General features: G+C 71.6%; 49 protein-coding genes and 1 pseudogene (2 of these 50 running past the window's edge). 23 read left to right on the top strand and 27 right to left on the bottom strand.

Annotated features, from left to right (window positions below; translation table 11 throughout):
- The 4 genes from ACWD02_RS20150 to ACWD02_RS20135 all read left to right on the top strand — a co-directional run.
- A protein-coding gene (locus ACWD02_RS20150) for an ABC transporter substrate-binding protein (RefSeq protein WP_451212344.1) crosses the window boundary here: on the top strand, positions 1-520 show its 3' portion. The gene continues 743 nt to the left of window position 1, outside the view; only the last 520 of its 1,263 coding nucleotides appear in the window; the start codon falls outside the window, past its left edge; it ends in the stop codon at positions 518-520.
- Positions 521-535: 15 nt separating this feature from the next.
- A complete protein-coding gene (locus tag ACWD02_RS20145) occupies positions 536-3,295 on the top strand; it encodes an ABC transporter permease subunit (RefSeq protein ID WP_451212341.1) in 2,760 nt (919 codons plus the stop codon).
- Positions 3,292-4,068 carry an ABC transporter ATP-binding protein gene (locus ACWD02_RS20140; RefSeq protein WP_451212338.1) on the top strand — a complete coding sequence of 259 codons (777 nt, stop codon included), beginning with the start codon at positions 3,292-3,294 and terminating at the stop codon, positions 4,066-4,068. The genes ACWD02_RS20145 and ACWD02_RS20140 overlap by 4 nt, the downstream gene beginning before the upstream one ends.
- 201 nt (positions 4,069-4,269) lie before the next feature.
- Entirely contained in the window at positions 4,270-5,061 is a 792-nt protein-coding gene (locus ACWD02_RS20135; protein WP_451213328.1) for an aldo/keto reductase, read from the top strand.
- Between the two features lie 102 nt (positions 5,062-5,163).
- On the opposite strand, the gene ACWD02_RS20130 is transcribed toward ACWD02_RS20135, so the two are convergent.
- The 3 genes from ACWD02_RS20130 to ACWD02_RS20120 form a co-directional block, all read right to left on the bottom strand.
- Positions 5,164-6,060, bottom strand: a complete 897-nt coding sequence (locus ACWD02_RS20130) for a class I SAM-dependent methyltransferase (RefSeq protein ID WP_451212335.1) — start codon at positions 6,058-6,060, stop codon at positions 5,164-5,166.
- A gap of 150 nt (positions 6,061-6,210) precedes the next feature.
- On the bottom strand, positions 6,211-6,939 hold the full coding sequence (locus ACWD02_RS20125) for a class I SAM-dependent methyltransferase (RefSeq protein ID WP_451212333.1): 729 nt from the start codon (positions 6,937-6,939) through the stop codon (positions 6,211-6,213).
- Between the two features lie 4 nt (positions 6,940-6,943).
- Complete coding sequence (locus tag ACWD02_RS20120) at positions 6,944-7,249, bottom strand: 4a-hydroxytetrahydrobiopterin dehydratase (protein ID WP_451212330.1); 306 nt, start codon at positions 7,247-7,249, stop codon at positions 6,944-6,946.
- 111 nt (positions 7,250-7,360) lie between these two features.
- Here ACWD02_RS20120 and ACWD02_RS20115 point away from each other — a divergent pair, with 111 nt between their 5' ends.
- Positions 7,361-8,176 (top strand): helix-turn-helix domain-containing protein, encoded by an 816-nt coding sequence (locus tag ACWD02_RS20115; RefSeq protein WP_451212327.1) that lies wholly within the window; start codon positions 7,361-7,363, stop codon positions 8,174-8,176.
- Here ACWD02_RS20115 and ACWD02_RS20110 read toward each other — a convergent pair.
- Positions 8,173-8,598, bottom strand: a complete 426-nt coding sequence (locus ACWD02_RS20110) for a hypothetical protein (RefSeq protein ID WP_451212325.1) — start codon at positions 8,596-8,598, stop codon at positions 8,173-8,175. The genes ACWD02_RS20115 and ACWD02_RS20110 overlap by 4 nt on opposite strands.
- A 247-nt stretch (positions 8,599-8,845) precedes the next feature.
- Here ACWD02_RS20110 and ACWD02_RS20105 point away from each other — a divergent pair, with 247 nt between their 5' ends.
- Genes ACWD02_RS20105 through narI form a run of 4 tightly spaced genes read left to right on the top strand, consistent with a single transcriptional unit; the run spans position 8,846 to position 15,430 of the window.
- Entirely contained in the window at positions 8,846-12,529 is a 3,684-nt protein-coding gene (locus ACWD02_RS20105) for a nitrate reductase subunit alpha (protein ID WP_451212322.1), read from the top strand.
- Entirely contained in the window at positions 12,529-14,142 is a 1,614-nt protein-coding gene (gene narH / locus ACWD02_RS20100; RefSeq protein WP_451212319.1) for a nitrate reductase subunit beta, read from the top strand. Before ACWD02_RS20105 ends, narH begins: the two co-directional genes overlap by 1 nt.
- Positions 14,139-14,708 (top strand): nitrate reductase molybdenum cofactor assembly chaperone, encoded by a 570-nt coding sequence (narJ, locus tag ACWD02_RS20095; protein WP_451212316.1) that lies wholly within the window; start codon positions 14,139-14,141, stop codon positions 14,706-14,708. The genes narH and narJ overlap by 4 nt, the downstream gene beginning before the upstream one ends.
- Complete coding sequence (gene narI, locus ACWD02_RS20090; protein WP_451212313.1) at positions 14,708-15,430, top strand: respiratory nitrate reductase subunit gamma; 723 nt, start codon at positions 14,708-14,710, stop codon at positions 15,428-15,430. The genes narJ and narI overlap by 1 nt, the downstream gene beginning before the upstream one ends.
- A gap of 4 nt (positions 15,431-15,434) precedes the next feature.
- On the opposite strand, the gene dnaK is transcribed toward narI, so the two are convergent.
- Together dnaK and ACWD02_RS20080 are read right to left on the bottom strand one after the other, a co-directional pair.
- The gene (gene dnaK, locus ACWD02_RS20085) at positions 15,435-17,303 is read right to left on the bottom strand and encodes a molecular chaperone DnaK (RefSeq protein WP_451212310.1); all 1,869 of its coding nucleotides are present in this window, start codon (positions 17,301-17,303) and stop codon (positions 15,435-15,437) included.
- Positions 17,304-17,437: 134 nt separating this feature from the next.
- Complete coding sequence (locus ACWD02_RS20080; protein ID WP_451212308.1) at positions 17,438-17,863, bottom strand: OsmC family peroxiredoxin; 426 nt, start codon at positions 17,861-17,863, stop codon at positions 17,438-17,440.
- A 247-nt stretch (positions 17,864-18,110) separates the two neighbouring features.
- Between ACWD02_RS20080 and ACWD02_RS20075 the strand changes: the two genes are divergently transcribed.
- A complete protein-coding gene (locus tag ACWD02_RS20075) occupies positions 18,111-19,739 on the top strand; it encodes a DUF6345 domain-containing protein (RefSeq protein ID WP_451212305.1) in 1,629 nt (542 codons plus the stop codon).
- Positions 19,740-19,749: 10 nt separating this feature from the next.
- Here the strand turns inward: ACWD02_RS20075 and ACWD02_RS20070 are convergent, their stop codons facing one another.
- The 3 genes from ACWD02_RS20070 to ACWD02_RS20060 all read right to left on the bottom strand — a co-directional run bounded on the left by ACWD02_RS20070 (position 19,750) and on the right by ACWD02_RS20060 (position 23,871).
- A complete protein-coding gene (locus ACWD02_RS20070; RefSeq protein WP_451212302.1) occupies positions 19,750-21,150 on the bottom strand; it encodes an amino acid permease in 1,401 nt (466 codons plus the stop codon).
- A gap of 82 nt (positions 21,151-21,232) precedes the next feature.
- Complete coding sequence (locus tag ACWD02_RS20065) at positions 21,233-23,389, bottom strand: phage holin family protein (RefSeq protein ID WP_451212299.1); 2,157 nt, start codon at positions 23,387-23,389, stop codon at positions 21,233-21,235.
- Positions 23,390-23,466: 77 nt separating this feature from the next.
- Entirely contained in the window at positions 23,467-23,871 is a 405-nt protein-coding gene (locus ACWD02_RS20060; RefSeq protein WP_451213325.1) for a hypothetical protein, read from the bottom strand.
- 127 nt (positions 23,872-23,998) lie between these two features.
- On the opposite strand from ACWD02_RS20060, the gene ACWD02_RS20055 reads away from it, so the two are divergent.
- Together ACWD02_RS20055 and ACWD02_RS20050 are read left to right on the top strand one after the other, a co-directional pair.
- Positions 23,999-24,787: an MBL fold metallo-hydrolase gene (locus ACWD02_RS20055; protein ID WP_451213324.1), complete on the top strand. Its 789-nt coding sequence runs from the start codon at positions 23,999-24,001 to the stop codon at positions 24,785-24,787.
- Positions 24,784-25,401, top strand: coding sequence for a DedA family protein (locus tag ACWD02_RS20050; RefSeq protein ID WP_451212296.1), 618 nt, complete (start codon positions 24,784-24,786; stop codon positions 25,399-25,401). Before ACWD02_RS20055 ends, ACWD02_RS20050 begins: the two co-directional genes overlap by 4 nt.
- Before the next feature lie 8 nt (positions 25,402-25,409).
- On the opposite strand, the gene ACWD02_RS20045 is transcribed toward ACWD02_RS20050, so the two are convergent.
- Both ACWD02_RS20045 and ACWD02_RS20040 read right to left on the bottom strand, forming a co-directional pair.
- Positions 25,410-26,657: an aminotransferase class I/II-fold pyridoxal phosphate-dependent enzyme gene (locus ACWD02_RS20045; protein ID WP_451212293.1), complete on the bottom strand. Its 1,248-nt coding sequence runs from the start codon at positions 26,655-26,657 to the stop codon at positions 25,410-25,412.
- Positions 26,658-26,758: 101 nt separating this feature from the next.
- Positions 26,759-27,478 carry an ANTAR domain-containing response regulator gene (locus tag ACWD02_RS20040; protein ID WP_451212290.1) on the bottom strand — a complete coding sequence of 240 codons (720 nt, stop codon included), beginning with the start codon at positions 27,476-27,478 and terminating at the stop codon, positions 26,759-26,761.
- Between the two features lie 75 nt (positions 27,479-27,553).
- On the opposite strand from ACWD02_RS20040, the gene ACWD02_RS20035 reads away from it, so the two are divergent.
- Positions 27,554-28,711 (top strand): PAS domain-containing protein, encoded by a 1,158-nt coding sequence (locus ACWD02_RS20035; RefSeq protein ID WP_451212287.1) that lies wholly within the window; start codon positions 27,554-27,556, stop codon positions 28,709-28,711.
- Here ACWD02_RS20035 and ACWD02_RS20030 read toward each other — a convergent pair.
- Positions 28,708-29,505: an RNA polymerase sigma factor SigF gene (locus ACWD02_RS20030; protein WP_451212284.1), complete on the bottom strand. Its 798-nt coding sequence runs from the start codon at positions 29,503-29,505 to the stop codon at positions 28,708-28,710. The genes ACWD02_RS20035 and ACWD02_RS20030 overlap by 4 nt on opposite strands.
- Positions 29,506-29,782: 277 nt before the next feature.
- Between ACWD02_RS20030 and ACWD02_RS20025 the strand changes: the two genes are divergently transcribed.
- Complete coding sequence (locus ACWD02_RS20025) at positions 29,783-30,154, top strand: CBS domain-containing protein (RefSeq protein ID WP_451212281.1); 372 nt, start codon at positions 29,783-29,785, stop codon at positions 30,152-30,154.
- Positions 30,155-30,481: 327 nt separating this feature from the next.
- On the opposite strand, the gene ACWD02_RS20020 is transcribed toward ACWD02_RS20025, so the two are convergent.
- From ACWD02_RS20020 to ACWD02_RS20010, 3 genes are read right to left on the bottom strand one after another with little or no spacing between them, the layout of a single operon-like run.
- Positions 30,482-31,474: an AraC family transcriptional regulator gene (locus ACWD02_RS20020; RefSeq protein WP_451212278.1), complete on the bottom strand. Its 993-nt coding sequence runs from the start codon at positions 31,472-31,474 to the stop codon at positions 30,482-30,484.
- Positions 31,475-31,519: 45 nt separating this feature from the next.
- Positions 31,520-32,131, bottom strand: coding sequence for a TIGR03086 family metal-binding protein (locus ACWD02_RS20015; protein ID WP_451212275.1), 612 nt, complete (start codon positions 32,129-32,131; stop codon positions 31,520-31,522).
- A gap of 32 nt (positions 32,132-32,163) precedes the next feature.
- Positions 32,164-33,783 (bottom strand): ABC-F family ATP-binding cassette domain-containing protein, encoded by a 1,620-nt coding sequence (locus ACWD02_RS20010; RefSeq protein WP_451212272.1) that lies wholly within the window; start codon positions 33,781-33,783, stop codon positions 32,164-32,166.
- Between the two features lie 201 nt (positions 33,784-33,984).
- Between ACWD02_RS20010 and ACWD02_RS20005 the strand changes: the two genes are divergently transcribed.
- Positions 33,985-34,794, top strand: coding sequence for a class I SAM-dependent methyltransferase (locus tag ACWD02_RS20005; protein ID WP_451212269.1), 810 nt, complete (start codon positions 33,985-33,987; stop codon positions 34,792-34,794).
- 26 nt (positions 34,795-34,820) lie between these two features.
- Here the strand turns inward: ACWD02_RS20005 and ACWD02_RS20000 are convergent.
- Together ACWD02_RS20000 and ligD are read right to left on the bottom strand one after the other, a co-directional pair.
- Positions 34,821-34,955: pseudogene (locus tag ACWD02_RS20000) on the bottom strand (non-homologous end-joining DNA ligase); the annotation flags it as partial.
- A 56-nt stretch (positions 34,956-35,011) separates the two neighbouring features.
- Positions 35,012-35,938 (bottom strand): non-homologous end-joining DNA ligase, encoded by a 927-nt coding sequence (gene ligD / locus ACWD02_RS19995; protein ID WP_451212266.1) that lies wholly within the window; start codon positions 35,936-35,938, stop codon positions 35,012-35,014.
- A gap of 135 nt (positions 35,939-36,073) precedes the next feature.
- Here ligD and ACWD02_RS19990 point away from each other — a divergent pair, with 135 nt between their 5' ends.
- Positions 36,074-36,619 carry a hypothetical protein gene (locus ACWD02_RS19990; protein WP_451212263.1) on the top strand — a complete coding sequence of 182 codons (546 nt, stop codon included), beginning with the start codon at positions 36,074-36,076 and terminating at the stop codon, positions 36,617-36,619.
- 6 nt (positions 36,620-36,625) lie between these two features.
- Here the strand turns inward: ACWD02_RS19990 and ACWD02_RS19985 are convergent, their stop codons facing one another.
- On the bottom strand, positions 36,626-38,473 hold the full coding sequence (locus ACWD02_RS19985; protein ID WP_451212261.1) for a transketolase: 1,848 nt from the start codon (positions 38,471-38,473) through the stop codon (positions 36,626-36,628).
- A 292-nt stretch (positions 38,474-38,765) separates the two neighbouring features.
- On the opposite strand from ACWD02_RS19985, the gene ACWD02_RS19980 reads away from it, so the two are divergent.
- From ACWD02_RS19980 to ACWD02_RS19960, 5 genes are all read left to right on the top strand, one after another.
- Complete coding sequence (locus tag ACWD02_RS19980; RefSeq protein WP_451212258.1) at positions 38,766-39,866, top strand: enolase C-terminal domain-like protein; 1,101 nt, start codon at positions 38,766-38,768, stop codon at positions 39,864-39,866.
- A gap of 66 nt (positions 39,867-39,932) precedes the next feature.
- Positions 39,933-40,286 (top strand): VOC family protein, encoded by a 354-nt coding sequence (locus tag ACWD02_RS19975; protein ID WP_365816111.1) that lies wholly within the window; start codon positions 39,933-39,935, stop codon positions 40,284-40,286.
- Positions 40,287-40,350: 64 nt separating this feature from the next.
- Positions 40,351-41,034 carry a GntR family transcriptional regulator gene (locus ACWD02_RS19970; RefSeq protein WP_451212254.1) on the top strand — a complete coding sequence of 228 codons (684 nt, stop codon included), beginning with the start codon at positions 40,351-40,353 and terminating at the stop codon, positions 41,032-41,034.
- Positions 41,035-41,209: 175 nt separating this feature from the next.
- Entirely contained in the window at positions 41,210-42,496 is a 1,287-nt protein-coding gene (locus tag ACWD02_RS19965) for an amidohydrolase family protein (RefSeq protein ID WP_451212252.1), read from the top strand.
- A gap of 68 nt (positions 42,497-42,564) precedes the next feature.
- The gene (locus ACWD02_RS19960) at positions 42,565-43,860 is read left to right on the top strand and encodes an amidohydrolase family protein (protein ID WP_451212249.1); all 1,296 of its coding nucleotides are present in this window, start codon (positions 42,565-42,567) and stop codon (positions 43,858-43,860) included.
- A gap of 10 nt (positions 43,861-43,870) precedes the next feature.
- On the opposite strand, the gene ACWD02_RS19955 is transcribed toward ACWD02_RS19960, so the two are convergent.
- The 8 genes from ACWD02_RS19955 to ACWD02_RS19920 all read right to left on the bottom strand — a co-directional run bounded on the left by ACWD02_RS19955 (position 43,871) and on the right by ACWD02_RS19920 (position 53,638).
- A complete protein-coding gene (locus ACWD02_RS19955; RefSeq protein ID WP_451212246.1) occupies positions 43,871-45,850 on the bottom strand; it encodes a DUF5107 domain-containing protein in 1,980 nt (659 codons plus the stop codon).
- 58 nt (positions 45,851-45,908) lie between these two features.
- A complete protein-coding gene (locus tag ACWD02_RS19950) occupies positions 45,909-46,160 on the bottom strand; it encodes a DUF1049 domain-containing protein (RefSeq protein WP_451212243.1) in 252 nt (83 codons plus the stop codon).
- Positions 46,161-46,542: 382 nt separating this feature from the next.
- Positions 46,543-47,466 (bottom strand): S66 peptidase family protein, encoded by a 924-nt coding sequence (locus ACWD02_RS19945; RefSeq protein ID WP_451212240.1) that lies wholly within the window; start codon positions 47,464-47,466, stop codon positions 46,543-46,545.
- On the bottom strand, positions 47,463-49,448 hold the full coding sequence (locus ACWD02_RS19940; RefSeq protein ID WP_451213321.1) for an LpqB family beta-propeller domain-containing protein: 1,986 nt from the start codon (positions 49,446-49,448) through the stop codon (positions 47,463-47,465). Before ACWD02_RS19940 ends, ACWD02_RS19945 begins: the two co-directional genes overlap by 4 nt.
- 36 nt (positions 49,449-49,484) lie before the next feature.
- A complete protein-coding gene (locus tag ACWD02_RS19935) occupies positions 49,485-50,837 on the bottom strand; it encodes a M20/M25/M40 family metallo-hydrolase (protein ID WP_451212238.1) in 1,353 nt (450 codons plus the stop codon).
- Positions 50,830-51,663, bottom strand: a complete 834-nt coding sequence (locus ACWD02_RS19930; protein WP_451212235.1) for a M55 family metallopeptidase — start codon at positions 51,661-51,663, stop codon at positions 50,830-50,832. Before ACWD02_RS19930 ends, ACWD02_RS19935 begins: the two co-directional genes overlap by 8 nt.
- Before the next feature lie 6 nt (positions 51,664-51,669).
- Positions 51,670-52,203 carry a pyridoxamine 5'-phosphate oxidase family protein gene (locus ACWD02_RS19925; protein WP_451212232.1) on the bottom strand — a complete coding sequence of 178 codons (534 nt, stop codon included), beginning with the start codon at positions 52,201-52,203 and terminating at the stop codon, positions 51,670-51,672.
- A gap of 34 nt (positions 52,204-52,237) precedes the next feature.
- Positions 52,238-53,638 carry an MFS transporter gene (locus ACWD02_RS19920; protein WP_451213319.1) on the bottom strand — a complete coding sequence of 467 codons (1,401 nt, stop codon included), beginning with the start codon at positions 53,636-53,638 and terminating at the stop codon, positions 52,238-52,240.
- Between the two features lie 220 nt (positions 53,639-53,858).
- Here ACWD02_RS19920 and ACWD02_RS19915 point away from each other — a divergent pair, with 220 nt between their 5' ends.
- The gene (locus ACWD02_RS19915; RefSeq protein WP_451212230.1) at positions 53,859-54,800 is read left to right on the top strand and encodes a LysR family transcriptional regulator; all 942 of its coding nucleotides are present in this window, start codon (positions 53,859-53,861) and stop codon (positions 54,798-54,800) included.
- Here the strand turns inward: ACWD02_RS19915 and ACWD02_RS19910 are convergent.
- Positions 54,784-55,785 (bottom strand): tellurite resistance/C4-dicarboxylate transporter family protein, encoded by a 1,002-nt coding sequence (locus ACWD02_RS19910; RefSeq protein WP_451212227.1) that lies wholly within the window; start codon positions 55,783-55,785, stop codon positions 54,784-54,786. The genes ACWD02_RS19915 and ACWD02_RS19910 overlap by 17 nt on opposite strands.
- Before the next feature lie 171 nt (positions 55,786-55,956).
- Here ACWD02_RS19910 and ACWD02_RS19905 point away from each other — a divergent pair, with 171 nt between their 5' ends.
- Positions 55,957-56,607, top strand: the 5' portion of a protein-coding gene (locus tag ACWD02_RS19905) for a radical SAM/SPASM domain-containing protein (RefSeq protein WP_451212224.1). 714 nt of this gene lie beyond the right edge of the window; the window shows 651 of its 1,365 coding nt (coding positions 1-651); it begins with the start codon at positions 55,957-55,959; its stop codon lies beyond the right edge, outside the window.

Raw genomic sequence — 56,607 nt, 5'->3', positions numbered from 1 at the left:
CAAGGCGCCGGACGTGGTCGTCTCCGTGATGCAGACCCCGTACAACATCGGCCTGTTCACGGCCGTCAAGCGCTCCGGCTTCAAGGGCGTGATCACCGACCCGACCGACTACGACCCCGGACTCCTCGCCAAGAGCGCGACGAAGAAGGCACTCGACGGCGTGCACATCCTGCTCGCCTTCCAGCCGTTCGAGCAGAACACGGCGGCGATGAAGCAGTTCAAGGCGGACATCAGGAAGACGGCGGGCAAGGACGTCCCGCTCAACATGCACATGATGACCGGCTACATGTCGGCCGACCTCTTCCTCTCGGTCGCCGAGAAGGCGGGCAAGGACCTGACGGTCGGCTCCTTCCAGCGGGCGGCGAACGGTTTCTCCGACCAGGACACGATGGTCGGCGACCGCAGTCTGCCCAAGGGGCAGAAGGAGTCGTTCGGCTGCGGCGCCCTCGTGCAGCTGAAGGGCGGGAAGTACTCGGTTTCCGCGCCCTTCAAGTGCTACGAACCCATCCCCTTCAAGTAGAAGGGCGGGGCAGCAATGTCCGACCTGCTGGGATTCGTGCTGAGCGGTCTCGTCTCCGGCGCCCTGTACGCGCTGCTCGCGACGGGCCTCGTCCTGTCCTACTCCGCCTCCGGTCTCTTCAACTTCGCGCACGGCGCGACCGCCTACCTCTGCGCGCTCGCCTTCTACGAACTCCACTCCGGCTTCGGCTGGCCCGCCATACCCACGGCTCTGCTCCTCGTCTGCGTCGTGGCGCCCGCGCTCGGCTGGGGACTCGACCGGCTGATGTTCAGGAAACTGGCGAGGGTGGGCGAGACCGCGCAGATCGTGGCGACGATCGGCCTGCTCGTCGCGCTGCCCGCGCTCGGACTGTGGGTGGTGGAGCTCCTGGAGGACGCGGGGGCGTCCGTCAAGCCGGCCGAGAACCAGTTCGGGCTGCCGGGCGTGGGGCCGAGCCCCGCCAAGAACTGGCAGCTCATGGACGGCGTGGGCATCGACTCCGACCAGCTGATCACCTGGGTCGCGACGGCCGTGGTCGCGATCGGCCTGTGGGTCCTGATGCGGCACACACCGCTGGGGCTCCGGCTGCGGGCCGCGGTGGACAATCGCTCGCTGGTGGAGCTGCGGGGCATGAGCGCGGACCGCCTCTCCTCGGTGGCCTGGATGCTCTCATCGGGCCTCGCGGGCCTGGCGGGCGTCCTCGCGACGCCGCTGCTCGGCCTCTCGTCGCACGACTTCACCCTCTTCTTGTTCGTGTCGGCCACGGCCGCGGTGCTCGGCCGCTTCATGTCGATCCCGCTGGCCTTCGCGGGCGGGCTCGGCCTGGGTGTCCTGCAGAACCTGGTCGCCGGGTACGCCGATTTCGCGGAGAAGATCACCGGTTTCCGCACGGCGGTTCCCTTCCTGATCCTCTTCGCCGGGCTGCTCCTCATGGCACGGCGGCAGCGGACGGCGGGCACGGCCGCGGTGGACGCGCCGCCGATCGACTATCTGGCGGGAAAATCGTGGCTGCGGCGCTGGGGGCCGTGGGCCGCGGGGGGCGTACTGCTCGCGCTCTCCTTCTACACCGTCACCACCCCCTTCTGGAGCGGGATCCTCGCGCAGGGCCTGGCGATCTCCCTGGTCTTCGTCTCCTTCACCGTGGTGACGGGCCTCGGCGCGATGGTGTCCCTGGCGCAGGCCACGTTCGTGACGGGCGCGGCTCTCGTGGCGGGCCTGCTGATGAGCCATGGGTGGCCGTTCATCGCCGCGGCTCTCGTGGGGACGTGCGGCGCGGCGGTGCTCGGCGCCCTCGTCGCGCTGCCCGCGCTGCGACTCGGCGGCCGGTCACTTGCGCTCGCCACGCTCGCGCTGGCCTTCCTCGCCGATCAAGTCCTGTTCCAGATGGGGTGGTTGCGCAACGGCGACACGGGGTGGGAGATCCCGCGCGCCGTCTTCGGCCCCGTCGATCTGAGCGACGACCGGGCGATGGGCGTGGCGATGACCGTCCTCGTCGCGGTGGCCGTGGCCGCGCTCAGCGCGCTGCGGGGGTCGGCGACGGGGCGGGCCATGCTGGCGGTACGGTCCGCTCCGGCGGCGGCGATGGCCTCCGGGGTCTCGGTGGTCCGCACGAAGCTGCTCCTGTTCACGCTGTCGGCCGGGCTCGCGGGGTTCGGGGGCGTGATGTACGCGTCGTACAACACCCGCATCACCGCCACGGACTTCACCGCCATGACGGGCCTCGTGTGGCTGGCGGTGGTGGTGGCCGCCGGAGTACGCAGGCCGCAGTTCGCGGTGGTCGCGGGGCTGGTCTTCGCGATCATGCCGCACCTGATCGCCGACTACGTGACGGAGTCGGTACAGCTGCCGGTGATCCTTTTCGGGCTGGCGGGGCTGGCGTTGGCCAATGATCCGGATGGGTACTGCGCGGCGGTTTCGGTGCGGATGCATCGGCGGCATCTTTCAGCCCGTCGTGGGGGCCCCTCCCTGCTCCTCAAGAGCTTGGCGGAGTTCGAGGACGAGGCCGAAGGCCGACACGGGGATCCGGGGGCGGAGCCCACGGTTTCGGTAAGGGGCGGGCCTGGGGAAGAGAACCCGCCCTCCCTCGCCCTGCGTGACGTCCACGCCGGATACGACGGCTCCCCCGTACTCCACGGAGTGACCCTCACCGTCCGCCCCGGCGAGATCGTCGCCCTGCTCGGCCCCAACGGCGCGGGCAAGTCCACGGCATGCCGGGTCGCGGCAGGTCTGATCGCCCCGACCAGGGGGCAGATCCACGTCACCGGGGACGACGCCACGCACCGCGGCGCCGTCCACCGCTCCCGGGCGGGAGTCGTCCTCGCCCCTGAGGGCCGCGGCATCTTCCCCGCCCTCACCATCGAGGAGAACCTCACCCTGCACCTGAAGGAGGGGCACGCACGCGACGCCGTCTACGACCGCTTCCCCGGCCTCGCCGCACGGCGGAAGGTCACCGCGGGATCCCTCTCCGGAGGAGAACAGCAGATGCTCGCCCTCGCACCCCTCCTCCAGCGCCCGCCCAAGGTGCTGATCGCGGACGAACCGTCCCTCGGCCTCGCCCCCCGCGTGGTCGAGGAGGTCTTCCGGCTGCTCGCCGAACTCCGGGACTCCGGTACGGGGTTGCTCCTGGTCGAGGAGAAGGCAGCCGAGATCCTCGGCGTCGCCGACACCGTCGCCTACCTCGCGCAGGGCCGGATCTCCTGGTGCGGCCCCCGCTCCGAGGTACGGGCGGACCAGCTGACCGAGGCCTATCTGGGCATAGCCGCGCGGGACCGCACCGAAGGAGCGGGCAGGCCATGAGCGAGCGCATCCTCGAAGCCGCCGGCATCGGCGTCCGCTTCGGCGGCATCCACGCCCTCACCGGCGTGGACCTGAGCCTTCACCCCGGCGAGGTCTGCGGCCTCATCGGCCCCAACGGGGCAGGAAAGACCACGCTGTTCGACGTCGTCTCCGGCATCCGCCGCCCCGACCAGGGCCGCGTCCTGCTCGACGGCTCCGACGTCACCCGCCGCTCCCCCGTCTGGCGCGCCCGCCACGGCATGCGCCGCACCTTCCAGCGCCAGCAGCTCTTCGGGCAGCTCACGGTGCGTGACAATCTGCTCGTCGCGCAGGAGTGGCGCGGAGGCGGCGGCGGGTTCGCCGCGGATCTGCTGGCGGCGCCCACCCGTCGTAAACACGAGAACGCACGACGCGCTCGCGCCTCAACCGTGCTGCGGGAGTGCGGACTTGAGGCCCTGAGCGACGACTACGCGGGCGCGCTGCCCGTCGGCCGCGCCCGCATGGTGGAACTGGCGCGCGCGGTGGCGGACCCGCCCAGGGTGCTGCTCCTCGACGAGCCCGCCTCCGGCATGACGGCCGACGAGCGAGCGCAGTTGTCGGCGGTCATCCGGCACCTCGCGGACGAGGAGAACTGCGCCGTGCTCCTCGTGGAGCACAACGTCGCCTTCGTGATGGAGCTCTGCGCCCGCGTGGTCGTCCTCGACCTCGGCCATGTCCTGGCCGAGGGCACGGCGGCCGAAGTACGCGCGGACCCCAGGGTGCGGGACGCCTATCTCGGGACGACGGCGGCTTAGCCGGCGGTCGTGCGAGCATTTACCGGTCGTTCACATAAGTATTCCGCGTTCAAAGATGTGCAATAGAGTCGTGCATATGGGAGTGGTCAAGGAATGCGGCACCGCACGTGATCGTTGACCATGGGAGTACCACCCGACGACTTTAAGGATCGAGAGCTCGTGAGCAAGGTCCCCCCGATCATCCTGAACAACGGCGTCGAGATGCCGCAGCTCGGTTTCGGAGTCTGGCAGGTCCCGGACGACGAGGCCCGGTCGGCCGTCGCGACGGCGCTGGAGGCCGGGTACCGCAGCATCGACACCGCGGCCGTCTACGGCAACGAAGAGGGCACCGGCAAGGCCATCGCCGCTTCCGGCATCGCCCGTGAGGAGCTCTTCGTCACGACGAAGCTCTGGAACACCGACCAGGGATACGACTCCACGCTGCGGGCCTTCGACACGTCTTTGGACAAGCTCGGTCTCGATTACGTGGACCTGTACCTGATCCACTGGCCGCTGCCCTCCAAGGGCCTCGCCGTGGACACGTACAAGGCCTTCGAGAAGATCCAGGCCGACGGCCGCGCGAAGTCCATCGGCGTCTCGAACTTCCTGCCCGAGCACCTGGAGAAGCTTCTCGCCGAGACGTCGGTCGTCCCGGCGGTCAACCAGATCGAGCTCCACCCGCACCTCCAGCAGCACGCCTCTCGCGCATTCCACGCGGAACAGGGCATCGCCACGGAGGCCTGGTCGCCGCTCGGCCAGGGCAAGGGCCTTCTCGAGGTCCCGGCGATCATCGCCATCGCCCAGAAGCACGGCCGCACGCCTGCTCAGGTCGTCCTGCGCTGGCACATCCAGCTGGGCAACGTGGTGATCCCCAAGTCCGTGACCCCGTCCCGGATCAAGGAGAACATCGACGTCTTCGGCTTCGAACTGGACCCCGAGGACATGGCAGCGATCAGCGCCCTGAACGAGGACCGCCGCCTGGGCCCTGACCCGGCCTCGTTCGACGTCGCCTAGTCAGCGGACTGCAGGTCAGCGGACTTCTGGTCGGCGGACTTCTCGAAGGGTGTCGCTCCCCGGTGCATCGGGGAGCGGCACCCTTCAACTGTTTCTGCCCGCCTAGCCCTTGACCCCCACATGCACCGTCTGCGCCGACAGCAGAAACACGTCGGGCCTGTGGTGCAGGCTCTGTTCGTCGTTCGGGTCCAGGAGGCGGTCGACCGTGGTCAGGTCGTCGGGGGCCAGGGTGTCCTCGTGCATGTCGCGGCGGCGGGAGAGCTCGGAGACGAGGTGGGCGCGGGCCGCTTCGGATACGGGGGCCGGCAGGTCCAGGAGGAAGGAGCGGGTGCCCGCGTGGCGCAGGCCCGCCTCCTTGAGGAGCGTGGGCCAGTCCTCCGTGACCGCCTTCGCGCCCGGCAGGTCCGCGCGCATCCGCGTGAACCACTCGTCGTCCGCCAGGTCGAAGCGGGTCTGGAGGCCCGGCCGGCCGAAGCCGATGTCGCGGGGCAGGCAGCGCTGGGTGAGGCCGCCCTCCAGGAGTGCGATCGCGCCGCCCGGCGCGAGGCGGTCGGCCAGGGCCGACAGTGCGCTCTCCTGATCTCCTACGTGGTGCAGGGCCCTGCCGATCCAGAGCAGGTCCGCGGGCGGCAACTCGCCGATGCCCTCCGGGAGTTCCGCGTGCAGTGTGCTGAAGCGGTCCGTCAGCTTCTCCCTGTCCGCCCGCTCCCGTGCGCGGTCCAGGAGAGGCACCGCCGGGTCCACCGCGATGACGTCCGCCTCGGGGAAGATCTCCGCCAGGAGGAAGGTGATGGACCCCGAGCCACTGCCGACGTCCGCGATCAAGGACGGCTCCGGCTGCCAGGTGCGCAGCCACGCCGCGATCTCGCGGTTCTGCGGGGCGGCGAGCTCCGCGCTCCGTTCCAGCATCGGACCCATGGTGGCCCAGTCGATGTCCTCGTGGTGGTGGCCGTGCTTGTGGCTGTGCTTGTGGTCGTGAGCCATTTGGTCGTGAGCCATGGTCTTGCCGCCGCCTTCACGTGTCGGGGTGGTGGGGTCCGAGCCGTCTCCAGCCTGCGCCGTCACCCCCCGCCCCGCCAGGTTTCTTGCGGTTTCGGCAAATGGGGCGGGCCGAACCGGGCAGCCCGGTCAGCCCGGTCAGTCAGCCCGTCACCTGAACGACGTGAGCGTGAACCTCGGGTCGGGGCGCGGTAGTTCCTGGTCCGGCAGGGACGCGAGCCCCTTCGCGAGCCGGGTGGCCAGGGAGCTGTCCGGCGGGACACGCGTGAACCAGCCCCGTTCGAGGTCCTCGGCCGTGGAGCGAGGTGTGCGGCCCTGGCCGTGGCCCCGGAAACGGGCCGCGCCGGCCGGGGTCAGGCCCTGCGCCGCCGCGTACGCCTCGACCGCCTGGCCACGGTCGACCGCGGGGCCCACCGGGCGCGCGGCCAGGACGGCGTCGATGTCGCTGCCCACGTCGTGCGCGGCGGCCTTGTCGACGGTCGTGACGAACACACCGCCGGGCCGCAGCACACGGGCGCACTCGGCGACGACCGCCGCCGCCTCATCGGGGCCGGACAGGAGATGGAGCAGCCACACCGTGCACACCGCGTCGAACGAGTCGTCGGGGAACGGGAGTTGACGGCTGTCGCCAAGGACGATGGAGTCCGGAAGCCGTCCCGATGCCATGCGGGCCATGTTGTGCGCCGAGTCCACCCCGGTCACCCGCAGGCCCGTCCCGGCAAGGCTCCGGGTGACGAGGCCCGTGCCGCAGGCGACGTCCAGGAGGGTGCGGACGTCGGGCGGCAGCAGGCCGTGGACGGCGGCGGCAGCGGCTTCGGCGCGCGGCTCACCGCCCCGCGACGCGTCGTACCGATCGGCTTCCTTGCCGTAGTCCAGCATCCGCTCAGACCGCTCCGTGCCCGACGGCCAGCTCTTCGACCCGGCCGGCCAGGTCGAAGTCGAGCGTGGTGAGAGCGCCGCCCACGCTGTGCGTGTTCACGGACAAGGAGACCGTGTCGTAGCCCAGCGTCAGCTCGGAATGGTGGTCGAGCTCCTCCTGGATCCGCGCGATGTGCACGACCATCGCCGTCGCGGCGAAGTGCGAGCCGAGCCGGAAGGAGCGGGTGATCTTGTCGCCCGCGAGCGACCAGCCGGGCAGCTCCGCCAGCCGCTCCTCGACGTCCTTCTGTGACAGCGGTTCGAGTGACATGGCCGCGCCCCTTCCCGTGCGTACGGACGTGTTCCCCTCAGCCTGCCACACCACCTCCCCCGCAGCCCTGGTCAAGCCTCCGGGCAGGGAGTCTTCGATTACTGTCTGGGTATGACAACTGCCGTGGTCAGCAAGGAAAGTACCGTCGGCCCGCTGCTGCGCGGCTGGCGCGAGCGACGCAAGGTGAGCCAGCTGGAACTGGCGCTGCGCGCCGACTCCTCCGCGCGGCACATCAGTTTCATCGAGACCGGCAGGTCGCGCCCGAGCGAGGAGATCGTGCTGCGCCTCGCCGAGCACCTCGACGTACCCGTGCGGGACCGCAACTCGCTTCTCCTGGCGGCCGGTTACGCGCCCCGCTTCCGGGAGACCCCGATGGACGACCCCTCGATGGGCGCCCTGCGGGAGGGCCTCGAACAGCTCCTGCGCGGCTACGAGCCCTACCCCGCCCTGGTCGTCGACGCGGCGTACGACGTGGTCGCCGCGAACCGCGGCATCGCGATGATCCTCGACGGCATCCCGGAGCACCTCCTTCGGCCGCCGCTGAACGCCATGCGGCTCACGCTCCACCCGGAGGGCCTCGCCCCCAGGATCCGCAATCTGCGGGAGTGGCGCGGGCACCTGCTGCACCAGATGGAGCGGCAGATCGCGTTGCAGCGTTCGGACGCGCTGCGCGCGGTGTACGAGGAGGTGGCGGCGTACCCGGTTCAGGACCCCGGTGTCGACGTGTTCGATGCCGACGGCCCGCAGAGCGGCGTTCCGTACTTCGCGCTGCCCCTGCGCATCGAGCACGACGGGCATCTGCTGTCCTTCATCTCGTCGATCTCGACCTTCAACACACCCATGGACGTGACGGTCGCCGAACTGGCCATCGAGACGCTCCTCCCGGCCGATCCGGCGACGGTCAAGTACCTCCAGTCGGGCACCTAGGCCCGAAGGGACCGCAGTGCCGCGTACTGCAGGACGGCGAATCCTCCGACGGTCAGCGCCTGGAGCGGGATCCACACGGCGCCCGCGGTGGTGGGCGACAGCCAGGCGAGCAGGGCGACGACACTGAGCACCGCCCAGGCCGCGTTCGCCTCGATCACTCCCTGGACGGCGGGCGTGGGCGGGCTCTTGCGTGACGCGAGGTAGCCGACGCCCACGCCGTACAGGGTGAGGAAGACACCCAGGGCGAGCAGGAGACCCGCGTCGACGCCGAGGAATCGGCCGAGCGGGCCCGAGGCGGCCGCGTACGCGAGGCCGTTCCCGGTGGTCACGACCGCGTCGACGCCGAGGAAGCGGCGCAGCATCGTCTTGGCGTCGTTCGTGCGGGCCAGTGCGGTGAGCGGGTTCGCGGAATACGTCGACATGAGGTGCTGCCTCCGAGCGGTGGTAGGGAGAGGGGGCCGGATCCGGTCCGGAGTGCGCCGGACCGGATCCGGTGGGACCACCCTGCCGGGACCGCGAGCGGCGGTCGATTACCTCAGAAGTAAGGGCGCCGCCCTCGGAGCACCCCAGGCATCCGCACGCCGCCGCAACCCGTACGGCGGTCGCCGCCGTGTGCCCCCGTCACCCCGGACCTAGGTTCGTTGAAAGGCAGACCTAGGGAGCTCAAGGGTGACAGAGACGACCGAGCCCGGCGCCGCGCTGCTGCGTGCGGGAAAGTTCTTCCGCCGCGGCACCGCCGCCCCCGACCTGCACAGCATCGGACTCGTCGGCGGGCGGGACGCGGACGCCTTCTACCGGGACCGGTGGAGCCACGACAAGGTCGTGAACTCGACGCACGGCGTGAACTGCACGGGCTCCTGCCGCTGGAAGGTGTACGTCAAGGACGGCATCATCACCTGGGAGACCCAGCAGACGGACTATCCCTCCGTCGGCCCCGACCGGCCGGAGTACGAGCCGCGCGGCTGCCCGCGCGGCGCCGCGTTCTCCTGGTACACGTACTCGCCGACCCGGGTGCGTTACCCGTACCTGCGGGGCGTGCTCCTGGAGATGTACCGGGAGGCGAAGTCCCGGCTGCGGGACCCGGTGCTCGCCTGGGCGGACATCCAGGGGGACCCGGAGCGGCGCAGGAGGTACCAGCAGGCGCGCGGCAAGGGCGGTCTGGTGCGGGCGACCTGGGACGAGGCCGTCGAGATCATCGCGGCGGCGCACGTCCACACGATCAAGACGCACGGCCCCGACCGGGTCGCGGGGTTCTCCCCCATCCCCGCGATGTCGATGGTGTCGCACGCGGCGGGTGCCCGCTTCATGTCGCTGATCGGCGCGCCCATGCTGTCCTTCTACGACTGGTACGCGGACCTGCCGGTCGCATCGCCGCAGGTCTTCGGCGACCAGACCGACGTACCGGAGTCGGGTGACTGGTGGGACGCGGCGTATCTGATGATGTGGGGCTCGAACGTTCCGGTGACGCGGACGCCGGACGCCCACTGGATGGCCGAGGCGCGCTATCGCGGCCAGAAGGTCGTCGCCGTGTCGCCGGACTACGCGGACAACACCAAGTTCGCCGACGAGTGGCTGCACCCGCACCCCGGCACGGACGGCGCCCTGGCCATCGCGATGGGCCACGTCATCCTCAAGGAGTTCTTCGTCGACCGGCAGACGGACTTCTTCACGGACTACGTGCGCAAGTTCACCGACCTGCCCTTCCTCGTGACGCTGACCGAGCGCGACGGCGCGTACGTCCCGTCTAAGTTCCTGCGCGCCACCGACCTCGGCCAGAGCGGTGAGGGCGGCGACTGGAAGACGGCCGTCCTGGACGAGAACACCGGGCAACCCGCCGTCCCGAACGGCTCGCTCGGTTTCCGCTGGACCGAGTCCGGCAAGGGCAAGTGGAATCTGGAGCTCGGCAACATCAAGCCGCAGCTCTCCCTGCACGGCTCCGACGTGGCGACGGGCGTCGAGGTGCTGCTCCCGCGCTTCGACACCGAGGGCGGCACGCACGGCCAAGGGCGCGGTGAGATCGTGCGTCGCGGGGTTCCTGCGACGCGGCTCGGCGGGCAGGACGGGCCGCTGGTCACCACGGTCTTCGATCTGCTGCTCGCGCAGTACGGCGTCGGGCGCGACGGCCTGCCGGGCGAGTGGCCCTCCTCGTACGAGGACGCCGACGCGCCCGGCACCCCGGGCTGGCAGGAGGCGCACACCTCGGTGCCGGCCGCGAAGGCGGTCAAGATCGCGCGGGAGTTCGCGCGGACCGCCGAGAAGTCGCGCGGGCGCTGCATGATCCTCATGGGGGCCGGGACCAACCACTGGTTCCACTCCGAGACGATCTACCGCGCCTTCCTCGCGCTGCTCCAGCTGACCGGCTGCCAGGGCCGCAACGGCGGCGGCTGGGCGCACTACGTGGGTCAGGAGAAGTGCCGCCCGGTGACCGGCTGGGCGACGCTGGCCAGCGCCAACGACTGGAGCAGGCCGCCGCGGCAGATGATCGGCGCCGCGTACTGGTTCCTGAACACCGACCAGTGGCGCTACGACAAGTTCGCCGCTGACGTGCTCGCCTCGCCGCTCGGCGAGGGCCGCTTCACGGGCATGACGGGCGCCGACTGCCTGGCCCTGTCGGCGCGCACCGGCTGGATGCCCTCCTATCCGACCTTCGACCGCAACTCCCTCGATCTCGGCGAGACCACCGACGACCCGGTGGCCAATGTCGTCGACGAGCTCAAGGCAGGCACCCTCAACTTCGCCTGCGAGGACCCGGACGCCCCGGAGAACTGGCCGCGCGTCCTGACCCTGTGGCGGGCCAACCTGCTCGGCTCGTCCGCGAAGGGCGCGGAGTACTTCACCAAGCATCTCCTCGGCACGCAGTCCTCGCTGCGGGCGGAGGAGGCGGCGCCCGACGAGCGGCCCTCGACGGTGACATGGCGCGACGAGGCCCCCGAGGGGAAACTCGACCTGCTGGTCTCGCTCGACTTCCGGCAGACGTCGTCGACGCTGCTCTCCGACGTGGTCCTGCCCGCCGCCACCTGGTACGAGAAGCACGACCTGTCCTCCACGGACATGCACCCCTACGTCCACTCGTTCACCCCGGCCGTCGACCCGCCCTGGCAGGCCCGCACCGACTTCGACACGTTCAAGGCCATCGCGGAACGGCTCAGCGAGCTGTCCGTCGACCATCTCGGCGTACGCAAGGACGTCGTCGCCACCGCGCTCCAGCACGACACTCCCGGCGAGACGGCGCAGCCCGGCGGTGTCGTCCTCGACTGGCGCAAGGGCGAGTGCGAGGCGATCCCGGGCAAGACGATGCCGGGCCTGACGGTGGTGGAGCGGGACTACACCGCGATCGGCGCGAAGTTCGCGGCGCTCGGCCCGCTCGCGGAGAAGCTGGGCCTGCCCGCCAAGGGCATCGCGCTGCGGCCCGACCAGGAGGTCGACGAGCTGCGCGAACGCAACGGTGTCGTACGCGGCGGTCCCGCCGACGGGCGCCCCGCCCTGGACACCGCGGTGAAGGCGGCGAACACCATCCTCGCCCTGTCCGGCACGACCAACGGCCGCCTCGCCACCCAGGGCTTCCACACCCTGGAGGAGCGCACGGGCCAGGAGATGGCGCACCTGGCCGCCGAGCACGAGGGCAAGCGCGTCACGTACGCCGACACGCAGGCCGCGCCCGTTCCCGTGATCACCTCGCCCGAGTGGTCGGGCAGTGAGGCGGGCGGGCGGCGCTACACGGCGTTCACGCTCAACACCGAGCACCTGAAGCCCTGGCACACGCTCACCGGGCGCCAGCACTTCTTCCTCGACCACGACTGGATCCACGAGCTGGGCGAGGCGATGCCCGTCTACCGGCCGCCCTTGGACATGAACCGTCTGTTCGGGGAGCCACGGCTCGGCCCGGACGGCGAGAAGGAGGTGACGGTCCGCTATCTCACCCCGCACAACAAGTGGTCCATCCACTCCGAGTACCAGGACAACCTCTTCATGCTGTCGCTCTCCCGGGGCGGGCAGTGCATCTGGATGGCGCCGCAGGACGCGGAGGCGATCGGCGTGAAGGACAACGACTGGATCGAGGCGGTCAACCGCAACGGCGTCGTGGTGGCGCGCGCGGTCGTCTCGCACCGGATGCCGGCCGGCACGGTCTACATGCACCACGCGCAGGAGCGCACGGTCAACGTCCCCAAGACGGAGACCACCGGCAAGCGCGGCGGCATCCACAACTCGCTGACCCGCCTCATCCTCAAGCCGTCCCATCTCATCGGCGGCTACGCCCAGTTGTCGTGGGCGTTCAACTACCTCGGCCCGACGGGCAACCAGCGCGACGAGGTGACGGTCATCCGCCGTCGCAACCAGGAGGTCACCTACTGATGCGCGTGATGGCACAGATCGCGATGGTCATGAACCTCGACAAGTGCATCGGCTGCCACACCTGCTCGGTCACCTGCAAGCAGGCGTGGACGAACCGCGACGGCATGGAGTACGTCTGGTTCAACAACGTGGAGACCCGCCCCGGCCAGGGCTACCCGCGTCGCTACGAGGACCAGGAGAAGTGGCGCGGCGGCTGGGAGCTGAACAAGAAGGGCGCCCTGAAGCTCAAGAACGGCGGCCGGATCAAGGCGCTCCTGGAGATCTTCTCCAATCCCAAGCTGCCGGAGATCAAGGACTACTACGAGCCCTGGACCTACGAGTACAAGAACCTCACCGACGCCCCGCTGGGCGACGACTACCCGGTGGCCGAGCCGCGCTCGCTGATCAGCGGCAAGCCCATGAAGATCGAGTGGTCGTCGAACTGGGACGACAACCTGGGCGGTGCAACCGAGTACGGCGACCTCGACCCGATGGTGGCCAAGACCCGCGAGAAGGCCGCGGAGAAGGTGAAGTTCGCCTTCGAGCAGACCTTCATGTTCTATCTGCCGCGGATCTGCGAGCACTGCCTGAACCCGGCGTGCGTGGCGTCGTGCCCGTCGGGCGCGATGTACAAGCGTGAGGAGGACGGCATCGTCCTGGTCGACCAGGACAGCTGCCGTGGCTGGCGCAAGTGCGTGACGGGGTGCCCGTACAAGAAGGTGTACTTCAACCACCGCACCGGCAAGGCCGAGAAGTGCACGATGTGTTACCCGCGCCTTGAGGTGGGTCTGCCCACCGTCTGCTCGGAGACCTGCGTGGGACGCCTCCGGTACCTCGGCGTGATCCTCTACGACGCCGACAAGGTGACCGAGGCCGCTTCGGTCAAGGACGACAAGGCCCTGTACGAAGCCCAGTTGGGGGTGTTCCTCGACCCGGAGGACCCCGAGGTGCGGCGCGAGGCCGAGCGGGCCGGGATCGGCCACGACTGGGTCGAGGCCGCACGCCGCTCCCCCGTGCACGCGCTGATCAGCACGTACAAGGTGGCGCTCCCGCTGCATCCGGAGTACCGCACGATGCCGATGGTCTGGTACATCCCGCCGCTCTCGCCGGTCGTGGACGCGCTGAGCGAGACCGGGCACGACGGCGAGGACCTGGACAACCTCTTCGGCGCGATCGACACCCTGCGCATCCCCCTCGAATACCTGGCGGAGATCTTCACGGCCGGTGACGTGGGCCCGGTGCGGGCCTCGCTGGAGAAACTGGCGGCGATGCGGGCGCACATGCGGTCGATCAACCTCGGTGACCGGCCCGACAGTTCGGTGGCCGAAGCCGTGGGCATGTCGGGCCAGGAGATCGAGGCGATGTACCGCCTCCTCGCCATCGCCAAGTACGAGGACCGCTACGTCATCCCGACCGCGGCGGTCGGTGACGCACAGCGCCTGGAGGAGTCGGCCCTTCCCGACTCGTGCAGCCTCGACTTCGAGGGTGGTCCCGGGGCGGGCGGGGACGGGCCGTTCGGGCAGGACTCGGGCCGCAAGCAGCTGCCGCTGGTGACCATCGAGAACTTCCACACCCTGCGGGACCGGCAGACCGCCGACGAGCAGCCCTCCGCGACCGAGAAGGACACCCTGTGAGCGACAACGCCGTGCTCTACCAGGCAGCCGCACACTGCCTGGCCTACCCGGACGAGGAGTTCCGCGAGCTGCTGCCACAACTGACGGCTGCCGCGCCGCAGTTGCGGGACTTCCTGACACACGCGGAAGCGACCGACCCCGCCGAGCTCGCCGCGCACTACGTCCGGGTCTTCGACTTCAAGAACCGGCACAGCCTCTATCTGAGCTGGTGGCGCGACGGTGACACGCGGCGGCGCGGAATGGCCCTGGTCCGCTTCAAGGAGATCTACCGGGAGCACGGCCTGGAGTTCACCGGCGAGGAGCTGCCGGACTTCCTGCCCGCGGTCCTTGAGTTCTCCGCGCACGCGGGCCCCGTCCTCCTTCAGGAGCACCGGCCGGGCCTGGAGCTGCTGCGGCTCGCCCTCACCGACTTCGGCACGCCCTACGCGAGCGTCCTCCAGGCGGTCTGCGCGGCGCTGCCCGGCCCCTCGCCGAAGGACCGGGCCGAGGCGCAGGCACTGGCCAGGTCGGGGCCCCCGCGGGAGGACGTCGGCCTTGAACCCTTCGCACTGATCGGGGAGCACTGATGAGAACGCTGCTGTGGGGCGTCATCCCGTACGTGGCCTTCGTCCTCCTCGTGGCGGGCCTCCTGTGGCGCTATCGCTACGACAAGTTCGGCTGGACGACGCGCTCTTCGCAGGTGTACGAGTCGAAGCTCCTGAACATCGCGTCACCGATGTTCCACTACGGCATCCTCTTCGTCCTCGTCGGACATCTGGTGGGGCTCTTCGTGCCGGAGTCGTGGACGGAGAAGGTGGGCGTGAGCGAGCACACGTATCACCTGTTCTCGCTGTACGGCGGCACGGCGGCGGGCATCCTGCTGGTGCTCGGCATCCTGCTGCTGCTCTACCGGCGGCGCACGAACGCGCCGGTGTTCCGGGCGACCACCGCCAACGACAAGCTGATGTACCTCGTGCTGTTCGCGGCGATCGTGCTCGGCATGGTGGCCAAGCTGACGCACGCCTCGGGCGAGGGCTACAACTACCGTGAGTCGATGGCACCTTGGGCCCGCAGCCTGTTCACCCTGCAACCGGACACGGACCGGATGGTGGGCGTGCCGGTCATGTACCAGATCCACGCGGTGGTCGGCATGGCACTGTTCGCGCTGATCCCGTTCACGCGGCTCGTGCACATGTTCAGCGCGCCGGTGCAGTACCTGTTCCGGCCGTATGTGGTGTACCGGAGCAAGGACCCCCGCCGGGTGGGACCGCGTCCGGAGCGGCGGGGGTGGGAGAAGACGGGTTCCTAGCGGGTTACCCCTTGTCTCCCTTCCCCTGCTCCCCCGGCTTCTCGTCGTCCACGATCTCCGCGTCGACCACGCCCTCGTCGGGGGCGGAGGCCGGAGGTGTCTGCTCCTGGGCGCCCTCGCCGGAGCTCTCGTACATGGCCTGGCCCATCCGCTGGCTCACCGCGGCCAGTTTCTCCGCGCCCGCGCGCAGCGCCGCCGTGTCGTCGGCCTTGTCCTTCAGGAGGGCCTTCAGCTCCGTTGCCGCCGCCTCCACCTCGGTCCTGGTGTCCGCGGGGATCCGCTCCTCGTTCTCCCGCAGGAACCGCTCGGTCTGGTAGACGAGTTGCTCCGCCTGGTTGCGGGTCTCGGCGGCGTCGCGCCGCTTGCGGTCCTCCTCCGCGTGCTCCTCGGCCTCCCGCACCATGCGGTTGATGTCGTCCTTGGGCAGCGCGGAGCCGCCCGTCACCGTCATGCGCTGCTCGCGCCCCGTCGCCTCGTCCTTGGCGGACACGTGCATGATGCCGTTGGCGTCGATGTCGAAGGTGACCTCGATCTTGGGCACGCCGCGCGGCGCCGGGGGCAGTCCCGTCAGGTCGAAGACGCCGAGCTTCTTGTTGTACGCGGCGATCTCCCGCTCGCCCTGGAAGACCTGGATGCCGACCGAGGGCTGATTGTCCTCGGCGGTCGAGAAGGTCTCGGAACGCCGGGTGGGAATGGTCGTGTTGCGTTCGATGAGCTTGGTCATGATGCCGCCCTTGGTCTCGATCCCCAGGGACAGCGGCGTCACGTCCAGGAGCAGGACGTCCTTGACGTCACCCCTGATCACACCGGCCTGGAGCGCCGCGCCGAGCGCCACCACCTCGTCGGGGTTGACCCCCTTGTGCGGCTCGCTCCCGGTGAGCTCCTTGACCAGGTCCGTCACCGCGGGCATCCGGGTCGAGCCGCCCACCAGGATCACGTGGTCGACGGCCGAGAGCTTGATGCCCGCGTCCTTCACCGCCTGGTGGAAGGGGCCGCGGCAGCGTTCGAGGAGGTCCGCGGTCAGCTCCTGGAACTGGGCGCGGGTCAGCTTCTCCGCCAGGTGCAGGGGGCCGTCCGCCGACGCCGTCACGTACGGCAGGTTGATGTCGGTCTCGCTCGACGACGACAGCTCGATCTTCGCCTTCTCGGCGGCCTCGCGCAGCCGTTGCAGCGCCATCTTGTCCTTGCCGAGGTCCACTCCCTGCGTGTTCTTGAACTGCCGCACCAGGTACTCGACGATGCGCTGGTCCCAGTCGTCGCCGCCCAGTTGCGTGTCACCGTTGGTGGCCTTCACCTCGATGACGCCGTCGCCCATCTCCAGGAGTGACACGTCGAAGGTGCCGCCGCCGAGGTCGAAGACGAGGACCGTCTGGTCGTCGCCCTTGTCGAGGCCGTAGGCGAGGGCGGCGGCGGTCGGTTCGTTGATGATGCGGAGCACGTTCAGGCCCGCGATCTCGCCGGCCTCCTTGGTGGCCTGGCGCTGGGTGTCGTCGAAGTACGCGGGCACGGTGACGACCGCGTCCGTGACGTCCTCGCCCAGATAGGACTCGGCGTCACGCTTGAGCTTCTGCAGGACGCGGGCGGAGAGCTCCTGCGCGGTGTACCGGGTGCCGTCCACGGAGCCGCCCTCCGGGAAGCGCCAACTGCCGTCGCCCATATGACGTTTGACGGAGCGCGCGGTGCGCTCCACGTTCGTGACCGCCTGCCGCTTGGCCACTTCTCCGACCAGCACGTCGCCGTTCTTGGCGAAGGCGATGACCGAAGGCGTGGTGCGCGCTCCCTCCGCGTTGGCGACGACCGTGGGATCACCGCCCTCCAGGACGGCCACCACCGAGTTCGTCGTACCGAGGTCGATCCCGACTGCACGTGCCATGTCCAGTCCCCTTCAACGCGAGCCCGTTTCCCGGCGTACTTCGACCTCCATCACAAAACTTGAGCGGCTTGTTGTCAATGCCGCACATGACTGTGCCGCCGCCCACGAGGGACGGCGGCACAGTTCGGAGAGCGTCAGGCGAGCTTCGCCGTCAGCGTGATCGTCGTGCCCGTCAGTGCCTGGCTCACCGGGCAGTTCGCCTTGGCGTCCTCGGCGGCGGCGGTGAAGGCCGCCTCGTCGATGCCCTCCACCGTGCCCTCGACGGTGAGGTGGATGCCGGTGATGCCGGTGCCCGGCTGGAAGGTCACGTCGGCGGACGTCACCAGGCGGGTCGGCGGAGTACCCGCCTTGGCCAGGCCGTTGGAGAAGGCCATGGAGAAGCAGCTGGAGTGCGCGGCGGCGATCAGCTCCTCCGGGCTGGTCTTGCCGTTGGCCTGCTCGGCGCGGGACGGCCAGGACACGGCCTGCTCGCCGATCCCGGACGAGTCGAAGGTGACGGTGCCGGAGCCCTCCAGCAGGTTGCCTTCCCAGACCGTGTGCGCGGAGCGCGTGGTAGCCACGATGTACTTCCCTTCAGTGCGGTTCCGTGATGCGTCCCGGAACTTCCGTGCTCCCATCCGATCACACCCGGGCCCGGCGCACGCGCAGGACCGGTCCTCTCCCCCGGGACACCTGAGGCGTCAGGACAGCCCCGGTGCGCGGTCGCTATGGCCGAAATGCCAACTGTGCAAGGGGCGTCTGCGGTGACACTTTGAGGCCCCCTCGCCCACGGGACGAGGAGTCCACTCAGGGGGTTTGACCATGCGCATGAACTACTCGGAACGCGGTCCGTCTCCGCTGGAGGGCGCGAAGCCCAAAGCCGCCGGTGACCGTGACTCGACGTTCGGCTGGTGGGGCGCCTTCAGCATCCAGAAGTTCGTCAATCAGTCATCTCTCTTCCACACGCACGCCGACGCCACCGGGTGGCTGGCCTATCTCCAGCAGTTCTACGACCGCAACTTCTGGTTCGCGGACGGCGGGGCGCAGGTCTGGGCGTACGAGGAGACGTACGACAACTGGCAGGACCGCTACGGCATGGACGCGGTGGTCGCCGTCTACCACTCGGGCCACGGCGGCATGGACAACAACGGCGTCTTCTTCGCCCCGCTCGGGGCGGTCTGGGACGGCCGCAGCGACGCGGTCTCGAACCGGATGGCGCTGGGCAACGAGAAGGTCAACTACATCTTCTGGTCCACCTGCACCTCGCTGCGGGTCCTCGGCGGCCACTCCCCGATCCGCACCTGGGCGGGCCCCAACATCGGCTTCCGCATGATCTTCGGGTTCGAGACCGTGAGCATCGACAGCCCGGACTACGGCAAGAAGTTCTGGGAGAAGTGGCGGGCCGGGCAGACGTTCACCGACGCGTGGCTGAACGCGAGCTGGGACATCCACAAGGGCCAGGCCCCCTCGGTCTGCGCGGTCGGCGCCAACCAGGCCGAGGCCACGGCCCGGCTGAACGGCGAGCGCACCCTCTACCGCGAGCACGTGCCGGACAACTGGTACGCGTGGCGCTGGTACAACGCGCGCGACAGCCTCAGGGAGCCCCTGACGCAGGCGCCGAGCACCCCGCAGATCGTGCAGCTCGCGCCGCGCGACCCGGGCGACGAGCTGGCCAAGGCGGGCCGCATCGCCGACTTCCCGTCGGCGGCGCTGCAAGAGGTGCAGGTCGAGCGGCAGGGCGTGCTCAGCGCCACCTCCGGCGACCGCACCGTCTCCACGGCTCCGCACGCCATCCGGTGGGTCAAGCTCGCCGAGGCCAACCACCGCAACCTGCGGCAGCTGCCCACGGAGCGGGCGGTCGAGGCGGCCCGCGGGTTCGCCGAGCAGTACGCCGACGGTGCCGAGCTCGTCGTCGACAGCGTGCACGACCTGATGCAGAACTCCGGCGCGAAGGACGGCTCCGAGCTGGGTGAGCCGGTGTCACTGGAGACCCATGTGACGTTCCGGCAGGTCTTCGACGGCATTCCGGTCATCACGCCCGACCGCGGTCTCATCCGGGTGGCCCTGGACAACGACGCGACCGTCGTCCAGGCGCAGATCTCGACGCGCGACACCACCGGCACGACGCGCGAGCCGAGCACCGACATCGCGCCGCCGCCCGCGGGCGGCAAGGCCGCGGCAGCCCCGCAGCGGGCACGCGACCCGCGCGAGGCCCTGGCCGCCGCTCAGCGCAAGCTGCTCGCCGAGCTCGCCTCCGTCACGGCCGACGAGCAGGGCGGCCGCGGCGCCGCCCCGCAGCGCGAGCCCGAGGTCAGGGACGTGCCGGGCACGTTCGAGGTCGGCTATGAGATCGAGGGCAACGAGGCCTATCCGGCCGCCCGCAAGCTGATCGAGATCGGCTCGCCCGACAGCATGTACACCACCCGCCGCTGGGTGGTCGCACCGCTCGCCAGGTAGTCCTGGAGTGTCAGTGGGTGGCGGTCCGCTGCTTGCGGGCCGCCCTCCACGCGTAGACGAGCACGCCCGCGAAGAGGAACAGGACGCCCTGGTAGACGGCCGCGTATCCGGACCCGGCGACCAGCCACATGGAGAATCCGGACGCGATGCCCGCGAGGACGCCGTCCCGCACCAGGCCGGCGCGGTTGACGCGCTCGCCCTGCCCGGAGACCAGGAAGTAGATCTGCGCGGCGGTGGCGAGCAGATAGGGCACGGTCGCGGTGAACGTGGTGATCAGGACGAGGGACTCGAAGACGCCGCTGGAACCCGCGGTGTAGTTGTAGACGGTGAGCAGTGAGGCCAGGGCGACGGTGACCAGGACGCCCACGATCGGCACCCCGCGCTTCTTCGTGCCGAAGACCTCGGGGAAGAGCCCGTCCTTGGCGGCGGCGTACGGCGTCTGGGCGCTCAGCAGGGTCCAGCCGTTGAGGGCGCCGAGGATCGAGACGACTGCCGCGAGCGCCACCGCCGTACCGCCCCAGGAGCCGCCGAACATGACGTTGACGGCGTCCGAGAAGGGTGCGGTGGAGCCGACGAGCTTGTCGTGGGCGACGGTGCCGAAGACGGCGAGGGTGCCGAGCAGATAGACGAGGGCGGCGCCGAGGGTGCCGAGGATGGTGGCGCGTCCGACGTTGCGCCGCGGGTCGCGCACCTCACCGGCGCTGACGGCCGCCGATTCCACGCCCAGGTAGGAGAAGAGCAGGATGGCGGCGGAGGCGGAGATCGCGCCGGCCGGGCTGTCGTCACTCGCCTGGAAGGGGCCGAGGTTGGCGCTGTCGAAGAAGAAGAGCCCGCCGATCGCGACCAGGAGCAGGGGCACGAACTTCAGGACGGTGGCGACGACCTGGACCGCGCCGACGTAGCGGGTGCCCGCGAGGTTCGCGAGCGCGGGCAGGAGTTGCAGGATCAGGGCGGCCAGGCAGGCGGTCCACTTGTGGTCGCCCACCGGTATCAGGACGTCCAGATAACCGACGGCCGCGACGGCGAGCGCGGCGTTCGACACCCAGGCGGTGGCCCAGTACGACCAGGCCGCGAGGAAGCCCGCGAAGTCGCCGAACGCGGCGCGCGCGTAGACGTAAGGGCCGCCGGTGCGCGGGTCGCGCCGCGCGAGCCGCCCGAAGACCAGGGCGAGGGCGACGGCGCCCGCGGTCAGGACGCCGAACGCGACGAGGCTGATGGTCCCGAAGGGGGCGACGGAGGCCGGGAGCAGGAAGATGCCGCCGCCGATGATGTTGCCCATGACGAGGCAGGTGGCGATCGGGAGGCCGAAGCGGCGGGCGTGCCTGCTGCCGCCGTCCTCGTGCTGCTCCGTCCGCTGTTCTTCCTGGTCGGGGGCCGGAGCCGGCTGGTTCGCGGTTCCGGTGTCGTGCATGGGGTGGTGCCTCTCATCGTGCCGGACGCCCGGGATCGCCGGGGCGAGAGACATCGTCGGGCACGACGGGAACCGTACAAAATCAGCGTGTTTTGTCCTGCCCGGCAGGGTCGGCGACCGCAAAAGCTGTCTCGTCGCGGCCGTCGTGCCGGGAATCGTCCGCGGCCGCGGGACCCCCTCCGACCTGCGGAACCAGCGGAACCTCCGGTCCCTGGAACTCGCCGAGCCAGCGCCGGAGCACTTCGTGGACGCGCTCGGCGCCGACGAGTTCGTGCCCGTCGTCGAGCGGCGCGGAGAGCACGAGCGGCGACAGGAGGAACGGCTGCGCCTGGGCTCCGCCGAGCCCGCCGTGGGAGCCGATCTGCTCCTCGAAGGCGAGGACTTCCCCGTCCTGCGGGTCGTACCAGGAGTTGACCATGATGTCGGCGGCGTGCGGGAAGCCGTCGGTGCGGCGCACGGCGTCGGCGGCGCCCGGCCCGAAGTCGGCCAGCGGCCCGAGGTCACCGGGCCGCTCGTCGAGGTACACCTCGGCGCCGCGCGCGCCGAGGACGACCGCGCCGCGCTCCTGACTGTGGACGAGGAGGAAGCCGACGCCCGGGTGGTTGGCGAGGGTGGGCAGCAGCGCCGGGTGGCGCAGGTCGATCTCCTCGCGGGTCATGCGGTGCGGGACGTCGGGGAAGGAGACGAGGCCGAGGTTGCCGGACGCGAGGACGATCGGTTCGGCGCGGTGGGTGGGGCGGTGCTGCCCCGCGCCCTCCTCGACGGGGCGGCGCAGCGCGGCACGGACCGTCGAGCGGGCCTCGGCGCCGCTGTGCGTGCGCTGCGCCTTGCGGGGCACGGGCAGACCGCAGCCGGCCCTGACGAGGTCGCCGAGGGTGAGGCCGTAGCGGGCGCGGAAGGTCTCGCCGGGGCTCTGGCCGTGGTCGGAGAGGACCACGATGCGGTAGGCGCGCGGGGCGTGTTCGGCGACCTTCGCGATCAGCGCGAGGGACCGGTCGAGCCGCTGGAGCACCTTCTCGACGTCGTGACCGGTGGGCCCGGAGTGATGGGCCACCTCGTCGTAGGCGACGAGGTCGGCGTAGACGGCGCTGCGCCCGGCGAGCATGTCGCCGATGACCGCGGCGACGACGACATCGCGCTCGACGACGGTCGCGAAGGCCCGGATGAAGGGATAGAGCCCGCCCCGCCCGACGCGCGGGCGCCGCTTCCTGATCCGGGCCCGGGTCGACTCGCCGATCTCGCGGCCGACTTCGGCGACGAAGGACAGGGCGGTGCGGACGGCGTTGGCGGGGTCGGAGAAGTAGGCGAAGTACCCGGCGCGCGAGCGGTTCTCCTTGCCGCGGCGTGCGGCCATGGAGAGCACCAGGGCGACCTGCTCGGCGCCGCCGCTGAAGAGGTTGCCGCGGCTCGCGCCGTCGAGGGTGAGCAGGCCGCCGTCACCGGTGCGCTCGATGGCGCGGCGCTGGAGCTCGACGGCTGAGGCGGGCCGGTTGGAGACCATGACCTCCCCGGTGTCCTTCTCGTACCAGCGGAAGGCGGGGACGTCGTGGTTGGAACCGTGCAGGATGCCGAGCTGGCTCGCCCCGGTCTGGCTCGACCAGTCGGTGCGCCAGGGGGTGAGGCGATGCGTCGGCGCCCCCTGCTGGCCGAGCCAGACGGCGACGGTGGGCATCAGCCCCTTGTCCACGGCGGTGCGCAGGACGTCGTGGCCGACGCCGTCGAGCTGGATGAAGACGGTGCCGGGCGGTACGGGTCCGAAGCGCCCTTCGGCGAGGCGGCGCCGCTTGCGGTCGGCCAGGCGGTAGAGGCGGCGGCGGTAGGCGTCGTCGTCACGGACGGCGAGGGCGCCGCCGGTGGCGGAGGCGACCGCGGACATGACCGCGGCGACGACGACGGCGGTCTCGGGGTTGGCCTCGCCGCGGCCGTCGGGGATGAGACTGAGGGCGAGCAGCAGCAGTGAGCCGTTGAGGGCGAAGGCGAGCAGGCCGAGCACGAGCGCGGGCACGAGCAGCAGGGCCCGCACGAGCAGGGGCCACACCAGCGAGGAGAGCAGGCCGAAGGCGCCGGCGCCCAGGGCGGCCGTGCTGGCGATGCGGGTGGCGCTGTCATCGTCGTCGGCCTGCAGCTGGAAGTCCGGCAGGATGCCGGCGAGCGCGAGCATGGTGAGCGTGCTGACCAGCCATACGGCGACGGATCTCCACAGCACACTGCCGACCGCCCGCCATCGCTCTCGCCCCACGCCGTGCCGCCTCACGTTTCATGAAAGATCAGGACACCAGCGTGTCACAGGGTGTACGGCCGGGTGCCGGGGGCTGGTCAGCGACCGTCGTACCCCGCGGTCGGCATGGAGAGCCGCCGGTGGACATGAGCCTTCATCACCGCGTCGTACGACGGTTCGGCGAACCCCGCCGTCTCGATCCGCACCCCGCGCCGCCGGCACTCCGCGGTGAACTCGTCCGGCGAACGCAGCGCGCGGTCGAGGACGCGGCGGCTCGGCACGACGAAGAGGTCCACGAGGCCCTCGTCGACGTCGGTCCAGAGCACGGCGTGATCGGCGGGCAGCCCGTGCACGACCAGTTCCCGCGTGATGACGTACCCCCGGTCGGCGGCCCAGCGCGCGCACATCGCGTGCTGGCTGCGGGAGTCCACCAGGAAGGGGTCGGCGTCCAGCTCCTCCAGCGGTATCAGGCTGGCGATCGCGGCGACCCGCACCACTGTCACGCTTGCGGTGTCCCCCATCGCGTCCCCCTCACCTCTGGCATCCTCACCACGGGCGTCAGCCGAAGACCCTACTCCTGGCCGTAGGCTCGTAAACAGTCGCGCGAAGGAGGAAGAAGGAGCAATGGGAGTGCCGGTGGAGATCACCTGGTGGGGTCATGCCACCTGCACGGTCGAGGATTCGGGGCTCAGGGTGCTCACCGACCCCCTGTTCGCCCGCCGTCTCGCCCATCTGCGCCGGCGCAGAGGCGCGCTCCCGCCGCCCGAGGCGGCCGTCGCCGACGCCGTGCTCCTGTCCCATCTGCACGCCGACCACCTGCATCTGCCGTCCCTCGCACGGATCACCCCGGGCACCCGTGTGCTGTTGCCGCGCGGCGCGCGCCGGCAGGTGCCGGGGCTCGCGCGCCGGCTCTCCCATCTGCGCCTCATCGACGTCGTGCCGGGTGACGAGGTGCGGATCGGCGACCTGGTCGTCCGCGTGGTGACGGCGCGGCACGACGGGCGGCGGCTTCCCGTCGGACCGCATGCCGCGCCCGCTCTGGGCTTCGTGGTGCGGGGTGAGGCGCGGACGTATTTCGCCGGGGACACCGGGCTCTTCGACTCGATGGCCGAGGAGGTCGGGGAGGTCGACGTGGCGCTGCTTCCGGTCGGTGGCTGGGGGCCGTATCTCGGCCATGGTCATCTCGACGCGGGACGTGCGGCACAGGCCCTGGCGAAGCTGGCGCCGCGCAGCGCGGTGCCGGTGCACTACGGGACGTACTGGCCGATCGGCATGGACGCCGTGCGGCCCCATGAGTTCCACACGCCGGGCGAGGAGTTCGTGCGCCAGGCCGCGCGGATCGCGCCCGAGGTGGCGGTGCACCGCTTGGCGCACGGCGAGAGCGTGCGGCCCGAGGTCACCAAGGGAGACCCTCAGTGATCCTCGCCCTGACGGCCCAGGTGACCCCGGGGTCGACGCAGGCACTCGGCTATCCGTCGCTGTTCCTGCTCATCGTGGTCGGCGCGCTGGTGCCTGTGGTGCCCACGGGCGCGCTCGTCAGCTCGGCCGCGGTGGTGGCCTTTCACCAGGAGGCGCCCCTCGCGCTGCTCCTGGTGTTCGTGGTCTCGGCGTTCGCCGCGTTCCTGGGCGACATGGCGCTGTACTGGCTCGGCCGGCGCGGCATGCACTCGAAGAACGGCTCGCGCTGGCTCGCGGCGATCCGTGACCGGGCGCCCGAGGAGCGTCTTGCCCAGGCACAGGAGAAGCTCGCCGACCACGGCGTGCTGGTGCTCGTCCTCTCCCGGCTCGTCCCGGCCGGGCGGATTCCGGTGATGCTGGCCTGTCTGATGGCGAAGATGCCGCTGCGCCGGTTCGCGCGCGGTGACATACCGGCGTGCCTCGCCTGGGCCGTGACGTACCAACTGATCGGCATTCTCGGCGGCTCCCTCTTCAAGGAGCCGTGGCAGGGCGTGGTGGTGGCGGTCGCCCTGACGGTGCTGATCAGCGTGGCGCCTGCGGTGTGGCGCAAGGTGCGGTGTGCGGTGGCGTCCTAGGCCCGGCGTCACCGAGGGGGTTTCATGCGCTGTGCTGTCGCGCGGAGATCGTCGAAAGCTGCACCCAGGGTGCTCAACGCCCTTTCCACGTAGGGGAGTTCGGAGGCGTCCGGTGCGGCGAGGGCCGCGAGGCGCTCCTGCGGGGCAGGGCCGAGCAGGGGTCCGGTGGACAGCCGTACGCGCAACGCCCCCAGCTCGTCGCCGAAGCGGTGGCCGCCGGGCGCGGGCATGGCGAGGCGTCCACCGAGGAAGTCCTCCAGGTCCTGCGAGTCGCCGACGCCGCGCGCGGCGAGGGCCGGGCGGAGCGGTCCGAGGTCCACGTAGAGGTGACGGCCCGCTCCGGGTGGGCGGGCGAGCGCGCCCGCCGCGAGCACCGTGCGCTGCGCGGCCTCGGCCACGCGCGCGTGCAGGCGGTTCGCGCGGACGAGGCGGTCGGTGACCTCGTCCGGCTCGCCCAGGGCGTAGGCAGCCGCCGCCCCGACCGGCGCCGTGACGCACGCGCCCAGCGCGGTCAGGACGTCCAGGGTGCGGGCCCGCAGCGCCGAGCCCCGAGCTCCGGCCGGGAACCGGGCGACCGCGGCGGGCCAGCCCGGCGGCAGAAACGCTCCGGAGAGATCGGCAAGCACCGTCACGCGTCCGGGGTCCATCTCGGCGGGGCTCACGAGCACCGTGTCGTGCGGCCGGTGCAGGGTGTCGCGCCAGGTCTCGTCGCTGACGATGTGCAGCCCCTCGTCCGCCGCCGCCTCCACGGCCTCGTGCAGCACCTCGGGCGGCGGCACGGTGGCGGTGGGGTCGTCGGCGACGGAGAGCACGAGGAGGCGTGGGGTGCCGCCCTCGGCGCGGATGCGGCGGACGGTCTCCATGAGGGCGAACGGATCGGGGACGCCGCCGCACTCCGCGGGCGTCGGCACGTGGTACACCGACCGGCCGAGCAGCCGCACCTGCGGCGCCCACCAGGCGGGGCAGGGCCGCGGGAGCAGGACGTCGCCGCCACCGAGGGCGGCGGTCAGCGCGAGCAGCAGGGGCGCGGCACCGGGCGCCGCGACGACCTGGTCCCGCTCCCCCGGCAGCCCGCGCCGCGCCCAGTAGCCGCTCGCGGCGTCAAGGAGGGCGGGGCTGCCGCCGGGTGGTTCCGCGTGGGTGCGGCCCGCGGCACCGGCGAGCACGGCGGAGAGCTCGGGCAGCACCGGGAGGCCCGGCTCCGGCAGGGGAGGCCCGTACCGGACAGGGCCTCGGCCTTCGGGTTCCGTCCGCATCTACCCATCGAAACGCGACGGGCCGTTCTCCGCGCGCGGAGGGCCGCGGCCGAGTGCCTTCCTTGCGGTTTCCGGCTCGCGGTTCCGGCGAAGGCGGCCGGTCAGTTCTCGGCGGCCAGGGCTGCCAGTTCCCTCTCCAGGCCCTTGCCCCGCGTCTCCACCACCGCGGACGCGACGTCGGCCAGTTTGCGGTTCGTGGTCTGGGAGATGCGGCGCAGCATCGTGAAGGCCCGGTCCGCGTCGCAGGTCAGGACGTGCATGATGATGCCGCAGGCCTGGTCGACCACGGGGCGGGTGCGCAGGGCGGTGCCGAGGTGGTCCAGTTCGGTGAGGGCCGCGCGGTAGCGGCGGTCGCGTACCAGGGCCGTCGTGGCGAGGTCGCCGAGCGCCTGGGCGGGACCGTGCCGGACGTCGTCCAGGGCGCCGGGGCGGAAGCTGAACAGGGTCAGGGTGACGGTGAGTCCCCCGCGCTGGAAGGGAAGCGTGACGCTGGAGCGTACGCCGGAGTCGAGCGCCATGGCACGGTACGCGGGCCACCGCTCGTCGCACAGCAGGTCACCGGTCTCCACCGGGGCGCCCCGCTCCTGCGCCGCCACAATGGGGCCGTCGCCCGATCGCAGCTGGACGGAGACGAGGCCGGCGAGGTCGGGGTGGGTCACCGAAGCGGGGTGTTCGCTGCCGCCTTCCGATACGGTCGTGCCCGCGCCGCAGCACGCGGTGGTGCAGCGCACGGCCTGTTCCGCCAGCTCCGAGAGCCTGCGGCCGGGCAGTGCGGACTCGGGTCCCGCCAGGTCGAGGTCCGGTTCCGGTACGAGGGGCATGGTGGGTTCCTCCTCCTTTTCTCCGCCTTCCCGCGAGTACCCCCGGAAAACGGCTGCAGCGGATACGTTCGGCACATGGCCAGAACCGAGGAGTTCGGTGAGGAGATCGCGGATTTCGTGCGCCGCGTCGCCGAGTTGAAGTCGGCGCGCTCCGTGCCGGCGGACGACCTCGGCACGGTCCTCGACGCGGCCATCTTCGAACTCGACCATGTGGTCACGCAGTTGCGTCCGCTCTACGAACGCCTCGCAGCCGACGGCCAGTTGGGCGGCGGCGCGCCCGACCGGGACGAGCAGCGCCTCCTGCGGGCCCTCTTCCAGCGCCTCCCTCTGCCCGTCGCCCTGGTCGACCGGGAGTCGGTGGTCCGGCGGATGAACTTCGCCGCGACCGGCTTCACGGGCGTACGGGCGGGTTACGCCACCGGCAGGCCGCTGACCGGGTTCCTGCTGCACGCGGACCGGGTGGCGTTCCGCTCGCAGACCGCCGCGGTCGCGCGTGGCGAGGGCGACCGCAGCCTCACCGTCCACCTCCAGCGCGACCCGGGCCTCCCGGTCCGCGCGACGCTAACCGCGCTGCGGCCCGGTGCCGAGCCGCGCACGGCGGTCCTGGTGGTGCTGCAGCCGGGCACGCAGCCCGCGGGCTCGCGCACCGCGGCCCGGGGTGCCGCGCACGCTCCCGCCCCCGACCTCGGCGACACGACCCGGCACGCGGCCCGCATGGACCTCGCGGACGCCATGACCACCGCCCTGCTCACGGCTCCCGACGGGGACCGCGCGACCGTGCTCGAACGGGCCGCCGGTGTCCTGCACCCGCGGTTCGCGGAATGGGTGATCGCCGACGAAGGAGCCGCGCGGCAGCGGCGTACGACAGTCCTGGGCCCGAAGGACGCGCCCGTCGGCGACGTCCTCGCACAGGCGCCCGCCGCGTGCCCTCTCGTCGTCGAGGCGGCACGCGGCGGGGCGCCCATGCTTCAGGTGCGTCCGGAGGACCCGGACTCCTTCGGCCGGGACGCGTCCGGCGCCCCCGTCCTCGTACGCGCGCAGGTGACGTCCCTGCTGTGCGTGCCACTGAGGGGACGCTCGGACGGTCCGGTGGAGGGTGTCCTCACGCTGTTCAGGAGCGGGGCGCGGCTCGCCTTCTCGATGGCCGAGGCGCAGACGGTCGACGTGATGTCGCGCCACATCGCGCTGGCGATGGCCCGCCGCGCGAGCCGGGGAGCCGGTGAGCTGAACTAGGCGGCGTCCTGCATGACTTCCTCGCGCAGACGGTCGCAGCAGCGGCTGATCAGACGCGAGACGTGCATCTGGGAGATGCCGAGCTGCTCGGCGATGCGGCTCTGCGTCATGTCGCCGAAGAACCGCATGTAGAGGATGTCGCGCTCCCGCTCGGGCAGTGCGGCGATGCGCGGTTTGACGGCCTCGCGGTCGATGACGACGTCAAGTGCGGGGTCGGGCGCGCCGAGTGCGTCGCGCAGCGCGTATCCGTCGTCGCTGCCCGGCAGTTCGGCGTCGAGGGAGAGCGCGGTGAAGCTTTCCAGCGCCTCCAGGCCGGCCGCCGCGTCCTCCTCGGAGAGCTGGGCCTTCTCGGCGATCTCGGTGAGGCTCGGCGCGCGCCCGGGGACGGTCTGGGTCAGTTCCTGGCGGGCGAACCGCACCCGGTTGCGCAGGTCCTGCACGCGGCGCGGCACATGGAGGGTCCACATGTGGTCACGGAAATGGCGCTTGATCTCGCCCGTGACGGTCGGCACGGCGTAGCTCTCGAAAGCGCTGCCGCGCTCGGGGTCGTATCGGTCGACGGCCTTGACCAGGCCGAGGGCCGCCACCTGGCGCAGGTCGTCCAGTGCTTCGCCGCGGTTGCGGAATCGGCCGGCGAGCCGCTCGGCCATCGGCAGCCAGGCCCTGACCAACTCCTGGCGCAGTGCATCGCGTTCGGGACCGTGCGGCATCTCTGTCAGCCTGCGGAAAGCGGCTGCGGTATCGGGTGCGTCGTCGTGCGGATGGCGCTTCGTCTGTCGCGCGTCGGGTCGCATGATGCGTCGCAACTCCCTTTTCGGTGCCTTGGGTTGAAGAGTCACCGTGGGGTGGACGCGACAGCGCGACGGGGCACACCCGGGCGAGCGCGAACCGCTCCCACGGACGTGCCTCCGGTCCGAAGCACTGTGAAACTCGCCTGCCCCGAGCCCCGGGAAGCAAACACATGTGCGCCGCGGGGGCGGCACCCCCCCTTCTTCCGGGCAAACCCGCATGGACCGGCCGCACGGGGGTACTGCGGCGAAACGACCGACCCCCCACAGGAAGGGCCCCACCATGGCTGTTGTCGTAAGGGACGTCATGACACCGGGCGTCGTGGCGGTAGGTCCCGATGCCTCTCTGGTGGAAGCGGCGCAGCTGATGCGCGCGCAGGACATCGGGCACGTTCTGGTGGCCACGTCCGGCCGCCTGGTCGGCGTGCTCACGGACCGGGACATCACGTTGCGGGCCGTCGCCGACGGCGCCGATCCCCTCACCGTCAGCGCGCAGGCCATCTGCACGCCGAATCCGGTGATGGTCGCGCCCGACGACGCGGTGTCGGCGGCGGTCAGCCTGATGCTGGAGAACGCCGTGCGCAGGCTGCCCGTCGTCGAGGACGGACAGCCGGTGGGCATGGTGACGCTCAGGGACCTCGCCGCTTCGGCCTGAGGCCGAGGCACCCCTCGCCGCGGCGGACGACGCCGCGGCCGGCTGCCCCGGCCCTCGGCCGGGCGGGGACCTGGCCCGGTCTGAGGGAGCGGGTCCGGTTGCACGGGTCGTGCAGGGGGAGCGACCGGACCCGCGGCGCGGGCCCGGCCCGGCCTGAGGCCGGGCCGGAACGTCCCCGGCGGTCCGTCACGGTCACAGCCCTGGGGCGGGTTGAGGACCCGTGGGCAGCGACCGGCCCGACCGGTGACAGGTAAAACGATAAATCAGCGACCCGGTGGTCACGATCCGCTGAGCGCGTCCACTGTCCGTATAACGCACGCCGCGGATTCAGCCCCGCAGCGTCTGGGACGGCAACTCCCCGAAGCGGGCGTGGTACTGCTCGGCGAACCTTCCCAGATGACTGAAGCCCCACCGGTGCGCCACCTCGCTCACGCTGAGCGCGCCGGGCTCCGCCTCCCGCAGCTCGTCGCGCACGCGGATCAGCCGTACCTCCCGTACGTACGCCATGGGGGACATACCCACATAGCGGCGGAAGGCCTCCTGGAGCCAGCGCACCCCGACCCGGGCCTCGGCCGCGAGCCCGGCGGGCGTGAAGGGATGCTCGGGCCGCTCCTGGACGGCGTCCATCGCGCGCTTCACGGGCGCCGGGCGCAACCTCCGCTCCGGGGACGTGAGTTCGTCGCGGTAGGGATGCTCGACGGCGAGCAGCAGCCCGCTCAGGATCGCCTCCTGGAGGGGCGCGGCGACCAACGGCGACGCGTAGAGGGACGCCTGGCCCGGCGGAGCGCCCGGCTCCGCGCGCAGGTCGGCGATGACCGTGGTGACGAGCCTGGCCCAACTGCGGCCAGGGCCACCGGTGGTGTCCAGCTCGGGGGCGAGCGTCAGCGGGGTGCGGGTCGGCCGGCCGAGGAGCTGCTCGAGGCGCTGTTCGAGCGCCTCGCGGCCCATCTTCACCGCGAGGACCCGGCAGTCGCCGGTCCACCGCTCCACCACCGTGTCCCCGACGGGCTGGAACACTCCGGCCCGCTGCGCCGTCGCGACGGTACTCGCGGCGCCGCCCTGCCGGAAGCGCATGTGCCCGCCGAGCGGGATGTTCACGTGATACGCGCCCAGTTCACCGACCCGCAGCCACACATCGGCGCCGCAGCTGAGCTCGCCGACCGTGAGCGCGCCGAGCTGCCCGATGTCGAACTCGGCGCGGAAGGGGCGCGACCCGTCGAAAACATCCATGAAGTTGCTGTAGAACGCGGCACCGATCACCTGCCGCGCCTCGTCCACGTCCGCGGTCCTGAAGGACGTCCTCAGCACCTGGGCACTCACGCGTGACTCACCCGCTCCCCCGACATCGTTGACGCTCCCCCGCGGCTACACCCGGCGCCCCACCAGACTCAGCAGCTCCGTCTGTGCGTCGGCGTCCTGCGGCGGTTCCACCGCGGGGGCGAAGAGCCCGCTCTTCGCCAAGTCCGCAGCGTACGGCTTGATTTCGTGCAGGGAGAAGGCGACCAGGTCATCCGGAAGGGTTTCGTCCGCGCCGATGGCCCGGGACAGGTCCCAGGCGTGCACGACGAGGTCGGTGATCATCTGCCCGCAGTAGAAGTCGGCCGCGGTGTCGCCGAAGGAGAGGTGCACCGTGCGGTAGATGGCGCCCGGCTCACCGAACGCCTCCTGGGCGGCGGCCGCCGCCGTGTCCCAGGAGGCGACGGGGTCGGGACCGAGCACATCGCCGTCGAAGGCGTCGCCGACGGAGTCGATGGTGGCGCCGTCGCGGACGAGCGAGGGCACCCAGAGCTGCTCGGTGGTCAGGTGATCCACGAGGTCGCGCACGGACCAGTCGGTGCACGGCGTTCCCGCGTCCCACTGGTCGGGCCCGATCGCGTGCACCCGCTCGCCGAACAGGTCGAGGGCGGCGGCGTGCCGGTCGAGGAGCTCGCGGTCGTTCAGGTCGGACGGGCCGGCTGTGCCAGTGGTGTCTGCCATACCCGCCATTGTCCTCCTGCGGCCGAGAGCCGCTACCGCTTGCGCTCCACGCGGCGCTCGTCCCATACCGGCTCGGGCGTCTCGCGCACGAGACCGTCGCTGCCGAAGACGAGATAGCGGTCGAAGGAGCGGGCGAACCAGCGGTCGTGCGTCACGGCGAGGACCGTTCCCTCGTATGCCTCGAGGCCTTCCTGGAGGGCCTCGGCGGACTCCAGGTCGAGGTTGTCGGTGGGCTCGTCGAGCAGCAGGGCGGTGGAGCCCTCCAGCTCCAGGAGCAGGATCTGGAAGCGCGCCTGCTGGCCGCCCGAGAGCCGCTCGAAGCGCTGTTCGGCCTGCCCGGTGAGCTCGTACCGGCGAAGGCGCGACATGGCGGGGCCCTTGGCCTGGGCGTGCTCGCGCCACAGGATGTCCAGGAGCGTGCGGCCGAAGAGTTCCGGGTGGGCGTGGGTCTGCGCGAAGTGGCCCGCCACGACGCGCGCGCCCAGTTTCCAGTCGCCGGTGTGCTCGACGTCGCCGCCCGCGAGCAGGCGCAGGAAGTGCGACTTGCCCGAGCCGTTCGAGCCGAGGACGGCGACCCGCTCGCCGTAGAAGACCTCCAGGTCGAAGGGCTTCATCAGGCCGGTCAGTTCGAGGTCCTTGCAGGTGATGGCGCGGATGCCGGTCCGCCCGCCCTGCAGCCGCATGGTGATGTCCTGCTCGCGCGGCGGCTCGGGCGGCGGCCCCGCCTCCTCGAACTTGCGAAGCCTGGTCTGCGCGGCGGCGTACCGCGAGGCCAGCTCATGGCTGATCGAGGCGGCCTGCCGGAGGCTGAGCACCAGCTTCTTCAGCTGCGCGTGCTTCTCGTCCCAGCGCCTGCGCAGTTCCTCGAAGCGTGCGAAGCGCTCGCGCCGCGCCTCGTGGAAGGTGTCGAAGCCGCCGCCGTGCACCCAGGCGTCGGCGCCCGCGGGCCCCGGCTCGACGCTGACGATCTTCTCGGCGGCGCGGGCGAGGAGCTCGCGGTCGTGCGAGACGAAGAGGACGGTCTTGCGGGTCTCCTTGAGCCGCTCCTCCAGCCAGCGCTTTCCGGGTACGTCGAGGTAGTTGTCCGGCTCGTCCAGGAGCAGCACCTCGTCGCCGCCACGCAGCAGGGCTTCCAGCACGAGGCGCTTCTGCTCACCGCCGGAGAGCGTGCGGACCTCGCGGAACTGCGCCTTGTCGTACGGGATGCCGAGCGCGGCCATGGTGCACATGTCCCAGAGGGTCTCGGCCTCGTAGCCGTGGGCCTCGGCCCAGTCGGAGAGCGCCTGGGCGTACTGCAGCTGGGCGGCCTCGTCGTCGACGGTCATGATCAGGTGCTCGGCCACGTCCACGGCCTTCGCGGCATCGCGGATGCGGGGGTTCGACACGGAGACGAGCAGGTCGCGCACGGTCGTCTCGTCGCGCACCGACCCGACGAACTGCGGCATGACGCCGAGGCCGCCGCTGACGGTGACGGTGCCGCCGTGCGGCTGGATCTCGCCCGAGATCAGGCGGAGCAGGGTGGTCTTGCCCGCGCCGTTCGCGCCGACGAGGGCGACGATGGCGCCCTCACCGACACGGAAGGAGACATCACCGAGCAGGGCTCGGCCGTCCGGCAGGTAGTACTCGATGTGCGCGGCTTCCAGATGTCCCATGCGGGGGATTCTCCGTGGGGGGTGCGGGTTGCCGCAAATGCGTTTCGCCTCCCTCCGTTTCCGGCCGCTCCATTCCGGCCGGAACTGTTCCCGCGACAGGGAGCTGACCACATAGCGATACGCGGGTCTCATTATGCGACATGGCCGCGTACCGTTCGATCCACCGCAGCGAGCGGCAGCGAACGTGAAGGAGTTCCCGCCATGCCGGAGGAGACCGCCGTCTACACGCACGGACACCACGAGTCCGTTCTGCGCTCCCACACCTGGCGGACCGTCGCCAACTCGGCCGCCTATCTCGTGGACGCGGTGAAGCCGCACATACGGATCCTCGACATCGGCTGCGGGCCCGGCACCATCACCGCCGACCTGGCCGCGCTCGTGCCCGACGGCCATGTCACGGGCGTCGACCACGCGCCCGGCATCCTGGACCGGGCCCGCGCGACGGCGGCCGAACGCGGCCTGTCGAACGTGGAGTTCGCCGTCGCCGACGTCCACGACCTGGACTACCCGGACGACTCGTTCGGTGTCGTCCACGCGCATCAGGTGCTCCAGCACGTCGGCGACCCGGTGCGCGCCCTGCGCGAGATGCGGCGCGTCTGTGCGCCGGGCGGCATCGTCGCCGCCCGCGACGCGGACTACTCGGCGATGGCCTGGTACCCGAGGCCCCCCGCCCTGGACGGCTGGCTCGACCTCTACCGGCGGGTGGCCCGCGCCAACGGCGGCGAGCCGGACGCGGGAAGCCGCCTCAAGTCCTGGGCGCTGGAGGCCGGTTTCGACGACGTCACCGCGAGCGCGAGCACCTGGTGCTACGCCTCGGCCGAGGAGCGCGCCTGGTGGAGCGGCCTCTGGGCGGACCGCACGGTCGCCTCCGGCTACGCCCAGTTGGCCGTGGAGGGCGGACACACCGACCCCGGTGAACTGCGGACCTTCGCCGACGCGTGGCGGGAGTGGGGAGAGCGGGAGGACGGCTGGTTCGCCGTACTGCACGGGGAGATCCTCTGCCGGAAGTGACGGGGCGCTGCCGGAAGTGATGGGCGTCAGCCGTGCAGGGCGCGCAGCTTGCGGCGGGCCGGGCCCAGGGCGCGCCCCGAACGCAGGAGGCCCGCCCAGGGGTCGGCGCGCGCCTGGTCGACGGCGTCCACGATGGTCCAGCGGCGGGCGCCGAGCGCGGGGCGACGGCTGATTCGCCCTACCGCACGGGAAGATCCTCAGCCGGAAGTGACGGGTCTCAGCCGTGCAGGGCGCGCAGCTTGCGGCGGGCCGGGCCCAGGGCGCGCCCCGAACGCAGGAGGCCCGCCCAGGGGTCGGTGCGCGCCTGGTCGACGGCGTCCACGATGGTCCAGCGGCGGGCGCCGAGCGCGGGGTCGTCGATGTCCTCCCAGGCGACGGGCACGGCGACCGGGGCGCCGGGTGCGGCGCGGACCGAGTAGGGGGCCACGGCGGTCTGCGCGTACGCGTTGCGCTGCACGTCCAGGTACAGACGGTCGCCGCGGTCCTTCTTGCGGGCGGCCGTCGTCAGCTGCTCGGGGTGGGCCAGGGCGAGCGCTTCGGCGACGTCCTTGGCGAAGGCGCGTACCTCGTCGAAGTCGTGGCGGCCGTTGAGGGGCACGATGACGTGCAGTCCGCGCGAGCCCGTGGTCATCAGGGCGGACGGCAGCCCCACCTGGTCGAGGAGTTCACCCAGGAGACGCGCCGCCTCGCGGACCGGGCCGAAGTCGTCCTTGGCCGGGTCGAGGTCGAAGACCAGTCGGTCCGGATGGTTGACACCGCCCATGCCGCCCACCCGGGACGTCCAGCGGTGCAGCGTGAGACAGGCCTGGTCGGCGAGGTAGAGGAGCGTGGCGGTGTCGTCGCACACCGTGTGGGTGACGGTGCCGCCTTCCTTGACGACCTCGACGCGGGTGATCCAGTCGGGGTAGTGATCCGGGGTGTCCTTCTGCATGAAGCGAGGCCCGTCGACGCCGTCCGGGTGCCGCTCCAGCATCAGGGGGCGGCCGCGCAGGTGGGGCAGCATGAACGGGGCGACGGCCCGGTAGTAGTCGGCAAGATCCCCCTTCGTGTGGCCCGCTCCCCCGCCATCGGGGAAGAGGACCTTGTCGGGCCGGTGCAGCCGTACGGTGTGGCGCCCTGCCCGCAGGGTTCGTGCGCTGGTCATGTGGGGTTCCTTTCATGCTGCACAGGGGTGCTGACAACACCTGAAGAGGGGGGCCGGCGGGCGTGCCCCGGGCCGCGTTCGCCGGAACCATTCAGGTGGACGGTTCAGGGTGGACCGCAGTGAGCGAGGCGCACCATGGCGAACGCGACGCAGAGACAACCGGGGCACCGGCCCGCACGGCCGGGTGGCGGTGAACCCTCCGCTCCCCCGCCCGTCCACGCCGCGTTCGCGCTCTGGATCACCGCGGTCGTGGCGGGCTTCTTCGAGACGGTGCTCATGGTCGGCGGTCTCGTCGCCGACGGCGACACGTCCGCCGGGGAGTTGGCGGGCGGCCTGCTGCTGCGGATGGCCGTGTTCTCGGCGGCCGTCCTGACCGCGGTCCAGTTGCGCCGCGGCAGGAACTGGGCGCGCCTGGCGCTCGCCGTGGGCCTCGGCGTCCTCGGCACGCTGTCCCTGGTGATCGAACCGTTCCGGTGGCTGGCCGAGGGGCACTCCCCGGGGGACGCCTTCCGGGATCTGGGAGCGGTGGACGTCCTGTTCGGCGCGAGCCGCGTGCTGCATCTGAGCGCGGTGCTCGTGGCGACGGTCCTGATGTTCCGGCCCACGTCCAACGCCTGGTTCAGGGCGCGCACAGCGCGGTCGGCGGGACCGGCGCGGCCGGCGGGACCCGGCCGGCACTGACCGGCCTCACCGCACGACCGCCTGCTCCACGAGCAGCCGCGCCGCCGCCGCGATGGACTCGGCGTCGATGCCGGCCTGGTGCAACTGCTCGTCGGGGGACGCCGATCCGGGCATCGTGTTCACCGCGAGCCGCACCAGGCGGGGCACCGGGCCGCCGTCGCTGAAGGCGTCGACGACGGCGTCGCCGATGCCGCCCTCCGGCCGGTGGTCCTCGACGGTGAGCAGACAGCCGGTGCGCTCGGCGGCCTCGCGCAGGGTGGCGCGGTCGACGGGCTTGACCGAGTACAGGTCGATGACCCGCACCTGGATGCCCTCGCGGTCCAGGTACTCGGCGGCGGTCAGCGCCTCGTGCACGGTCACGCCCGCCGCGACCAGCGTGAGCCGGTCGTTGTCGGACGAGCGCAGGGTCTTGGAGCCGCCGACGGGGAACTCCTCGCCGGGGCCGTAGATGACGGGCGCGTCCCCGCGCGACGTACGCAGGTACCGCACGCCGTCCAGGTCCGCCATCTGCGCGACCAGCTTGCCCGTCTGGTGGGCGTCGCACGGATACAGGACCGTCGAACCGTGCACGGCGCGGAACATCGCCAGGTCTTCGAGGCCCATCTGCGACGGCCCGTCCTGGCCGATGGCCACACCCGCGTGCGACCCGACGAGGTTGATGCCGGCGCCGCTGATCGCCGCCATGCGGACGAAGTCATGGGCACGGGTGAGGAAGGCGGCGAACGTCGACGCGTACGGCACCCAGCCGCGGGCCGCCAACCCCACTGCCGCGGCGACGAGTTGCTGCTCGGCGATGTAGCACTCGAAGAAACGGTCGGGGTGCTCCTTGGCGAAGTACTCGGTCCGCGTGGAGTCGCCGACCTCCCCGTCGAGGGCCACGACGTCGCCGCGTGCGGCGCCGAGCGCGGCAAGGGCCTGGCCGAAGGCGGTGCGGGTGGCCACGGAGTCGCCCACCTGGTGGCGCGGCAGTTCCAGATGGCCGCTGCGTGTCGCGTGCAGCGCACGCGCGGCGGCGGGCCTGCGCACCTCCACCCGGACGTCGCCCGTGCCGCCCAGCTCCTCGATTGCCGCTGCCGCCTCCGGCAGCGGTTTGCCGTGCAGGCCCTCGCGGTCCTCGGCGGCGGCCACACCCTTGCCCTTGACGGTGCGGGCGAGGATGACCGTGGGCTGCCGGGTGGTGGAGCGGGCCTCCTGGAAGGCGCGGTCGACCGCCTCCAGGTCGTGGCCGTCGGCCTCCACGACATGCCAGCCGAATGCGGCGAACCGGCGCGCGTAGGCGTGCAGGTCCCAGGCGTGGCGGGTGGGTCCGCGCTGCCCGAGGCGGTTGACGTCGACGACGGCGGTCAGATTGTCCAGGTGCTCGTGCCCGGCGTGCTCGACGGCCTCCCACACCGAGCCCTCCGCCAGCTCGCTGTCACCGCACAGCACCCAGACCCGGTAGGGAATCCGGTCCAGGCGCTTGCCCGAGAGGGCCATGCCCACGCCGACGGGAAGCCCCTGCCCGAGGGACCCGGTGGCGACCTCGACCCACGGGAGGCGGCGCGGCGTCGGGTGCCCTTCGAGGCGGCTGCCCTGGGCGCGGAAGGTCAGCAGTTCGTCGTCGGTGACGACGCCCGCCGCCTTGTACGTCGCATAGAGGAGGGGTGAGGCATGCCCTTTGGAGAGGATGAAGCGGTCGTTGCCGGGATGGTCGGGCCGGTCGAAGTCGTACTGGAGGTGGCGCGCGACGAGCACCGCCATCAGATCGGCGGCGGACAGCGAGGAGGTGGGGTGCCCGGAGCCCGCCGCATCGGCGGCACGGACCGAGTCGACCCTCAACTGCCGTGCGAGCGGGGCGAGTTCGCTGGTGGTCATAGGGGTCCTCCTCGGATGGGGCGTGCGGTTTCGGCGGTCCGCCGGGCACGTCGGCCGTCGGTTCCTGCCGGGCGTGATCGTGTGACGGCTCGGGCGCGCGGGCCCTTCGGGTTGCCACTGCGCCCCGCCGTCAAACACCGCGGCGGCACGGGCCGGGCTGCGGGGCCCGGTCCGGTTTGCCCGTCCGGCTTCGGGATACCCGTAAGGAGCGCCGTCGCAGGTATGGGGGGTCGTGAACCGGCCCCGCACCGACCCGCGCCCCCCACCCCGCACGTGATCCAGGACGGTCCCGATGAAGGACGCAGTGCCCATCGAAACCCCTGCCATGTCCGCCTACACGGTCCCCGCGGACGCCCCCGAGGCGGACGGCACCTTCGCCTGGGAGAGCACGACCATCGTGATCGTCGAGATCACGGCGGGCGGCGCGACGGGCACGGGCTGGACCTACGGTCCGGCATCCACCGTCGCCCTGCTGGCCGAGCAGCTCGTCCCGGCCGTCACGGGACGCGACGCGCTCGACATCCCCGCGGCGCACACGGCGATGACGAAGGCGGTGCGCAACACCGGCCGCCCCGGTGCCGCGTCGTGCGCCGTCTCGGCGATCGACATCGCCCTGTGGGACCTGAAGGCACGCCTGTTGGAGATCCCCCTCGTACGCCTCCTGGGCGCCGCCCGGGACGAGGTTCCCGTCTACGGGAGCGGGGGCTTCACGACGTACCACGACACACATCTGGCGGCCCAGCTGAACGGCTGGGTGCACGGTCAGCGCATACCCCGCGTCAAGATCAAGGTCGGCGAGGACTGGGGCCGGGCCGCGGCCCGCGACGTGCTGCGGGTGCGCACCGCACGCGATGTCATCGGCTCGCAGGCCGAGTTGTACGTCGACGCGAGCGGCGGCTACACCCGCAAGCAGGCGATCCGGGTGGGCCGGGTGCTCGCCGAGCACGGTGTGGGCTGGTTCGAGGAGCCGGTGCCTTCGGACGATCTGCGGGGGCTCGCTCTGGTTCGGGACGCGCTGGTCTGCGACGTGGCGGCCGGCGCGTACGGCTACGACCTCCCGTACTTCGCGCGCATGGTCCCCTCCGTGGACTGCCTCCAACTGGACGCGACGCGCTGCGGCGGTCTCACCGAGTGGCTGCGCGCGGCGGCCCTCGCGCAGGCGCACGGGATCGAGGTCTCGGCCCGTTGCGCACCGCACGCGCATGCAGCGGTCGCCGCGTGTGTGCCCAATCTGCGGCACATCGAGTGGCTGCACGACCACGTGCGGATCGAGTCGATGTTCTTCGACGGCGCCCTCGACCCGACGGGCGGCGTCGTCCGCCCCGACGGCGGCGTGGGCCACGGCCTGGAGCTGCGGCGCACCGAGGAGGTCGAGGGATACCGGGTGGCATAACGGCGCCCCCCCCGAAGTCCGCCGAAACGATCTCGGATGCGGGCCGGGCCAACTAGGCTCGTCCGTATGGAGATCCTGGGAGCCACGCTGCGTATCTGCGTCGAGGACCTGGAGTCCTCGGTCGCCTTCTACGAACGCCTCGCGGGCGGTACCGCGCAGCGTTTCGAGCGGGAGGGCGTGTCGGTCGCGGCGGTGGGCTGCTTTCTGTTGATGAGCGGGCCCGAGCGTGAGCTGGAGATCCTCAGGAAGGTCTCGGCGACGATCGCGGTACCGGACGTCGACGAGGCGTACGCCGTCCTGAACGCGTCCGGCGCCCGTGTCATCGCGGGTCCCGTCCCGACGCCGGTGGGCCGCAACCTCATCGCGGTGCACCCGGACGGCACGGTCTTCGAGTACGCGGACCGGCGCCCCGCGTCCTGAACCGCGCCCGCGCGGCCCTCCCCGTATCCTCCACGGCAGGCGGGCCGAACGGAGGACGGTGCACGTGGCGGGCAATACGGCGGACGGTACGGAACGGATCTCGTTGAGCGCACAGGCGCGCGAGGCCGTCCGGCAGCGCATCGTGGACCGCCGCTATCCGCTGGGCTCGCGTCTGGTGGAGCGTGAGGTCGCCGAGGAGCTGCGGATGTCGCGGGTCCCGGTGCGGGAGGCGCTGCGCGCGCTGGTCGCCGAGGGCCTGCTGGAACTCCTGCCGCACAGCGGGGTGCGGGTGCGCCGCCTGGAACGCTCCGACGTACGGCATCTGTACGAGGTGTGGGAGCCGCTCGCCGTCCAGGCCTCCCGGCTCGCGGCGCGCCGGGTGGCACGGAGCACGCCGGGCGAGCCGGCGGGTCTCGCCGCGCTGCGGGCCACGCTGCACCAGGCCGAGCAGGCGTCGGACGTGGACGACGGGCCTCGCGAGGTCGCCGCGCACACGGCTTTCCACGAGGGCATCGTGGCCCTCTCCGGCAATCCCCTGCTTGCCCGCACGATGGAGCAGTTGAGCTGGCAGCTCCAGCTCCTGTTCGGCATGCGCGCGGAGCCGGACCACATGCGGGCCCAGCACGACCTGATCTACCGGACGATCGCGTCGGGCGACGAGGAGACGGCCGCGGCGAGCACGCTGCTGCACGTGCGGGACAGCCAGGCGGTGGCGCTGCGAGCGCTCTTCGAGGAAAGCACCTCCTGAGCTTTCTGTATACCAAGATTCACCGGTGACCAGCCGGTGACCAGCCGGTGACCACCTCTCCTACCTGGAACTCTGCCTATACCTGCACATTCCCTCACCCACCCTTGCGGGCCACTCCAGCTTGGTATACAAACTGCGGACGCGTTCCCTCCGTAACCCGTCCTGGAGCAGCCCCATGTGCGTCGAGTCCATCCCTCCGCCCTCCTCCCGGCTCACCCGGCGCGGCGTCCTCGCGGGTGCGGCGGCGCTCGCCGGGACCACGGCCGTGCTGGCCGCCGCCGCGCCCCGGGCCGGTGCGAGCCCCGCCGCCCCCGACGGCCGTCCGGCCGGCGGTGACCTAATCGTCGAGGGCGGCACCCTCCTGGACCCCGCGACCGGCGAGGTCACCGAGGACGCGGTGGTCGTCATCGTGGACGGTGTCGTGCGCGCGGCGGGCAGGCGCGGGCGGACGGAGATGCCCGCGGGCGCCGAGGTGCTCGACGCGCACGGGCGCTGGGTCCTGCCGGGCCTGGTCGACGCACACATCCACCTCAACACCGCGGCCGAGGCACGCGACGCGGTGCTGCTCGGGGCGACGAGCGCGCGCAGCGGCTCGACCAACTTCTTCCAGGACATCGCCGTACGGGAACTGGCCCGCCAAGCCCCGGAGCAGGCGCCCCGCCTGCGCGCCGCCGGTGTCTTCGTCACGCCCGACCTGGGCGACACGATCCTCGCCGACCCGGAGCTGACCCCGCTGGCCCGGCTGCGTGGCGGCGTGCGCTCGCCCGAGGCGCTGCGCCGCGTCGTCGAGGTCAACCTCGCCCGTGGCGCCGACGTCATCAAGACCCGGGTCAACGAGCGGGCCGGCCTTCCCGAGCAGGACCCGCTGGCCCAGGTGTACGACCGCGAGCAACTGTCCGCCGTGGTGGCGGCGGCCCGGCGCGGCGGCAAGGGCGTGCTCTGCCACAGCTACAGCGAGAAGGGCTGCCACGACGCCGTCATGGCGGGCATCCGCTCCCTTGAGCACGGCGCGTTCGTCGGCGAGCGCACGCTGCACGAGATGCGGCGCAGGGGGACGTACTTCACGCCGACCCTCACCGCGATCGCGGGCCTCGCCGAATCCTCCGACCCAGTGCTCGCGGAGCGCGGCCGCCAGTACCTGCCGGTCCTGAAGCGGGCCGTGCTCGCCGCGCACGAGCTGGGGGTGCCGCTGGCCGCGGGCACGGACTCGTCCGGCGGGAAGATCAAGCCCATCGGCCGCGAGGTGGAGCTGATGCGGGCGGCGGGGCTGTCCGCGCTCGACGCGATCCGTACGGCCACCACGGGCGCCGCCAAGCTGCTCGGCGTGGACCGCACGGCGGGTCGCCTCGCGCGTGGCTTCGCCGGTGACGTGCTCCTCGTGGACGGCGACCCGCTGGCCGACGTGACGGTCCTCAAGAAGCCCGTACGCGTGGTGCGTTCGGGCATCGCGCTCGCGCTCTGATTTCCCCCTCGTGAATCTGATTTTCCCCTCGTGAACCTGATTCCTTTCCCCTCGTGAAGGAGACCCCTATGACGCCTCTCTCCCGTCGCGGCGTGCTCGGCGCCGCCGCAGCGTTCGCCGGTACCGGAGCCGCCCTGTCGGCCGGCTCCCCGGCAACCGCATCGACCCGTGGTGGCGGCCACCACCCCAAGGCCGTGGTGTTCCGCAACGTCCGCCCCTTCGGCGCGAAAGCCCCTGTGGACCTCACGGTGGTCGACGGCCGCATCACGGAAGGCCGGGCCCCCAAGGGCGCCAACGTGATCGACGGCGGCGGCCGGGTCGCCCTGCCCTCGCTCGTGGACGCCCACATCCACCCGGACAAGACGACGTGGGGCGGCGACTGGGTCACGCGGAAGCCCGCGAGCGGCATCGCCGACTACTGCGCCCAGGACGTGGAGCTGTTCAAGAGCCAGGCCCGGCCGGTCGGCGAGCGTGCCCACGGCCTGATGGCGCACGCCGTGACCCGCGGCACCCGCGCGATGCGCGCCCACGTGGACGTGGCCCCCGCCTACGACCTGGCCGGGGTCGAGGGGGTGAACACGGCCCGCGAGCGGCTGCGGGACGCCCTCGACGTGCAGATCGTGGCGTTTCCGCAGCACGGCGTGATCCGGACTCCCGGCACGGCGGAGCTCCTGGAGGAAGCGGCACGCTCCGGCTCCATCGACCTGGTCGGCGGCATCGACCCGATCAGCTTCGACAACGCCATGGACGAACAGCTCGACCTGGTCTTCGGCCTCGCGGACCGCCACGGGGTCGGCGTGGACATCCACCTCCACGACCGCGACGAGAAGGGCACGAAGGTCCTGCGGGCGATCATCGAGCGTACCCGCGCGCTCTCGCTGCGCGGCAAGGTCACGGTCAGTCACGTCTTCTGCCTGCCGAACCTGTCCGACACCGACGTGGGCAAGATGGCGGCCGACCTGGGCGAACAGGACATCTCCCTGACGACGGTGGCGCCGAACGAGTCGCTCGTCCTGCCGATCGCGCGGCTGCGCGAGCACGGGGTGCGGGTCGGGCTCGGGTCCGACGGGGTGCGCGACGCGTGGAGCCCGTTCGGCAACGCCGACATGCTGCACCGTGCGCACATCCTCGGCTGGGTCACCGACGTCCGTCTCGACGACGAGCTCACCGACTGCTACGAGGTGGGCGCGCACGGCGGCGCCGACGTGATGGGCCTCGACCACGCCGACCTCGAGCCCGGCTCCCCCGCCGACTTCATCCTCGTGCGCGGCGAGTGCCTGCCCCAGGTCCTGGTGGACATGCCGCAGCGGGACATGGTGGTGCACGGGGGCAAGGTCGTCGCCAGGAACGGCGAGCTGGTGTAACCGCGGGGCGTCACTCCTCCGAAGCTGCCCGCATCCGGTAGTCGTACCGGGCGGGCAGCTCCTCGTCGGTCACCGCGCGCCACAGCTCGCCGAGCACCTCGGCGCCCTCGCGCAGGTCGGCCACCTCGAAACCCTCGTCGAATATCGCCCGCGCGGCGGCCTTCTCGCCCTCTGTTAGGAGCAGTTGGATCTCGACGAGGCGGAAGCGGCCCTCCGCGCGCGTGGCGGGGTGCAGGCGGTCCCACACTCCTCGGGCCGCCTCCCGCCGTCCGACCGCGAGCAGGACGCCCATCGCCTCCCTGCCGAGGGCTGCACTCGCGGACGTCCACAGGACACCGTCGTCGCGCCGCTCCTGACACAGGTCGTCGAAGGCTTCCGTGTACCGGTCGGCGGCGCGCTCCAGGTGCCCCGCGTCCTGGTCGGCGACCGCGAGGCAGCGCAGCAACGGCCAGCGCGAGGGGGCGAGTTCGAGGCCGCGCTCCCAGCTGCGCACCGCCTGCGCCAGGTCGCCCGCGTGCCACTGCGCCACGCCCAGGTGGTACTCGGCGGCCGGCCGCGCGGGCGCCGTCTCCAGCATGTCCCGCCAGTGCGGGGCGACCAGCGTCGGGCCGGGCGGCGCCACCCGGCGCGGCTCGGGGACGGCACCGGAGTGCAGGAGCTCCAGCCACGGTTCCTGATCGGGACCGAGGGTGGACTCGGCGAACGGCGTGCCCGGCAGCTTGTAACCCGCGCGCGAGACTTCGAGCGCGCCCCACCCGGACCCGGTGGCGAGCGTCTCGCCCGGCTCGGTGTCCGCGCACGGCCGCCACGCGTCGTACGCCTCCTCCACCGCGCCGCGCGGCAGCGCGTCCGCGAGCCGCCCCTGGGCCTCCTCGCGCGCGGCCCGCCAGTCGGGGCCGTGCACGAGGCCCGGGTCCGCCGCCAGCGGGCCGTACGACTCGAGCCAGCTGAACTCGCCCTCGGCGTCCAGGCGTACGTGCTCGAGCTGGGTCCGCGCGAGGCCGGCCTGGATCTCCGCGTACCCTTCCGTACCGGGCTCCGTCAGCCACTCCTGCCAGCGCCGCCCGCCCGCGCCCGAGCCCCACACGAAGAGCTTGCGGCCGCGCAGCAGGTCGGTCGAGGTCTGGACGAGGCCGTGCCCGTCGTCGTCGAGCGCGGCTATCCAGCGGCGTGTGCGGTCCGGTACGTCGTAGAAGTAGTCGGCGGCGTACTCACTGCGCTGCGGGTAGGTGCGGTCCACGCCGTCGGTCCTCGGCACCGGCACCTTGCGCAGCGCGCCCGTGTACCAGAAGTGCCAGGCCTCGTCGGCCGGAGCGAGGACCCGGCGCTGTTCGGGCACCGCGATGTTGGACCACCAGTAGACCGGGACCGCCTTCTCGTGCGGGTTGCGGATCCGCACGCCGACGTGCAGGAAGTCGGACCCCTCGGGCAGCCACAGGTCCACCTGGAACGGCACGTCGCGCAGCCGCTCCCACTCCCAGAGCCGCAGCATCTCGCCGCCGTCGGGCGCCGTCACGCGCGCGGCGTGCAGGGGTGCGCAGGACAGCGTCGTATGGCCGGTGGCACCGATGTTCCACTCGATGCCGCCGGAGAACCAGGCGCCGTTCAGCGCGAAGGCGGCGGGCTGCAACACGGGGTTGCGGTAGAGGAGTTCACGGCCGGTCGGCTTATGGAAGAGGGAGTGGACGCGGCCGCCGAAGCCCGGCAGGACGGTGGCGCGCAGCCGGTCGTTCTCGATGACGAGGGCGTCGAGGGCCGTGTCGGTCCGCTCGCGCCCGTACCCGTCGAGCACCCGGGTCGGCAGGACCCCGCGCAGCGGCTCGTACCCGAGCTGGCGCGCCATGTCGCGCGGCAGTCCCTCTCTGCCGCGCTCGTCCAGCGTGTGCACCTCACGGAGCGGCCGCAGCGGCGGCAGCGGGTTCTCGGGGCCCAACGGGGCGGCGGGCAGCGTCAGTACGTCACGTCGCACGGTGGTCGTCACGATCACCATGGAACACGCTCGACGCCGTCCCGACCAGGGTCTCTCCCGGTCAGGATTGCGCAAAGGCCTACTTGCGGCGTCGCATGAAGTAGGCCCCGCACAGCGCGCCGATCAGGCCGGTGCCCAGGAGTGCCACCCACAGGGGCATGGTCACTTCCGGGATCAGGAGTCTGATCTTGGTGTGGCGGGTGTTCTCGAAGATGAAGACCAGGGTGAGGACGGCGATCGCGAGGACGGCGATCCTGCCGGGCGTCATGACGCCGCGGCCGCCACCGCCCGAGCCGCCCTTCGGGCCGCCCGTCGAGCTGCTGGGACTCATACGTGGACCTTCCGTCGGAGCTTCGACCGGCCTCCCCCGGTGACCAGCATGGGCAGCTGGGCCGGGTTCGCGCGCGGTGGATGCCCCTCCGGGGTGGGGGTGTGGGCCGTACGGGTGAACCCCGGGCCGGGTCAGCCCACCACGGGCAGTCCGAGCACCCCGGTGTCCTCGGGCGCGCTGGTGACGGTCACCGGCTTCACACCCTTGTTGCCCCCGTACGCGTCACGGGCGCCACGAGCCGGCGCCGACTACCGGCCGGTAAGTAACCGGCCAAGGTCACGCTGTGACACGTGTCAGGTACGGGTCAACGTCCGTGACGCGAGCTCTCGCCAGGAATTGACGGGAATGCAGCGCGCGAGGCACCGCGCGCGAGGAGCGGGCCTCACGCCAGCGCGGGCATCTCCAGCGTCAATGCCCCCTTGTCCGCGTCCAGTTCACCCGCGATCCCGAAGGGCACGGTCAGCGCCCCGTCACAGTGCCCGAACCCGAACTCCTCGACGACCGGCACCCCGAGACCGCCGAGCCGGTCGAGCAGCAGCGCCCGCACGGTGTCGTACGGATCGCAGTCCACCCACGAACCGAGCGCGACCCCCCGGACCCCCTCCAGCCAGCCCGCCCGCAGGAGTTGGGTGAGGTGGCGGTCGAGGCGGTAGGTCTCCTCGCCTATGTCCTCCAGGAAGAGCAGCCCGCCTTGGGCCGACGTGCGCACCCCGGGGGCGCCGACGTCCGAGGCGAGCAGGGAGAGGCAGCCACCCAGCGTGACCCCCTTCGCGCGGCCCGGCACGAGCGCGGTCCCGCCCGAGGCGATCACCTGCACCCGCTCGGGTGCGAAGAGCGTGGCCCTCAAGTGCTCCTGCGCACGGCTGTTCTTGAGGAAGTCCATGGCCGCGACCATCGGCCCGTGCAGCGTCGCGAGACCGAGGCGCGCCGCGAACGCCTCGTGCAGCGTGGTGATGTCGCTGTAGCCGACGAACACCTTGGGGCCCGCCGCCCGCATCGCCGCCCAGTCAAGCGCCTCCACCATGCGCAGGGCTCCGTAGCCGCCGCGGGCGCAGAGCACCGCGGAGACGGACGGGTCGCACCACGCCTCCTGGAGATCACGGGCGCGAGCGGCGTCGGTGCCCGCGAGGTAGTCGAGCCGCGGGTGGCGGTCCAGGACGTGCGGGGCGACGACCGGTTCGAGGTCCCAGCCCCGCAGGATGTCCAGGCCCGCCTGGAGCCGCTCCTCCGGGATGGGCCCGCTGGGCGCGACGACGGCGACCCGCGCGCCGGGGGTGAGCCGCGCGGGACGCGTCAGGGGGATCACTTGGAGAGCTCCAGGGTGGGCGCGGCGCCCGCCAGCTTCAGCCGGAACACCTGCGCGTACAGGGCGAGTTCGGCCTCCAGGGACCGGATCAGCGTGTCCGCGCGGCGGAATCCGTGCCCCTCGCCCTCGAAGGCGATGTACGCGTGCGGCACACCGCGCCCCTGAAGTTCGGAGACGAACCGCTCGGCCTGTTCGGGCGGGCAGATCACGTCGTCCAGTCCCTGGAGCAGCAGGAAGGGCACGCTGACCCGGTCGACGTGCTCCGCGGGGGAACGCTCCACGTACCGCGTCGGCACCTCGTCGAAGGGGCCGATCATCGAGTCAAGATAACGCGACTCGAAGTCGTGGGTCCCGCCCGCGGCCCACTCCGTGAGGTCCAGGATGGGGTAGATGATCGTGCCGCAGGCGTACACGTCCGTCGTGGTCAGCGAGGCGGCCGTGGTCCAGCCGCCCGCGCTGCCGCCGCGGATCGCGAGCCGGTCACGGTCGGCGGTGCCCTCGTCGGCCAGGGCCAGGGCGACGGCCGCGCAGTCCTCGACGTCGACGATGCCCCACTGCTCGCGCAGCCGGTTGCGGTACGCGCGGCCGTAGCCCGTCGAGCCGCCGTAGTTGACCTCGGCGACGCCGATGCCACGCGAGGTGAAGTAGGCGATCTCCAGGTCGAGCACGAGCGGGGAACGGCTGGTGGGACCGCCGTGCACCCACACCACGTACGGCGGGAGTTCCTCGTCGGGGGCCACGCAGGCCGGGTGGTGCGGGGGGTAGATGTGCGCGTGGATCTCGCGGCCCGCCGGACCGCTGAAGGTGCGGATGCGCGGCTCGGGGTAGTACGCGGTGTCCACCGGGTCGTCGTGCGCGGCGCCGATCACGCGGGCGCGGCCGGTGCTGGTGTCAAGCTCCACGACCTCGTACGCGCTGCGGGGGCTCGCCGCGACGCCGACGGCGCAGGTGCCGTTCACCGCGACGGTCGCCGCCCATTCCGTCCAGGGGCCCGCCGCGTCGACGACTTCGCCGGTCTCCGGGTCGAGCACGCCGAGCGCGGTGGCGCCTTTGCCGTGCACGACGGCGACAAGGCCGCTGTCCAGAGGGGCGAACCAGCCGGAGCCGATCTGCCACAGGGGGCCGCCGAACTCCTCCTCGCGCGGACAGACGGGTGCTCCGTCACCGCCCTGGGAGACGTCACCGCGGTAGAGGTTCCACCATCCCGTGCGGTCGCTCGCGAACAGCAGCCGTCCGTCGGGGGCCCACTCCGCCTGCGCGATGGACTCCTCGGGGCCGCCCGCGAACACCCGCGGGGCACCGAACGTGCCGTCCGCGCGGACCTCGGCGACCAGGAGTTCCGTGCCGTCCCACGGCATCCGGGGGTGGTCCCAGGCGATCCACGCGGCGCGGGCGCCGTCCGGCGAGAGGCGTGGCCCGGTGATGAACCGGTGCCGGTCGTCGGAGAGTTCCCGCACCGCCGCGCGGTCGTCGGCCGCCGAGCCGTCGAGCGGCACGGCGACGGCGACTCTGCGCACGTCGGTCGGCCCCTCCCCCGTGTACTCCTCCAGGACACACCACACCTCGCCCCGGTCCAGGTGCACACACGGGTCGATGTACCGCAGGCCGCCGCCCACCTCGGAGACCGGGGTCAGCGGGCTCGGCGCGGCGCCGGGGACGTCGGGCGCGAACGCGTACAGGCGCTGGTCGGCGAAGTCGGCGAACACGATCAGCGGTCCGTCAGGCCCCGCGGCCCCGGCCCACGAACGCCCCCCGTACTCGATGACCCGGCTGCGCACGTTCCACGGCTGGGGCAGCACGGACTCCTCCGCGCCGTCCGGACGCCGTCGCACCAGGGCGCGCCTGCCGCCCTCGGCGGGCCTCGGCTCGGTCCACCACGCCTCGTCCCCGACGAACCCCACGGTGGCCGGAGCGCCGTCGTGGGCCGCGGCGAGCGCCGCGTCGATGGGCGACGGCCATGATCCGTAAGCCTGGGTCTCCATCATGTCCTTCTCTTCCCCCATGATCGGTTGTGTTCCCTAGGCCGTTCTCAGATAGCGGTCGAGTACGCGGACGCCGAAGTGCAGCGCGTCGACCGGGACGCGCTCGTCGACCCCGTGGAAGAGCGCTTGGTAGTCGAAGCCCTCCGGTGTCCTCAGCGGCGAGAAGCCGTAGCCGGTGATGCCGAGTCGCGAGAACTGCTTGGCGTCCGTGCCGCCGGACATGCAGTACGGCACGACCTGTCCCTCGGGCGCGAATTCCTCGACGGCTGCCCGCATCTTCGCGTACGTCGACGAGTGGACCGGCGCCTGCAGCGCCACCTCGCGGTGGTGGAACTCCCAGTCGACGTCCACTCCGGTGAGCCGGTCAAGGGTGGCGGCGAACTCTTCCTCCCCACCCGGCAGATACCGGCCGTCCACATAGGCGACGGCCTCTCCGGGAATCACGTTCACCTTGTAACCGGCCTGCAGCATGGTCGGGTTGGCGCTGCCCCGCACCGTCGGCGCGACCAGGTCGGCGGCCGGGCCGAGCTTCTCCAGGAGCGCGTCCACGTCGAATCCTGGTGTGTCCAGGTCGGCTTGTTCCCCGTACAGCGCGGCCAGTGCGGTCAGCGAGGCCCGGACCGTCGGCGTGAGCCGCACCGGCCAGCGGTGCTCGCCGATGCGGGAGATCGCGGCCGCCAGCTTGCTCACGGCGTTGTCGGGATTCACCTTCGAGCCGTGCCCGGCCTTGCCGCGCGCGGTCAGCTTGAGCCAGCCGGTGCCGCGCTCCCCTGCCGCGATGGGGTAGAGCTGATTGCCGCGGCCGTCGTGGAAGGTGAAGGCGCCGGACTCGCTGACGCCTTCCGTGCAGCCCTCGAAGAGGGAGGCGTGCTGGTCGGCGAGGAACCCGGACCCGTCCTCGGCGCTGGCCTCCTCGTCGGCGGTGAACGCGATCACGATGTCCCGCCGGGGCCGCACTCCCGCGCGCGCCCAGCCGCGCACCACGGAGAGGATCATCGCGTCCATGTTCTTCATGTCGATGGCGCCGCGGCCCCAGACGACACCGTCACGGATCTCCCCGGAGAAGGGGTCCACGCTCCAGTCGGCGGCCTCGGCGGGAACGACGTCCAGATGGCCGTGCACGAGCAGCGCGTCGGCCGAGGGGTCCGTGCCCTCGATGCGTGCCACCACGTTCGTCCGGCCCGGTGTCCGCTCCAGGAGCTTCGGTTCGAGCCCCGCTCCGGCCAGCCGCTCGGCTGCGTACTCGGCGGCGGGCCGCTCCCGGCAGTCGCCGCCGCCCCTGTTCGTGGTGTCGATGCGGATGAGTTCGGAGGTGAACCGGACGACCTCGTCGAGCGCCTGCCCGTCGACGTGTCCGGTGCTCCGATGCCCCGGCTGCTCCTCAGCCATACTGCTCCTCCACGGCAGCCGATGCGATCGTCGTGACCGCCTTGAACGTACGAATGCCCTCGTACATGGTCTCGCTGGTGTACGCGATCCTGCGCTCGCCGGTGCGCCGCACGCCCGGCACCACGGTGGACGCCATGGACAGGTGCTCGGCGTCGAATTCGAGCTCCACGGTGAACGGGCCGCCCTGGACCGGTTCGTGCCGTACGGCGAGCGGGGCCGCCTCCTTGGCCGCGGCGCGGATGTCGGAGGCGGTCCGCCGCGGGGTGCGGCAGACCGCCGCGTACCGCGACACGTGGTCCTTGACGGCGACCTTCAGCGCGCCGGGCGCGTAGCCGAGGGCGTCCTCGCAGGCCAGGTCGTCGCCGGTGACGAGGACGACGGGGACCCCGTACTCGGCGACGACGTGGGAGTTGAGCAGCCCCTCGCTGGCCCGGTCGCCGTTGACCCACACGCCGGTGATCGAGTTGGCGAGGTAGGTGTGCGCGAGCACACCCTCCATGCCGGCGCCCGCGTGGTAGCCGATGAAGGCGATGCCGTCCACGTCGTCGTGCTGGACGCCCTCGACCATGGAGAGGGACTTGTGCCGCCCGGTGAGCATCTCGGCCCGCTCGTCGAGCTCCTCCAGGAGGAGGTTGCGCATCGTCCAGTGGGCTTCGTTGATGAGCACCTCGTCGGCGCCCCCGTCGAAGAAGCCGAGCACGGCGGCGTTGACGTCCGAGGTGAACATCGAACGGCACCGCTCCCACTGCGGCGTACCGGGCAGCACGTCGGCCGGCCAGGTGACACCCGTGGCCCCCTCCATGTCTGCGCTGATCAGGATCTTCATGCCGCCTCACGCTACGCGTTCGCCAACTCCTGGACCAGATCCGTCGGTGACCGCGTCGCGTGCCGGTTGCCACAGTGTGCTGCGCAGATCCGATCCGCGCACCAGCTGGATCCGCCAGGGCTCGATCCGGATCACGTGGTACTCCGGGTCGTCCGGGCCGCCATGCCAGTAGTGGACCGGGTCGTAGCCGACACCGGGCGGCCCGCCCTGGGTGTAGAGCTCCCAGGCGTGGCGTCTGGACGCCTCGTCCTCCGCCCAGGTGGAGAGGGCGTCGACGTGGACGGTGTTCTGGCGGGGGTTCCAGTACGAGTAGGTGGTGTGCGGGTTGTCGGCCAGGTGGGCGGCCTTGACGGGGGTCTTGTACGCGGCGAGCCAGCCGACCGGGCGGCCGTCGACGATCTCCCAGACGGGCAGCAGGACGCGGGCCCTGGGACGGCTCTTCCGGTCGACGGTGATCATCGTGGCGTACTTGATGTCGCGTACGTACGAGAAGAACGTGTCCCGCACCTCGGAGAAGTCGCTGACTTTGGTGGTGGGCATGTCGGGTGCTCCTTTGTCGGGGTGGGGTGACGGATCAGTGGGTCGCGGGGACCTCGGGGGTGTGCCCGGCCGCGGGTTCGCCGGAGGCCGTCACCGTGCCCGGCCGTGAGCGCAGTCCGAAGGCGCTGATCAGTGCGGCGAGCAGGGCCGCGGCGAGCGGGATCCACAGGGCCGCGCGGTAGCCGTCCAGGAGCGCGGCGGGTGAACTCGACGTGGTGGCCCAGACGTTGACGGCGGTGACCGTGGAGAGGCCGAGGGCGGCGCCGAACTGGAAGGCGGTGTAGAGCAGTCCGCCGGCCAGGCCCTGCTCCTCCTCCTTGACGCCCTCGGTGGCCACGATGGTGAGCGGCCCGTAGGCGAGAGCGAAACCGAGGCTGAGGATGATCAGGCTGGGGAACATCGCCAGATACGTCCAGTCGGCGCCGACCGGCAGGAACAGGGCGTACGACAGAGCGGCGAGCAGCAGGCCCCCGAAGATCACCCGGGCGTTGCCGAAACGCTCGACGAGCTTGGGCGTGACGGTGGGCGAGAGCACCGCGTCGAGTCCGAGGACGATCATCGCGAGGCTGGTCTGGAGCGTCGACCAGTCCCGCAGCTCCTGCAGGTAGAGGACGACCAGGAACTGGAACCCGAAGAAACCGCCCGCGAAGAAGAGACCCGAGAGGTTGGCGCGGACCAGGGCGCCGCTGCGGAAGATCCCGAGGCGGACGAGCGGGGAGGCCGAGCGGCGCTCCACGGCGACGAAGACGGCGAGGAGGGCGAGACCCGCGGCGAGCGTGCCGATCGTGGCGGCGGCGCTCGCGTGGGAGGCGCGCTCCACGCCGAGGACGAGCAGCACGATCGCGCCGGTGACCGTGAGGGCGCCCGCCACGTCGACGCTCTGCCCGGTGCGGTCGGGCCGCGGGGACTTGGGGACGTAGGCGAGCGCGGCGGCCAGGATCAGGGCCGAGAGCACCACGGGCACGAAGAACACCCAGCGCCAGCCGATCGCGGTGAGCAGACCGCCGACGACCAGGCCGATGGAGAAGCCGCCGGCCGCGGTGCCGGAGTAGAAGAGCAGTGCCTTGTTGCGGCGCGGCCCCTCCTCGAAGCCGGTGGTGATGATGGAGAGGCCCGCGGGCGTCATGAAGGCCGCGGCGACGCCGGTGACGAAGCGGGCGACGATCAGCGTCCAGCCTTCGGTGGCGAATCCGCCGAGCCCGGAGAAGACCAGGAAGACGGAGAGCCAGAAGACGAACATCTGGCGGCGTCCGAAGAGGTCGGCGGCGCGGCCGCCGAGCAGCATGAAGCCGCCGTAGCCGAGGACGTAGGCGCTCATGACCCACTGCAGGGAGCCGGTGGACAGGCCAAGGTCGGCGCGGATGGACGGCAGGGCCACGTTGAGCATGGCGACGTCGATGCCCTCAAGGAAGATCGCGCCGCACAGGACGAGCAGGACGCCCCACTCCCGGGGCCGGAAGGTGACGGGGGAGGCGCTCGGCGCCCCGGCTGTTCTCTCTGTCTGCGAACTCACTTCTGTTCTCCGCCAATTGATCGTTGATGCGGGGGATTTCCCGGCTCACTCAGCCTCGGTCAGGGCGTACGGACGGAACAACGGCGAAGATCGCAACGTTCGTTCAACCAGGCTTACCGATCCGAGCTGCTGGGGGACGTCGATGGAACGCGATGAACTGGAATGCTTTCTGCTGCTTGCCGAGGAGCTGCACTTCGGCAGGACGGCCGAGCGCATGCGGCTGTCCCGGGCGCGGGTGAGCCAGCTGATCCAGCGCACCGAACGCCGCGTCGGCGCACCGCTGTTCGTCCGCACGAGCCGCCGCGTCGGCCTCACCGCGCTTGGCCGTCAGCTCCGCGCCGACCTGGAACCGCACCACCGGGCGATCGACGCCGCCGTCGAGCGGGCCGCGGCCACGGCGCGCGGCATCGACAGCGTGCTGCACGTGGGTTTCGCCAACCCGCTGGCCGGCGAGATCGTGATGAGGGCGACGGAGGCGCTGCGCGTGAGCCACCCGGGTCTTGCCGTGGAGATCTGCGAGGTGCCACTCGGTGATCCGTACGGGCAGTTGCGCAAGGGCGAGTTCGACGTACAGCTGACCGGGTTCCCGGTGCGCGAGGAGGACCTGGGAGGCGGTCCCGCGCTGCTCGCGGAGGAGCGTGTCCTCGCGATCGGTTCGGCGCATCCGCTGGCCGCGCGGGACTCGGTCTCGCTCGACGACCTGGCCGACGTGCCGCTCCTGACGATCGAGGGCGAGGTGCCCGACTACTGGCTCGAGCACCACGTCCCGTCCCGCACCCCGTCCGGCGAACCGATCGGCCGCGGCCCGGGTGTGACCAACATGCAGGAGGCGCTGATGCTGGTCGCGGGCGGCAAGGGCGCCTTCCTGGCCCCCGCGCACACCGGGACGTACTTCACCCGGCCCGGAGTCGCCTACGTGCCCTTCACCGACGCCGAGCCGGTCGACTACGGCCTGGTGTGGCGGGCCGGGCACGGCACCGGGGCGGTCGCGGCCTTCGCACGGACCGCACGCGAGGTGGCCCACGAGGTGGCGCAGGGAGACCCCCGGAGCGTGGTGCCGGGAGCCGTCACCGCGGCGGGCTGACGTAGGGGTCCTCGGCGCGGCGCATCGTACGGACCGCGCCGACGGCGACCACCGCCCAGACCACGAGCGCCGGCCAGACGAGCACCTTTCCGCAGGTCCAGAGCGCCGGTACGTCCGCGGCCGTGGAGGTGGACAGCGCGGCGACGGCGGTCATGCCGAGGGGAAAGACGGTGGCCCAGCGGCGGACGTCGTGGTGCGGGCGCGGCCACCGCAGTTCGCAGGCGACGAGCACCGCGTACCAGGCGAGGGCCAGGCCGAGTGCGACCAGGGTGACGGTCCGCAGGACGCCGTGCGCCGGGGTGGCCCACCCCAGCGTGCCGTCGGGCACGGCGGCGGCGACCAGCTTGGAGCCCGCGAGGGCGGAGATGGCCATGGCACCCGCGATGATCCAGTGGTCGCCCTGGCCGGTGGCGAGTTGGCGGAAGTCGAAGCGGAGCAGCACCACGCCGTACAGGGCGAGGCCGATGACGAAGAGCACGAGGGCTGGCCACATCAGCCATGCCTGCCGGTCGGCGGTGGCCACGGTGGCGGCGAGGACGACGATCGCCTGGGTGGCCACGCACACCAGGTAGGCGGCGCCCGGGACCCTGCTCTGCCAGTGGCGGATGACGTGGGACATCAGGAGCGGCCAGAGCAGCACGCTGAGGCAGAGCAGCGCCACCGAGACCGACTGGTGTCCGAGCAGGGAGAGGCGGGTGCCGAGTACCGCCGTCGCGGCGACGGCGGTCAGTGCGGGCGGGGTGTCGATCTCGTGGCGCCAGCGGTCCCGTTCGGTCAGCAGGTGCCGTACGAAGACGGTGGCGAGGAACATCCACACCAGCCCCGCCACCACTAGCAGCGCCAGCGATGCCCACTCCACGCCGAGCAGGTGCAGTGCGACGGAGAGCACGGCGGTGGCCATGACCGCGGCTCCGGACGCGGGCGGCAGTCCGTCCGCCCAGCGTGCCCGGCGCGGGCTGCGGCTGCTGGCTGCATCACTCGGCACGGCGCGACCCCATCGACGTACGAGCCCCTGGCCGCGATCTTGGCACGCCTGCGACGCCCCGGCACGTCGGCCGACGGAAGGGCGCGCGGCACCTGCCGCAGGTGCCTTGCCAAGCTCTATTCAACGGTCGTAGAGTTCAACACCGGACGAGTTCAACGAGTGTTGACTTTGATGTTCCGTCGCCCCCACGGCGCCCCCTACGACCAGGAGAGGCAGGGCTCGCTCGTGCAACAGATTCCCTTCCAGACGAACGACGGCGGTCTCGTCGCTCTCCTGCCGGACGGGCACGTCGAGTTCCTCGCGGCACCCGCCCGGGAACTGATCCTGCGTCACAACGCCGGAGACCCGGTGACCTCGGCCGAGTTGATGAGCCATGTCCTCACCGACCCCCTGGTGGAGCTCGAACGGTTCCATCTGTCCGCACCCGCCATCGCGTTCGTGGAGACCACGAACCTCTGCAACCTGCGCTGCCGGCACTGTTATGCGGACTCCGCACTCAAGCGGCCGGACGAGATATCCACCCCGCGCATCAAGCGACTCCTGGACGACTTCGCCGAGATGGGCGTGCTCCAGGTGTTCCTGACGGGGGGTGAGATCTTCTCGCACCGGGACGCCACGGAGATCATCCGGCATGCGCGCAGCAAGCCGTTCAGCACGCAGATCTTCACCAACGGGCTGCTCGTCACCGAGGAGCGGCTCGCCGAGATCCCGGCGGGCCAGTCGTTCTTCATCAGCTTCGACACCGCCGACCCCGAGCGCACCGTGCGCGGCAAGATGGACTTCCCCAAGCTGCAGCGCGCCTTCGAGATGATGCGCAAGCAC

It is taken from the genome of Streptomyces sp. NPDC002853, assembly GCF_053591915.1.
The sequence above is the reverse complement of the archived record's forward strand: the minus strand, read 5'-3'. Positions and strand labels throughout refer to the sequence as shown.

Excerpts from the sequence above, each read along its gene's own strand:
- ACWD02_RS20145 (WP_451212341.1), top strand. The coding sequence starts at position 536 with ATGTCCGACCTGCTGGGATTCGTGCTGAGCGGTCTCGTCTCCGGCGCC.
- ACWD02_RS20140 (WP_451212338.1), top strand. The coding sequence starts at position 3,292 with ATGAGCGAGCGCATCCTCGAAGCCGCCGGCATCGGCGTCCGCTTCGGC.
- ACWD02_RS20135 (WP_451213328.1), top strand. The coding sequence starts at position 4,270 with ATGCCGCAGCTCGGTTTCGGAGTCTGGCAGGTCCCGGACGACGAGGCC.
- ACWD02_RS20130 (WP_451212335.1), bottom strand. The coding sequence starts at position 6,060 with ATGGCTCACGACCAAATGGCTCACGACCACAAGCACAGCCACAAGCAC.
- ACWD02_RS20125 (WP_451212333.1), bottom strand. The coding sequence starts at position 6,939 with ATGCTGGACTACGGCAAGGAAGCCGATCGGTACGACGCGTCGCGGGGC.
- ACWD02_RS20120 (WP_451212330.1), bottom strand. The coding sequence starts at position 7,249 with ATGTCACTCGAACCGCTGTCACAGAAGGACGTCGAGGAGCGGCTGGCG.
- ACWD02_RS20115 (WP_451212327.1), top strand. The coding sequence starts at position 7,361 with ATGACAACTGCCGTGGTCAGCAAGGAAAGTACCGTCGGCCCGCTGCTG.
- ACWD02_RS20110 (WP_451212325.1), bottom strand. The coding sequence starts at position 8,598 with ATGTCGACGTATTCCGCGAACCCGCTCACCGCACTGGCCCGCACGAAC.
- narH (WP_451212319.1), top strand. The coding sequence starts at position 12,529 with ATGCGCGTGATGGCACAGATCGCGATGGTCATGAACCTCGACAAGTGC.
- narI (WP_451212313.1), top strand. The coding sequence starts at position 14,708 with ATGAGAACGCTGCTGTGGGGCGTCATCCCGTACGTGGCCTTCGTCCTC.
- dnaK (WP_451212310.1), bottom strand. The coding sequence starts at position 17,303 with ATGGCACGTGCAGTCGGGATCGACCTCGGTACGACGAACTCGGTGGTG.
- ACWD02_RS20075 (WP_451212305.1), top strand. The coding sequence starts at position 18,111 with ATGAACTACTCGGAACGCGGTCCGTCTCCGCTGGAGGGCGCGAAGCCC.
- ACWD02_RS20070 (WP_451212302.1), bottom strand. The coding sequence starts at position 21,150 with ATGCACGACACCGGAACCGCGAACCAGCCGGCTCCGGCCCCCGACCAG.
- ACWD02_RS20045 (WP_451212293.1), bottom strand. The coding sequence starts at position 26,657 with ATGCGGACGGAACCCGAAGGCCGAGGCCCTGTCCGGTACGGGCCTCCC.
- ACWD02_RS20040 (WP_451212290.1), bottom strand. The coding sequence starts at position 27,478 with ATGCCCCTCGTACCGGAACCGGACCTCGACCTGGCGGGACCCGAGTCC.
- ACWD02_RS20035 (WP_451212287.1), top strand. The coding sequence starts at position 27,554 with ATGGCCAGAACCGAGGAGTTCGGTGAGGAGATCGCGGATTTCGTGCGC.
- ACWD02_RS20030 (WP_451212284.1), bottom strand. The coding sequence starts at position 29,505 with ATGCGACCCGACGCGCGACAGACGAAGCGCCATCCGCACGACGACGCA.
- ACWD02_RS20025 (WP_451212281.1), top strand. The coding sequence starts at position 29,783 with ATGGCTGTTGTCGTAAGGGACGTCATGACACCGGGCGTCGTGGCGGTA.
- ACWD02_RS20015 (WP_451212275.1), bottom strand. The coding sequence starts at position 32,131 with ATGGCAGACACCACTGGCACAGCCGGCCCGTCCGACCTGAACGACCGC.
- ACWD02_RS20010 (WP_451212272.1), bottom strand. The coding sequence starts at position 33,783 with ATGGGACATCTGGAAGCCGCGCACATCGAGTACTACCTGCCGGACGGC.
- ACWD02_RS20005 (WP_451212269.1), top strand. The coding sequence starts at position 33,985 with ATGCCGGAGGAGACCGCCGTCTACACGCACGGACACCACGAGTCCGTT.
- ligD (WP_451212266.1), bottom strand. The coding sequence starts at position 35,938 with ATGACCAGCGCACGAACCCTGCGGGCAGGGCGCCACACCGTACGGCTG.
- ACWD02_RS19990 (WP_451212263.1), top strand. The coding sequence starts at position 36,074 with ATGGCGAACGCGACGCAGAGACAACCGGGGCACCGGCCCGCACGGCCG.
- ACWD02_RS19985 (WP_451212261.1), bottom strand. The coding sequence starts at position 38,473 with ATGACCACCAGCGAACTCGCCCCGCTCGCACGGCAGTTGAGGGTCGAC.
- ACWD02_RS19980 (WP_451212258.1), top strand. The coding sequence starts at position 38,766 with ATGAAGGACGCAGTGCCCATCGAAACCCCTGCCATGTCCGCCTACACG.
- ACWD02_RS19975 (WP_365816111.1), top strand. The coding sequence starts at position 39,933 with ATGGAGATCCTGGGAGCCACGCTGCGTATCTGCGTCGAGGACCTGGAG.
- ACWD02_RS19965 (WP_451212252.1), top strand. The coding sequence starts at position 41,210 with ATGTGCGTCGAGTCCATCCCTCCGCCCTCCTCCCGGCTCACCCGGCGC.
- ACWD02_RS19960 (WP_451212249.1), top strand. The coding sequence starts at position 42,565 with ATGACGCCTCTCTCCCGTCGCGGCGTGCTCGGCGCCGCCGCAGCGTTC.
- ACWD02_RS19955 (WP_451212246.1), bottom strand. The coding sequence starts at position 45,850 with ATGGTGATCGTGACGACCACCGTGCGACGTGACGTACTGACGCTGCCC.
- ACWD02_RS19950 (WP_451212243.1), bottom strand. The coding sequence starts at position 46,160 with ATGAGTCCCAGCAGCTCGACGGGCGGCCCGAAGGGCGGCTCGGGCGGT.
- ACWD02_RS19940 (WP_451213321.1), bottom strand. The coding sequence starts at position 49,448 with ATGGAGACCCAGGCTTACGGATCATGGCCGTCGCCCATCGACGCGGCG.
- ACWD02_RS19935 (WP_451212238.1), bottom strand. The coding sequence starts at position 50,837 with ATGGCTGAGGAGCAGCCGGGGCATCGGAGCACCGGACACGTCGACGGG.
- ACWD02_RS19930 (WP_451212235.1), bottom strand. The coding sequence starts at position 51,663 with ATGAAGATCCTGATCAGCGCAGACATGGAGGGGGCCACGGGTGTCACC.
- ACWD02_RS19925 (WP_451212232.1), bottom strand. The coding sequence starts at position 52,203 with ATGCCCACCACCAAAGTCAGCGACTTCTCCGAGGTGCGGGACACGTTC.
- ACWD02_RS19915 (WP_451212230.1), top strand. The coding sequence starts at position 53,859 with ATGGAACGCGATGAACTGGAATGCTTTCTGCTGCTTGCCGAGGAGCTG.